Origin of the sequence: Corynebacterium sp. c25Ua_89 (assembly GCF_047459735.1) — a bacterium.
GTDB classification, from domain to species: domain Bacteria; phylum Actinomycetota; class Actinomycetes; order Mycobacteriales; family Mycobacteriaceae; genus Corynebacterium; species Corynebacterium simulans.
Genome location: NZ_JASBOD010000007.1, coordinates 1 through 56,341 on the forward strand (window position 1 = coordinate 1; position 56,341 = coordinate 56,341).

Consider the following 56,341-nt stretch of genomic DNA (forward strand, 5'->3'; position numbering starts at 1 on the left):
GAAGGGAAGCAACCAAAGATGTTGGTTGCTTCCCTTCCTTCTTTTCGTTTTGTACTATTTCGTGGAGTAATCGCGGCCCAGGACACCACTGGCCAATTTGAAGCTTGGAATTGTGCTCGAACCTTGGAGAAGAATCGGAATCTTCTTAGCAGTTATACGCCGGTCGGGTCTGGCAGCTAGGCTGGATTGGATAGCTTTAAAATCACCATTAACCAGAGGAGATTCCCACCATGTGTCCACCGGAGAGGGCAGCGGCGCGCGCCGTCGAACTGTTTAAGCAATACGGACAAGGCGATACCGCTGTTACCGCATTGGACCATGTCAACGTGGTCTTTGAGCGCAATCAATTTACTGCCATCATGGGCCCGTCAGGTTCAGGAAAGTCAACGCTGATGCACACCATGGCCGGTCTTGATTCAGCTACTAGTGGCTCAGCCTTCATCGGCGACACGGATATGTCGCAGCTAAACGACAAATCTATCACCGCACTGCGCCGTGACCGCCTAGGGTTCATCTTCCAGTCTTTCAACTTGGTACCTACCCTAACTGCGGCGGAGAACATTACCCTGCCAATGAATATCGCTGGCAAGGAAGTAGATAAGTCCTGGTTCGATGAGGTGACAACCCGTCTGGGATTGGCACAGCGCCTGAGCCATCGTCCATCAGAGCTTTCCGGCGGTCAGCAGCAGCGCGTGGCGTGTGCGCGTGCGCTTGTATCCCGCCCGGAGATCATCTTCGGCGATGAGCCCACCGGCAACCTTGATTCCAATTCTTCCGCGGAGGTTTTGGATATTCTGCGCACCGCAGTGGATCAAGATGACCAGACCGTCGTCATTGTCACCCACGATGCCAAGGCAGCCTCTTACGCGGACCGCGTGGTCTTCCTGGCCGACGGCAAGCTGGTTAACGAGCTGCAGAATCCAACCATGGAATCCATCCATAAGGTCATGGCGGAGATCGAAAGCTAATGGCAAGAAATACCACCATGCGCAAGGTCTCCCTGCGCAATATCGTTGCCCATAAGCTCCGCCTTGCGTTGACGCTGCTCGCAGTGGTCCTTGGCACCGCCTTCATCGCGGGCTCTTTCATGTTCACCAATTCCCTGTCGAACACTTTCGATGCGGCGGTTTCCAATGCTTTTACTGGCGTTGATGCGGCAGTAAGTAAGAAGGATTCTGGTCCTGATCTGGACGAGAAGATGCGCCAATCCTTGTCCAAGGATGACAAGGTCGGCAAGGTCAACATCGAAAGCGCCCAGAACGTGGTCGTCGCCAATGACAAGGCCGAGGCATTCCAGACCACCGGCGGTGGGTCGAGCGTTAGGCCCTACTACGACGCCGAAGAGTCGGTAGGTGAGCCCGGCGAGATTATAGAGGGCGAGGCGCCACACGGCACTGGCGAGGTCACCATCAACGATGCCGCAGCAGAAAAGTACGGCGTCACCGTTGGCCAAAAGCTGCTCGTTGTCCATCCCGACAAGCGTGACGAGGTTACTGTCGCCGGCATCGAGAAGCCAGCCGTGGACGCAGGTCCAAGTATTACCCTGCAGATGGATAACAAGGCCTTCGTTGAACGCTACGGAAACTCGCAGCAGCTGAAGCTCTCTGCCGCTGAGGGGGTAAGCCCAGAGCAGCTCGTCGATCATCTCAACGCCACCTACGACGTCGAGGCGGAGTCCGGCGAAAAGCTTGCAGAGGAAATGTCGGATGCTATTTCTTCGGCGCTGAAGTTCGTCAATTACTTCCTCATTGCCTTCGGCCTCATCGCGCTGTTGGTAGGCACCTTCATCATTGCGAACACCTTCTCCATGATCGTCGCACAGCGCACCAAAGAGTTCGCGCTGTTGCGTGCGCTGGGCGCATCGCGCCGACAGATTTCCCGCTCGGTCGTCGTTGAGTCCTTCATCGTGGGCCTTTTGGGCTCCGCGGTGGGCGTCGTCGCCGGCATGGGCCTGGTGGCGATCATCAAGGCTGTGCTTGCATCCCGCGGCATGCCTGCAGATAGCGGCCTCGGATTGAGCCCGCTTGCGGTCATCGTGCCCATCATTCTGGGCACCGTGGTTACGGTGGTTTCCGCATGGGCACCAGCCCGCCGCGCGGGTGCAGTCGAGCCGGTTGAGGCCATGCGCACCACAGAGTCCGCTGCGGCAAGCTCGCTGAAGGTGCGCACGATCGTCGGCGGTTTGCTCATGGGCTTGGGCGTCATCTTCGTCATCGCCGGCGTGCTTGTCGACGCCGCGACTGGCATCCGCGCCGGCCTCGTCGGCCTGGGCGCGCTTAGCTTGATCGTAGGCTTCAGCCTCGCAGGCCCCGCACTATCACTACCCATCGTTCCTACCTTGGGTCGAGTCGTCGGAGCGCCTTTCGGGGCCATCGGCAAGCTGGCGTCTACCAACTCCAAGCGCAACCCGCGCCGTACCGCAGCAACCGCCTTCGCGCTTACCCTTGGCGTTGCCCTCGTGACTGCCATCGGCATGTTGGGGGCCACTATGAAGTCCTCCGTTGCGGAGACGATGGAGAAGGACATCAGTGCCGATTACCTGCTCTCCGGGCCTTCCCAGGGCAGTTTCCCCACTCCGGTAGAGACAGGCGAGCGCGCCGCCAAGGCTGAGGGTGCTGGCGAAGTCATCACCGTCGGCACCGCGCCAGTGAAGGTCGAAGACCAAGCCTCGTTGAACTATGGCCCCGAACACACCATGTCGGAGACGGTTGATTCCAACCCACAAAACATCTTCATGCTGAACATGGTCGAAGGTGACAGTGATATCGCCGAGGGCGGTTTCATCGCCGATGCCACCACCGCAGGCGAGCAAGGCTGGAAGGTCGGCGAGAGCTACGAGCTTTCTGGCATGGTTCCGGGCAAGACTACAAAGGTCGAGCTGAAGGGCATTTATGAGGACTTTCAGATGCTGCCTAAGCTGGCGGTTTCCCAAAAGGACGTCGAGAAGCTACTGCCTGGCGACGCCCTGACCGTAGCGATGGTTGGCGTCAACGCAGCAGAGGGCGTCGACTTGGAGCAACTGCGCACCAACCTGGAGGAATCCGTCAAGGAACTCGTGGTGGTGCAGGTGGCTTCCGGTGAAGAATACGCCGGCGAGGCCGCAAGCATGATTAACCAGATGCTGACCATTCTCTACGCGCTGTTGGCGCTTGCGGTTATCATCGCGGTGCTTGGCATCGTCAATACGCTGACCCTGGGCGTTATCGAACGCCGTCAGGAAATTGGCATGCTGCGCGCCGTTGGTACCCAGCGCCGTCAGATCCGCACGATGATCACCCTGGAGTCCGTCCAGATTGCAGTATTCGGCGCAGTGGTGGGCATGATTCTGGGCCTGGGCCTAGGCTGGGCCTTTATCAAGGTACTGTCCGAAGAGGGGCTTGGTAGCGCCGTTATTCCGTGGGGCATGCTGGCCATCTTGCTGGTGGGCTCTGCCGTGGTTGGCGTGCTGGCCGCGCTATGGCCAGCACATGGTGCATCCAAGACTCCGCCTTTGGATGCAATCGCGGACTAGAAGTTCTGATAAACAATCGGAGCCCACATCGCCCCGCGCCAGGCTAGAACGATGCCCAGCGCGAGGGTGAAGAAGAGGTACTGGATACACTTCCAGTACCTCTTTTCTTTAAGCATTTCTCCGAGCTCCTTGGCTAGGGTCGACCACGTGGAGAGCCCGCCGGCGAACCCGACGATGGCTAGGGGATAGAGGACCTCGCTAAGCGCGCCGCTTACTTGCTCAACAAAGCCGTAGGCGAAACCGATCGCGAGCGCGCCACACATATTTGCGGCGAAGGTGCTAACCGGAGCGGGCAGTACCTTGGTGAAACCGTAGCGGGCCATGCCGCCGAGGAAGGCGCCGGAGAGGATGTAGAGAACAATCACTTGGCGCCTACCTTGTCACCCAGGAGATAGGCCATAACGCAACCAACCACCGTTGCCAGCACGTAGCAGCCAGCCTGCGCGGCAGTAACGGAGGAGGTTAGGAAAGCGAACGTGGCGAAGCTAGTAAAGCCGCCGAGAACGCCCGTGCCCCAGAAGGGCCCCGGCTTGAAATAACCCATCAGGGCGCTGCCCAAAACGTTGATTAAAAGCAGCGGAATCATTCCTCCGCCCAACAGGGATGACAAAAAATAGCGGGCCACGGCGCCTAACGCGGCGCCGGACCCGACTACTAGTGCTTGAGGCATGGCCTACATATTACTTCCACTCCATCTGCTGGGAACGGACGAACGCCTCAACTTCCTCAACTGGCTTGTTGAGCTTGGGATCAAACTTCAAATAGGCCTTGGTCTCGCGGGCGATGAGAACGAATGGACCCCAAATCACCCCGGCGATGCTTTCGAGAATATTTGTCACTGGTTCCAGGCTGAAAAGCTACTACGTGACAGAAAAAAGAGGATTTGTAGATCTGGTTCACATTTTCCCCCTTGTGGGGGTTAAAAGTCCTGCGAAACTCCACGTGGCTTGGCAAGCTAAGGCCACGCCTAAAACGGACTTTTGTACCTCCCCATCCACCCCCTAAAGGAGCAATCCATGGCACATGAACGAGCTGGCCAGCTTGCGCAACCAAGTGACCTCATCGATATCGCGGAACTTGTCACCGCCTACTACTCCCGTGTTCCCGATGTAGAAAATCCGGATCAACAGGTGGTCTTCGGTACCTCTGGTCACCGCGGTTCGGCCTTGGATGCCGCTTTCAATGAGCGGCACATTCTGGCCATTACCCAGGCCATCGTGGATTACCGTAAAGAGCAGGGCACCACGGGCGCAATCTTTGTTGGCCGCGATACCCATGCGCTTTCGGAGCCGGCCATGGTCTCTGCATTGGAGGTCCTGCTTGCAAATGAGGTTGAGGTGCGTGTCGACGACCGTGGCCGCTACACCCCGACCCCTGCTATCTCGCATGCCATCCTGACGCACCCGGGCACTGACGGCATCGTTATTACGCCTTCGCATAACCCGCCACGCGACGGTGGCTTCAAGTACAACCCACCAACGGGCGGGCCTGCCGATACTGTTGCCACGGATTGGATTGCGGCGCGCGCCAATGACTATCTGCGAGAAGGTCTTGCCGGTGTTGCCCGTGTAAACGTTTCCGGCGTGTTGGACGAGCGCTGCGTAAAACACAATTACGTCGATTCTTACGTGGCCGACCTGCGAAACGTCGTGGACATGGATGCCATCAAGAAGGCCGGCCTGCGCATCGGCGCTGACCCTATGGGCGGCGCCTCGGTGGATTATTGGGCGGCCATCGCCGAGCATTACGATCTGGACCTTACGGTGGTAAACCCGGCGGTGGATGGAACCTTCCGCTTCATGACGCTCGATACCGATGGCTTGATTCGCATGGACTGCTCCTCGCCGAACGCCATGGCCTCGCTCATCGCAAACCGCGAAAAGTTCGACCTGGCCACCGGCAACGACGCGGATGCGGACCGCCATGGCATCGTCACCCCGGATGCCGGGCTGATGAATCCAAACCACTACCTCGCAGTGGCCATTGACTACCTGTTTAGTCACCGCCCACAGTGGGGCAATGCTGGCGTGGGCAAGACGTTGGTTTCTTCCTCCATGGTGGACCGTGTCGTCGCCAAGCTCGGGCGCGAGTTGGTTGAGGTGCCTGTCGGCTTCAAGTGGTTTGTGCCTGGCCTTCTATATGGCAGCATCGGCTTCGGTGGGGAGGAATCTGCTGGTGCTTCCTTCCTGCGTTTCGATGGCTCTGTGTGGTCTACCGATAAAGATGGCATCATCATGGATTTGCTCGCTGCTGAAATCGCTGCGGTAACCGGCAAGAGCCCGTCGCAGCGCTACGCGGAGCTGGCTGAAGAATTCGGCGCCCCAGCTTATGCGCGTACTGATGCACCCGCTGATCGCGCGCAAAAAGCCATCCTGAAAAAGCTTTCCCCGCAGCAGGTGGAGGCCACAGAGCTAGCCGGCGAGGAAATCACCGCTAAGCTCACCGAGGCGCCCGGAAATGGGGCTGCCATCGGTGGCCTTAAGGTGACAACCTGCAATGCTTGGTTTGCCGCGCGCCCATCCGGCACGGAAGATAAGTACAAGATTTACGCGGAGTCTTTCCTGGGCGAGGAACATCTCAGGAAAGTGCAAGAAGAAGCACAGGCACTTGTTACCCAAGTGCTAGAAGTTTAGGGCTAAACTATCTCGGGTGACTAAGAAAATCGATAAGAAGCTGATCCTGGACGTCATCAGTGCGTTCGCTCGCTTCTACATGGCTTATATCTGGATTAAAGCCGGTTACGCCAAGTTGGGTGAAAATCTTTCAGTATTCCAGTCCATCAGCGCCTATGAAATCTTCACGCCGCAGTGGTCCGAATATCTTGCGCATCTAATCGCCCCATTGGAAATCTGTGGTGGTGTCCTGTTGCTTCTAGGTCTTTTCTTGCGTCCGTCCTCTAAGGTTGCCACTTTTGTTCTTTTGCTGTTTATGATCGGCATTGGGCAAGCTTGGGGCCGCGGTTTGGGTATTGATTGCGGGTGCTTCACAGTCAATCCTGACGAAGAGGCGCAAGTGATGAACTATATGCAGACTCTTGCTCGTGATACGTTCTACCTCATCTTGACGGTATGGACGATTAAGCGTCCGTTCAACAAATTTGCGTTGTACCCTTAGACTCTTAGAGCAAGCCATTTAAAAGGAGAATGTCAGTGGCAAAAGTAACTAACCCGAATAGCAAGGGTAACTCGGGCTTTTTCTGGGCAGTTGGAGTTCTGCTCGTTATCGCGGCCGTCGTTATTGGATACATCGTTATGAGCGGCAAGGACGCAAAGTCCGACAAGATTGCAGAAAACGCAGTCGACGTCACCATGGAAACCTCTGTTGATGACAACGGCGTCGTCACGCTGAAAAGCGCCAGTGCCAAGAAAGACGCGCCGGAAGTTGATCTCTACGAGGACTTTTCTTGCCCTCACTGCGCTGAGCTCGCTGAAGGCAGTGACAAGGCGATGAAGGAAGCCATAGAAAACGGCGAGCTCGTGGTCAACATTCATACGTTGAACTTCTTGGATCTGCGCGGTGTCGACCTTGAGAAGTTCATCTCTGATGAAAGTGTCAAGCTCGAGGGACATTCCTCGAAGGCTGCATCCGCGATGGACATTATTGCTCGCTCCGGTGATGCGAAAGCCTATTGGAATATGCGCGCTTACCTTTTTGAGAACCTGCAGTCTGTCGGCTCCTGGGACTTTGACGACTTTGCAGAAGCGGCAAAGGGCTTTGGTGCGGACGACGATGTTATCAAGAAGATCAAGAACGCCAACGTGGATGCCGGCAACGAAAACGGTCGCGCTAACGCTAAGAAGCTGAAGGATACGACTGGTTCTGTGTCTTCGCCGCGTGTACTGAAGAACGGCAAGGATATCGATCCTCCTAAGGACAGGCCGTTGACGCAGTGGAACTTCGTTGAGCAGGTTGTTAAGTAAGACAGCCTGATACTTAACCAGAATTCGATGGGCAGCCCGTGCCGGCTGCCCATTTTGCTGTCCAACAGGCGATTTGGTTTAGTTCGATGGCCTTTGGTAACTTTATCTCAGTTGCTAACGCGAGGTAATCGCGTTGGGCATGGGGCTATGGCGCAGCTGGTAGCGCATCACACTGGCAGTGTGGGGGTCACGGGTTCGAATCCCGTTAGCTCCACAGATGAGGGCCGTCACTTTTGTGGCGGCCCTTTCTTGTGTTTTCGCGTGTCAGTGACGCGTACCGTGGTTGGTATGGAGACTTTTAGTAAGCGTGTTCGCACTGCCGACCAAGCTGGCGCCGAGGCAGCAGGGCTGCGGTGGCTGGCGCAGGCGCGCCCAGACGTTGTTGTTGAGGTAGTAGGGGTGGGGGAGCGCTCGATTAGCACGCGTCGCGTTGCCGAGGCGCGGCCGACGGCTAATGCCGCGCAGGCTTTCGGCCGGGCGCTGCGCGAGGTGCACGATGCGGGCGCGGATGCCTTCGGTGCAGCCCCGGCGGGGTGGAAGGGCCGCAATTATATTGGCCGCGTTGAGCAGGAATGCCGGCCGGTCGCGCACTGGGGCGATTTTTATGTGCACCAGCGGGTGCTGCCCTTCGTGGAGGTTAGTGGAGCACTTGGTGTGGAGTGCAGGGACGTCGTCAAGCGCGCCTGCGATGCGGTGCTAAAGCGGCAGTGGGATGTGCGTCCCGCGCGCATCCATGGCGATTTGTGGGCCGGAAACGTGTTATTTACTGCCGAAAGTGCGGTGATGATTGACCCGGCCGCCCATGGCGGGCACCCGCACACTGACCTGGCCATGCTGGCTCTTTTTGGCGCGCCCTACCTGGACGATATCTATCGCGGCTACGGGCTATCGCCCGATGAAAAGCGTTGGTTCCCGCTCCATCAGCTACATCCCCTTGCGGTACACGCGTTGACCCATGGCGTGGCCTATCATCGCGCGCTTGGCGACGCCGCGCATGCCACCCTGCAACTTTTAGAAGGATAGGTCGGGCTCGTTGTAGCGAGTACGGAGCTAAAGCGAGTGCGGGCCCGGCGGCATGATGCGCTTGTGCGCGCCGCGATGCCAGAGCTCTTCGATACGGGTACGGGCAGAGTCCGGGACCTCTTTGCCCTCAAGGTAGTCATCGATATGAGCGTAACTTACCCCGAGAGCTTCCTCGTCAGGCAGCTGTGGGCGGTCTTCCTCCAAATCTGCCGTGGGGACTTTCTTCCACGTCGACTCCGGCGCGCCCAAGTGGCGCAGCAGCTGGGCGCCCTGGCGCTTGTTGAGCCCTTCCAGCGGCACGAGGTCAGCCGCACCATCGCCCCACTTGGTGAAGAAGGCCGCGAGGTTCTCAGCAGCGTGATCGGTGCCGATGACCAGCGCGCCGACTTCACCGGCGATGGCGTACTGTGCCGTCATGCGCAGACGGGCCTTGACGTTTCCGCGGTTGAAATCGCCTAAGCCCGGCTTGCCCAGGCTCTTCGCCACGGCGTCGTCAATGCCCTGCGTGGCCGGGGCGATATCCACCGTCAGGCGATGATCCGGCTGGATGAAGTCAAGGGCAATCTGTGCGTCCTCTTCATCGACCTGCACGCCGTGTGGCAGGCGTACCGCCCAGAACTGCGCGCCTTCAACTTTCTCCACCGCCATCTGCGCCAGGCGGCCGGCCAGAGTGGAATCCTGCCCGCCTGAAATGCCCAGGACGAAACCTTTGGCGCCAGTGTTGCGCAGATAATCCGCAAGGAAGTTAACGCGCGATTTCACTTCTTGTTCTGGATCGATTAAGGGCTTAACACCCAGGGCTTTTATGATACTTTCTTGCAACGGAAGTCCAGTTTGCGACATGACGCCCATGGTAGCGGGCTGCAAGGATGAACGAGTGAAGAATAAAACCTATGTCAAAGTCGTCGCCGTAGTCGCCGCACTAGGTGGCCTCCTCTTTGGCTACGACACCGGCGTTATGTCCGGTGCGCTGCTATTCATCGGTCCCGAATTTGACATGAATGCCAACCAAGAGGGCTGGGTTACCTCCATGCTCTTAGTCGGTGCCGCCGTCGGCGCGCTTGTTGCCGGCCGCGTCGCGGATGCAATCGGCCGCCGCAAGACCCTGACTCTCGGTGGCGCAGTATTCGTCGCTGGTTCGGTGTGGTGTGCGCTTGCCGGTTCTGTTGTGGCACTAGCTGCCGCCCGCACCTTCCTGGGGGTTGCGGTAGGCGCGGTATCCATTGTTTCGCCGATGTATATCTCCGAGATTTCCCCAGCGCGTGCCCGCGGCCGCCTGGTTTCGCTGAATACCTTGATGATCGTCGTCGGTCAGTTGGTGGCCTACCTGGTCAACTCCGCGCTCGCTGGCACCGGCTCATGGCGGTGGATGCTAGGCCTTGCCGCCGTACCAGGCGCCATGCTCGCCGTGGGCATGATCTTCCTGCCCGATACACCGGCCTGGCTGCTAAAGAAGCATCGCATCGACGAGGCCTGGAAGCTTGCTGCCCGGGTCGGTATCTCTGGAACCGAGCTCGGAACCGCTGGGGCGGCGGGAGCTTCCGAAGCCGCGAAACGCGGCGAGTGGGCGCGCTTAAAAGAAGAACGCTGGCTGCAAGTGACCGTGCTGCTTGCCATGCTGATGGGACTTACTCAGCAGATAACCGGCGTTAATGCCATCGTGTATTTTGCCCCGACCATGATGAGTCAGGTGGGTATTTCTACTGCGAACGCCGTGTATACCTCCATCCTCATCGGTACTGTATCCGTAGTCGCCTGCTGGTTGGGTCTGAAAGTCGTCGACCGTATCGGGCGCAAGCGCCTGCTCATCATCGGCCTGACCGGAAACGTCCTTTCCTTGGTCGTTCTTTCCATCGCGTACCGCTTTGCCGAGGGCTCAACACCTATGGCGTTGTTGTCGCTGGCGTTTATGGCCCTTTTCATTGCTTTCCAGCAGGCCGCTGTATCGCCGACCACCTGGCTGCTCATCTCCGAGCTCGTTCCCGCTGAGGTTCGCGGCATCGGCATGGGCATCGCTGGGCTTTCCCTGTGGGTAACCAACTGGGCGGTCGCGCAGTTCTTCCTGCCAATGGTCGAGTGGTTGACTGGCCCCGTTGCCTTTATGATCTTTGCTTTCTTAGGCTTTGCGGCGATCGCTTATACCAAGCTGTTGGTGCCGGAGACGATGGGCCGTAGTCTGGAAGAAGTAGGCGATGAGATGCAGGAGCGCTACGCTAATTAATCAGTGTTTTGGTTATGGCGCGCGCGTGGGGTAAGGTTTTTCCTCGTGTCATGGCCGTAACTTTGATGGCTGTGCTTTAAAAGTATTCAACCGCATGAAGTTTGCGCATAACGAAAGGAGCGCCCGATGAAGGTTCGTAAGTCTCTTCGGTCGCTGAAGAAGAAGCCGGGCGCCCAGGTTATTCGCCGCCACGGTAAGGTCTTCGTGATCAACAAGAAGGATCCGCGCTTCAAGGCTCGCCAGGGCTAGAAGCATCGGCTTTCTTGATTAGAAGCACCCGCCTAGGATTTCGGTTCTAGGCGGGTGCTTTTCTTTTGTGCTTGCCGACGTCGCTTTGGCTGCCCGATCCGCATCTCCTGTTGCGGGTGTGTTGTTAAAGCGATCAGTGGGCAAAGAATTGGTGACAATAGTGTTCTTTATCACAACTTTAGGTTGCCGGCAGGTAAACTTGCAGGAGTCTCATCGATGTAATTTCATGGCCGAGCGTCGGGCGGGTCAACATGTGGGGTCTGGGTGGATAACATCCTGGGAATATCACGAATGTAACTACTATATGTAGTGTGGGTTGCAGCTTTTTGCCACAAAGTATAGTGTCGTTCGTGTCGTTCCGGTGGGCTGGATGAAGCGCTAAAGGCGCACCTAGTTAGGCCGGATAACCCTTAAAAACTTGAACTTGCGTCAAAGGACTTTCATCATGAGCATCACTCTCTACACCAAGCCAGCCTGCGTCCAGTGCAACGCTACTAAGAAGGCCCTCGACCGTGCTGGCCTTGAATACACCTCTGTAGACGTCACCCTTGATGATGATGCTCGTGACTACGTCATGGCACTCGGGTATGTGCAAGCGCCGGTCGTTGAGGCTAATGGTGAGCACTGGTCCGGCTTCCGTCCAGAGCGCATCAAGGAGCTGGCCGCACTAAGCGCTACCGCTTAGACGGGGTAGGGCCTATAGCAATGTTGGTTGTGTATTTTTCCTCCGCAACGGAAAATACCCGCCGTTTCGTTGACAAGCTGGGCCTGCCAAGCGCCCGCATCCCACTGCGTAAGAATGATGAGCCGCTCATTGTAAATGAGCCTTATGTTCTCGTCTGCCCCACCTACGGGGGAGGGGCCTCTATTAGCCACGAGAACTCTCGTCCTGTTCCGGGGCAAGTCATTCGCTTTCTCAACAATGAGCACAACCGCGGCCTCATCCGCGCGGTTATCTCCGGCGGAAACAGTAACTTCGGCGCAGACTTTGGCAAGGCCGGAGACGTAATCTCCGCCAAGTGCAAGGTGCCCTACGTTTATCGCTTCGAGTTACTTGGTACCGATGAAGACGTTAAGATTTGCAGGGAAGGCCTGCTGGCGAACGCAACGGCCCTAGGGCTGGAAGCCGCTGCCTAAACTTATAAAAATAGGTAACTGTGCAATGCGCAGTTACCTTACATATTTTTCTAAACCGTTTCTCACCGCGGCGTAAGACATGCGCTGCCAAGCAAAGGAAGACTCCAAAAGCCGTGACAACGCAATTGGGCAAGACCGTAGCCGAACCAGTGAAGCCAGAAGAACAGCTTGATTACCACGCTCTGAATGCCCTGCTGAACCTTTACGACGAAGAGGGTAAGATTCAGTTCGATAAGGACCACGAGGCTGCCAACCAGTTCTTCCTGCAGCATGTCAACCAGAACACGGTCTACTTCCACGACTTGGAAGAAAAGATGCGTTACTTGGTGGAAAACAAGTACTACGAGCCAGCTCTGCTCGAACAGTACGACTTTGACTTCATCAAGTCCCTTTTCAAGCGCGCTTATTCCTATAAATTCCGCTTCAAGTCCTTCTTGGGCGCGTACAAGTATTACACCTCTTATACGCTCAAGACTTTCGACGGCCGCCGTTACCTCGAGCGCTTCGAGGACCGCGTTTCTATGACTGCTCTGTTCTTGGCAGACGGTGACACTACCATCGCTGAGCATCTAGTCGACGAAATCATGACCGGCCGCTTCCAGCCGGCAACCCCGACCTTCCTCAACGCTGGCAAGGCGCAGCGCGGCGAGCTCGTTTCCTGCTTCCTCCTGCGTATCGAGGACAACATGGAGTCCATCGGCCGTTCCATTAACTCTGCGCTGCAGCTTTCCAAGCGCGGCGGCGGCGTGGCACTCCTGCTGTCCAACATCCGGGAGGCCGGCGCGCCGATTAAGCACATCGAGAACCAGTCCTCCGGCGTTATCCCAGTCATGAAGCTGTTGGAGGATTCCTTCTCCTACGCAAACCAGTTGGGTGCGCGTCAGGGCGCAGGTGCCGTCTACCTCAATGCGCACCACCCAGACATCATGAACTTCCTCGACACCAAGCGTGAAAACGCCGACGAGAAGATTCGTATCAAGACCCTCTCCCTGGGTGTCGTCATCCCGGACATCACCTTCGAGCTGGCCAAGAAGAACGACGATATGTACCTGTTCTCGCCATACGACGTCGAGCGCGTCTACGGCAAGGCCTTCGGTGACATCTCCATCACCGAGCACTACGAAGAGATGGTCGAGGACCCACGCATTCGCAAGAAGAAGGTCAACGCCCGCCACTTCTTCCAGACCATCGCCGAGCTGCAGTTTGAATCCGGTTACCCGTACATCATGTTCGAGGACACCGTAAATAACGCGAACCCGGTCAAGACCGGTCGCATCAACATGTCCAACCTCTGCTCGGAAATCCTGCAGGTCAACTCTCCGTCCGTATTTGCCGACGATCTCAGCTACGAGACCATGGGCTCCGATATCTCCTGCAACCTTGGTTCGCTGAATATCGCCACCACCATGGATTCCCCAGACTTCGCTTTGACCGTCGAGACCGCCATCCGCGGCCTTACCGCCGTGGCCGACAAGACCGCCATCAACTCTGTACCTTCCGTGCGCAAGGGCAACGATGATTCCCACGCCATCGGCCTTGGCCAGATGAACCTCCACGGTTTCTTGGGCCGCGAGCACATCGAGTACGGCTCCGAGGAAGCGCTGGACTTCACCAACGCCTACTTCGCCGCGGTCCTCTACGCTGCTCTGCGTGCTTCCAACAAGATTGCCCGCGAGCGCGGCGAGTACTTCTCCGAGTTCCCGCAGTCTGAGTACGCCTCTGGCGAGTTCTTCGATCGTTATGACCCAGCCGAGTTCGCCCCACGCACCGCACGTGTGCAGGAGCTTTTCGACGCCTCGTCTATCCACACCCCAACTGCGGAAGACTGGGCTGCGCTGAAGACGGACGTCGCCAAGCATGGCCTCTACAACCGCAACCTACAAGCAGTGCCGCCGACAGGCTCCATTTCTTATATCAACAACTCGACCTCTTCGATTCACCCAATTGCGTCGAAGATCGAAATCCGTAAGGAAGGCAAGATTGGCCGCGTCTACTACCCGGCGCCGCACATGGACAACGACAATCTGGAGTATTTCAAGGACTCCTACGAGATTGGCTACGAAAAGATCATCGATACCTACGCCGCCGCCACCAAGTATGTTGATCAGGGCTTGTCGCTGACCTTGTTCTTCAAGGACACCGCCACCACCCGCGATATCAACAGGGCGCAGATTTACGCATGGCGCAAGGGCATCAAGACCTTGTACTACATCCGCCTTCGTCAGATGGCGCTTGAAGGAACCGAAGTCGAAGGCTGCGTTTCCTGCATGCTCTAACTGCAAAGAGCCCTCACCTTAGCGGGTGAGGGCTCTACCTTTGTTCTTTTGCTCGTTTCGCTCTTTTCGCATTGCTTGTTTGCTTCTTTCCCCTTGCTTGGTGCCAAGGAGCCTTTTAAGCCTACGCTCCGGCGCTTGCGCGGGCCTCGTCCAGGATGGAGCGTGCGATGATCTCCGCCTCGTCTGGGCGTTGCTCCGCGATGGCGCGTGCCAACTCTTGGTGCAAGTGCGCGGTGCCGGCGATAGGGTTGCGCTTTTCCGAACCGAAAACCGACTTCCCTTTGAGCATTGAGAGTAGGGAGGGGGTAAGCGCCGCGAACATCTCGTTGCCCGAAGCGTGCAGCACCATACTGTGGAAGCGCAGATCCGTAGCTAGCTCTTCGCCAACTCGGCGGGAAGGCTTCATCTCCAACTCGTGGAGACGCTTTGCGAGCTCCAGGATTTCTTCTCTTTCCTCTTCCGTTGCTTCCGTGGCGGCCATCCTTGCGGCGATCGGTTCGATGGCAAGGCGGAGCTGGTTGAGAGAATTGAGCTGCTTTTTCTGGGAAGCCTCGCAAGCTAGGCGCCAGTCAATAATCGATTGATCGAATACTGACCACTCGCTCAACGGAAGAACCGTAATACCGACGCGCCGTGAGGAAGAAACCATGCCTAGCTGCTCCAGAGCGCGCATAGCCTCGCGGGCAACGGTGCGCGAAATGTCGAAACGCACGCAGATATCCCGCAAGGTGAAGCGCTGGCCGGTTTCAATGGTGCCGCTTACTATTTCTGCGCCGATTTCGTCCAGAACCGTATTGAGCAGGGGAGTAGGAGACTCGCTGGTGCTGGTCACCGTAGGGGATCCTCCTTTTGTGAGACCGCAGTTTGAGAGTGCACGAGGCAAAGCTGAAAGAGAATAATTTCCGGCATCCATAAGCCAATCTTGAAACGTAAATACATCTTAAGCGATTGCCGAATCGATCGCTTTCAATGCGTGCAATAGTTTTTGAATTGCGTTCAACCTCTAAACTTTTGGGCTGCGCTCCAAAGTTGTATTTCCCGGCTTTTCTAAGGCCCAGATTAGGCAGCCTTTGATTCCGCCCTTGAGACCACGTTTAGGCCGCATTTGAGACCGCTGTTTAGACCGCTTTCTAAAGGTGCAGCGCTCATTGTTGGCCGGGCCTAGGGTGGTACGCTCGTCGGAGAAAGGTTAACCGCAGTTAGCCCAAGATGAATTCCGTTTAAGAAGAAAGTGGAGTCTGACCGTGTCGCACGAGTATGACGAGTACATCGCTAGTCACGCAGAGCCTGTGAAGGCGATTAACTGGAACACCGTTCCAGACGATAAAGATTCCGAGGTCTGGGACCGCCTTACCGGCAACTTCTGGTTGCCAGAGAAGGTGCCTGTTTCCAACGACTTGCAGTCTTGGAAGACCTTGACTGAGCACGAGCAGCAGACCACCATGCGTGTCTTCGCGGGTCTTACCCTCCTCGACACCATTCAGGGCACCGTTGGTGCTGTCTCTTTGCTGCCAGATGCAAAGACTCCGCACGAGGAAGCCGTCTACACCAACATCGCTTTCATGGAGTCGGTTCACGCGAAGTCCTACTCAAACATCTTTATGACGCTGGCTTCCACTCCGATGATCAACGATGCATTCCGTTGGTCTGAGGAAAACGAGAATCTTCAGCGCAAGGCCAAGATCGTCATGTCCTACTACAAGGGCGCCGATCCGCTGAAGAAGAAGGTCGCCTCCACTTTGCTCGAGTCCTTCCTCTTCTACTCCGGTTTCTATTTGCCGATGTACTTCTCTTCCCGCGCTAAGCTTACTAACACCGCGGACATCATCCGCCTGATTATCCGCGATGAAGCAGTTCACGGCTACTACATTGGCTACAAGTTCCAGAATGGCTACAACGAGCTTTCTGAAGCGGAGCAGGCAGAGATTAAGGAATACACTTTCGATCTTCTTTACGATCTCTACGACAACGAGATTGACTACACGGAAGATCTTTACGACGAGCTCGGCTGGACCGAAGACGTCAAGCGCTTCCTGCGATACAACGCCAACAAGGCGCTGAACAACCTCGGCTTCGAGGGGCTGTTCCCGGCGGACGAGACCCGGGTTTCCCCGGCCATCTTGTCTTCGTTGTCTCCGAACGCGGACGAGAACCATGACTTCTTCTCTGGCTCTGGTTCCTCTTACGTCATTGGTAAGGCAGAAGACACCACCGATGAGGACTGGGACTTCTAACTCGTTCCGCCAGCTCGGCTGCCACCTCCCTCTCTTGAGTCGCATTTTTAACAGCGACTGTTGAGCGTTGGGAGCCACGCGCACTTCCAAGGATTAATCAATCTTCCGGTTGATTACCTTAGGGGGTGCGTTTCGTTGTTTTAACGCCAGGCAACCGCAAAATCCTGTGGCGAGAATCACGCAGAAGTGCAATGGTTTTGGGGCAGGTTTTCGGCCGGTGGCCGTCGTGCTGGGAATTTTCGAAAAATACTGCCTAAAAACGGGGTTAACTAGCTTCTATGGCCATTGGGGAAAGCTGGAAATTTCACAGCGAAGTCCCCTAATATAAGTCGAGTAAACCTAGGTGTTGTGGCGCTAGGTCTTATTTTGAGGCTTTGGCGTGCACGACACTTGTTCTTCAGGAGGAAATTAATGACCGCTGTGGCGCCAAGGCTCGACGATTACGTCGCGCCAACTCGTCCAGAGCCGACTGGCAATGCCAAGACCGGCTCTAAGGCTTGGGTAATGCTCACCACCACCGACCACAAGCAGCTGGGCATCATGTACTTGATCATGTCCTTCAGCTTCTTCTTCCTCGGTGGCTTCATGGCCCTGTTGATTCGTGCTGAGCTTTTCAGCCCGGGTCTGCAGTTCCTGTCCAACGAGCAGTTCAACCAGCTGTTCACTATGCACGGCACTGTGATGCTGCTGCTGTTCGCTACTCCCGTTGTGTGGGGTTTCGGTAACTACATCCTGCCGCTGCAGATTGGCGCGCCGGACGTTGCCTTCCCACGTCTGAACGCATTTGGCTTCTGGATCACCCTGACTGGCGGCATCGTTATGCTGCTGGGCTTTGTCACCCCGGGCGGTGCAGCTGACTTCGGCTGGACCATGTACGTCCCGCTTGCCGACGCCGTCCACACCCCAGGCATCGGTGCCGACATGTGGATTGTCGGTGTTGGCGCTACCGGTGTTGGCACCATTGCTTCCGCAGTCAACATGATCACCACCATCCTCACCCTGCGTGCGCCTGGCATGACCATGTTCCGCCTGCCGGTATTCACCTGGTGTATCTTCACTGCTTCCGTCATTGTTCTGATGATCTTCCCGCTGCTGACCTCTGCAGCACTGGGCATCTTGTACGACCGCAAGCTCGGCGGCCACATCTACGACTCCGCTAACGGCGGCGCTATCCTGTGGCAGCACCTCTTCTGGTTCTTCGGCCACCCTGAGGTTTACGTCTTGGCGCTTCCGTTCTTCGGCGTTATCTCCGAGGTCGTTCCGGTCTTCTCCCGTAAGCCAGTCTTTGGCTACATCGGCCTGGTGTTCGCGGTTCTGGCCATCGGCTCCCTGTCCATGGCTGTGTGGGCGCACCACATGTTCGTTACCGGCGCTATCCTGCTGCCGTTCTTCTCCTTCATGACCTTCCTCATCGCGGTTCCGACCGGCGTTAAGTTCTTCAACTGGGTAGGCACCATGTGGAAGGGCCACATCACCTGGGATACCCCGATGATCTTCGCTATGGGCTTCATGTCCACCTTCCTCTTCGGCGGTATGACCGGCGTTATGCTCGCTTCCCCGGCACTGGACTTCCACCTTGCTGAGTCCTACTTCCTGATTGCGCACTTCCACTACACCCTGTTCGGTACGGTTGTGTTCTCCGCGTTCGCAGGTCTGTACTTCTGGTTCCCGAAGATGACCGGCCGCATGCTCGACGAGCGCCTCGGCAAGATTCACTTCTGGCTGACCTTCATCGGCTTCCACGGCACCTTCCTTGTCCAGCACTGGGTGGGCAACATGGGTATGCCACGTCGCTACGCTGACTACCTCGAGTCTGATGGCTTCACCGTCTACAACCAGATCTCCACGATCTTCTCCTTTGTCCTCGGTGCTTCCGTTATCCCGCTGGTTTGGAACGTCTTCAAGTCCTGGCGCTACGGCGAGATCGTTACCGTTGATGACCCTTGGGGCTACGGTAACTCCCTTGAGTGGGCTACCTCCTGCCCGCCGCCGCGCCACAACTTCGTTTCCCTGCCGCGTATCCGCTCTGAGCGTCCGGCCTTCGAGCTGCACTACCCGCACATGGTTAAGCGCATGCGCGAGGAAGCACACGTCGGCCACCACTAGAGCATTTAGCACTGACTGTTAAGCACTAGAGCTAGCCGCTTTACTCCTGACAACCGCCTCCCCAACTGCACTGGCAACGGGGGAGGCGGTTTTGTGCGTTCAAGGCACTATCCAAGTCAAATGCTTGGCGATTACTCCCATTTCCATCGATTCGCGTGGGATACTAACCGAGTGGATTATCAAGCTGACAACGTAAAGGATCCCGCGTGTGATACCTTTGCGGTGATTACGACTTCCGGCCCCGATAAGCCTGGTGTATCGGCGGCATTCTTCCGAGTGCTCTCTTCGCATAGCGCGGAGCTTGTCGATGTCGAGCAAGCCATCTTTTCGGGCCGCATCTCGCTTTCGGCCTATGTCCGTGTTGCTGGCGAAAGATTGCCACAACTAGAACATGGTCTGCGCAATACGTTGAGTATCTATAGCCAGCAGGTGACTCTGTCTGTAGAAGAGGCAGAGTCAGGCTCCCGCCCACGCTCGACTCACTCGGTGGTGATTCTGGGGGAGCAGTTATCAGCCCAGACTATGTCATCGCTTGCTCAGTGCCTGGCAAACTTCGATGCGAATATCGATCGCATTCGCGGGGTGTCGACTTCCCCGCTTTTAGGATTCGAACTATTCATTAGCTTGGAAGGCTCTGCCGATCCAGTCCGTGCAGCTTTGGCGCAGTTGTCGAATGAGCTTGGCGTTGACATCGCGATCGAGAGAGCGGGCCTGCAGCGTAGGGCAAAGCGCCTCGTGTGCTTCGATTGCGATTCCACGCTTATCACAGGAGAGGTCATCGAAATGTTGGCCGCTCACGCAGGCAAGGAAGCCGAAGTCGCTGCAGTCACCGAAAGGGCAATGCGGGGAGAGCTCGATTTTGAGCAGTCTCTTCGTGAGCGCGTAGCTACTTTGGCTGGCTTGGACGTGGCAGTAGTCGACGAGGTTGCTCAGCAGTTAGAGCTTACCCCAGGAGCGCGGACAACCGTGCGAACCCTAAAGCGGATGGGGTATCGCACTGCTGTAGTCTCCGGTGGATTTATCCAAGTGTTGGAAAGCCTCGCCAAGGAACTGGAGCTTGACTATGTGCGCGCTAATACCCTGGAGATCGTCGACGGAAAGCTCACCGGCCGTGTTGTCGGTAAGGTCGTCGACCGAAAGGCGAAGGAAGAATTCCTTCGCGAGTTCGCCGCGGACTCAGGTCTCCTGATGAGCCAAACAGTCGCAGTTGGGGATGGCGCTAATGACATCGATATGATCACTGCTGCGGGCCTCGGAATCGCGTTCAATGCGAAACCTGCGCTTAAAGAAGTCGCTGATGCTTCCGTCAATCATCCGTATATGGACGAAATTCTCCAGATTCTTGGGGTGCCCGCAGAGGAGATTGCAATTGACTAGCTTTGATGTTGCACATGCACGTCTGGTGAGCGCCATGGACTCGCGCAACTGGCGTGACGACCCAGAAGATCCTGCAAAGCCAGAAACCGTTCAAGCAATGCAGATTGCGTTGCATATCCCAAAGCAGCCCGTTCCGAGCCGAACTGAGGTCCTTGAGGCCGCAGCCCAGGCAGTCGTGGCGGTATGCCTCGACGAGCGAGCAGGCGAGGATGGTGCTTTCGCCGAAGCGCTCGCGCAGTGGTATGGACACCGCATCCGCAAGGTCGCACGCCGTGCGCGGAACAAAGCATGGAGCGATGTCCAACAGCTACCTGGCGTAACCGTTAGCGATCGTGCTCGTGCTTTTGTGCCTTCTGCGGTCTCTGATGTTGAACCGGCTATCCGGAAACTACAAATCGGCCATACCGACCTAGAGTATGACGAACCAGGCCCGGCAGTACCGGATACACCAGTTATCTACGTCGATGCGTCGCTGGGAATGTCGGCAGGTAAGGCTGCCGCCCAGGTGGGTCATGGGTCGATGATGCTCGCAGCTGCGATGAGCCTCAATGATGCCCGCGCTTGGGCGGAGCGTGACTTCGCGCTTTCAGTACGCGAGGTAAGCCACGCCGACTTCCAAGAAGCCTGCGCGCGACCTGAAGCCGTCATCATCCGCGACGCCGGCTTTACCGAGGTCGCCCCTGACTCTGCTACTGTGTGCGCGCTGCCACGAGCCGTTTAAGCGCTGCCTTTACTGTCTCGGAATCGGTTGTTGTCCAAAAATGCGGCATGGATGCTTTCAGGAATCCGCCGTAGCGTTTTGTTTCGAGGCGGCTATCCAAGACTGCGACGACACCGCGGTCATTGATCGAGCGCAATAACCGTCCAGCTCCCTGTGCCATGAGCAGTGCCGCATGAGTTGCAGATACCTCCATGAACCCACTGCGCCCTGCTGCCTGCGCGGCCTCGGTACGCGCTTGCATGAGGGGATTATCGGGGCGGGGGAAGGGGATGCGGTCAATCAGCACGAGCGAGCAGGAAGGCCCCGGCACGTCGACGCCCTGCCAGAGCGTGAGCGTACCGAAGAGGCAAGAATTTTCGTTCTTGCTGAATTTTTCGACAAGCGCTCCAATTGAGTCTTCGCCTTGGACATAAATATCAAAAGGCAGCTTCGCTTTGAGCTCCTGCGCTGCCTGATCAGCAGCGCGCCGCGAGGAGAATAACCCGAGGGTCCGGCCGCCTGCGGCCATGATGAGCTCACGCATTTCCTCGAGTGTCTCTGTAGCGAGCCCATCGCGGCCAGGCTGTGGCAAGTGCTTGGCTACGTAGAGGATTCCCTTCTCGGCGGGGTTAAAAGGAGTGCCCGCATCGAGGGAATCCCACGTTCCTTTCGGCATGCCCCATTGCGCGGCCATGGCATCGAAGCGGCCACCGAGCGCAAGGGTTGCCGAGGTAAGCACGACAGTCTGTTCGCCGAAGAGTTTCTCGTGGAGCATGCCAGCGATGGACAAGGGAGCGACAGCCAACGTATCGATCATCGAACGCTCATCGCGCTCTACCCACACCACGTCTTCCTGCGCGGAAGGATCACCAGTGGCGAAGACATCCAGAATACGGGCAACTGCCTCGGACATAGTGACCAAGTGATTGGCCAAGTTCTGGCGTTCGGCGAAGGTTTCTGGATCGTTTGCCTGCTCACCTTCAGGCGCGCGAGCGATGGCTTCTTTGCAATCGCGTAGAGTATCGCCCAGCGCGGTCAGCTGTTGCTTGGCATTGTCCGGCATATCGATCCAGCGGCCGGGCGGAAACTCGCCCAGAAGCATCACGAATTCATCGGCCATTTGCGAAAGTCTTTGGTCTTTGCCTTGCGCACCAAGTGATTTGGCGCGGTTAGCCGCCATCTTGATTGCACGACCGGTGATTTCCGCAGTAGACACCGAGGTGATACGCCCATCGAGTTCGTGGGCCTCATCGATGATTACAACTTCGTGCTCAGGGAGAATATTGATATCCGATACCGCATCGATGGCAAGCAGGGCGTGGTTCGTCACCACGATGTTGACATCCGCTGCTTTTCGACGCGCCGCCTCAGCAAAGCATTCCTCACCGTGCGGGCAACGCGATGCGCCGAGGCATTCGGCAGAAGTGACAGAAACTTGGCGCCAAGCTAAGTCGGGGACGCCAGGATCAAGGTCGTCGCGGTCACCCGATTCGGTCTCATCCGCCCACTTATAGATGCGTTGAATATGCCGGCCCATTCGGGAGACTTCTTGTTCTTCCATCAGGGCATCTTCCGCCGCCAATTCTTCGGCTCGCGCCACCTTGTTCATGCAGAGGTAGTTGGAACGGCCCTTCATGATTGCGAATGTGGGCTTAACTTCCATTACCGCTTCCAGAGCGTCGGCCAATCGCGGAAGGTCACGCTCAACAAGCTGACGCTGCAGCGCCAAGGTAGCAGTTGAGACGATGACGGTGTGCCCGGAGTTCTGTGCATGCCTGATCGCCGGAACCAGATAAGCCAGCGACTTGCCCGTACCGGTGCCAGCCTGCACCGCAAGATGGCGCTCTGACTCGAGCGCGCGCGTGACTGCATTTGCCATCTTCATCTGGCCATCACGCCGCGCGCCGCCGAGCGCTTCGACGGCAGTATCGAGGAGCAGTTCCGTGGTTTGATTCAAAGGCTGGTCGCTCACTCGACACAGTCTAGCTACTTGCCACACTAAGTAAGAACCCAGAGGCTGAGCCAACCGCAGCAATGCCGGAGCAATGCTGAAGGCATGCCGAATTGGCCTTTCGAGCTGTCCTTGAAAGGCTAGGGCTAATCTTGAAAGGCTAGGGCTAATCAACTCGGCACGCGATGGGTTCAGCGAAAGGCGGGATGAACATGACGCCTTGTTTAGTTCGCCGATAGGTAGCATGTTCTGCTTTCAGGCCGTTGTGGTAACGACACAAGGGCAATAGGTTTCCGGCATTTGTTTCGCCTCCCGACTTCCAAGGGGTGATGTGGTCAACCTGGCAGTCTGTGCCGGGAATCGTACATCCGGGATGCGCGCATTGTGGAAATGTCGAAAGCGCCATGTCCCTTTGTTTCGCATTGGCAAAACGCTGCATACGGTACTGATTAACTGGCCCGTGCCGCGGATGAACGAGGGTTGCAAGCCCATGCTGGGTTAAGCGTTCAGTGACAAAATCGGCGCCGTTGCGCACCGTACCGTCGGTTGCTCGCAGCTGTATTTCTTCGCCAGCGCCTTGTGCGATTTGGGTGAGTTCGTCGAGCGTAATGATGACGTTGGCTACACGTGCTGGGGCAAGAGCGACGTCGCTAAGCGAGGCCTCACCCCGCCCTAATCTTTCGAAGCCTCTTAGGATTGCCGACTCACTAGGGGTAACGGAATCGCTAAGGCCGGTGATCCGCTGGAGAGCATCCTTCAGCCAAGGTTTGTCGGTGGTAATGGCCAGCCGCATCCATCCGTTCGCGCCGTGGGAAAAGCTGGCGCGTGGTTTCCGCGGTGGCTTCTTGATGAGTTTGCGGGCGGTGGCGTCGATAAGATGCTCCGGTGTGGCACAGAGGCGAGCGCGTATCTGCCAGGAGTTGCGTACCTTCGTTAGTTTTCCCTCGATCTTCTCTAGAATGCGCAGGCTATGGCCTTGGGATTGAGCATTTGTGCGGGCTGCGGCCTGAAGGCGTGTGGCATGAGTCTTTCCGTAATAAACCTCGGCGAGGCGCACGGCCATGGTTGCATCGACACGGCTTACACCCATGCGCGTGAGAGCGCGGACGTCTAGACCAGCGATGGGCTCTAGGCTGGTGACGTCGAGCCGCAACGCTGCGATAAGCGGTGGGTGCGTGGTTGTCATAGCCCTGACAGTAGGGGCTGCCAAGAAGACAAAACAAGAGGCAATTTTCTGCCTGTGGATAACTCTCGGCCGGTCTAGTCTGGTGCCTAGCCGCCCGGTCAGCTTCGTTTATTCGTCAACAAAGTTATCCACAGCTGTGCTACGTTTATCGCAGTTTTCGCAACTCAGCTGTGGCTTTGCCAGCGGGGTTAGGAGTGCTCGGGAAATCCCACCAGGCGGGTCGGAACTGCCGGCTCATCGCGAGTAAGTGCAAGGCCTTCCCACGGCAGGGTGGTAATCGCTTGGGCACGATATTCGCGGGCCTGGTGCAGGTTGGGTAGTCCCTCGACAATCTCTCCGTCACGCATTAGCGGGACTGTCATCTCGCGGGTGGAAAGAGTGCCAGTGTCAGGATCCGCGGCGTCGAAAGGCAGCACAATCTCCTCGACCGCGACACCTGTGGAGCGGTAGGTGCGCAAAGCACGCTTGGCGCCGCCTTGCGATTGCTTCGAAGAAGAACGCTTTGCCACCGGATGGCCCTCTACTTCAACGACCTTGTAGACCATGCCGGCAGTTGGCGCGCCGGAGCCGGTAACGACGGAGGTACCCACGCCGTAGACGTCAACCGGATCGCCACGTAGGCCCGCGATGGCGAACTCGTCGAGGTCGGAGGAGACCACAATCTTGGTGTTGTGGTTGCCTAGGTCGTCGAGTTGTTTGCGCACGCGGCGGGTAACTGGGCCGAGATCGCCGGAATCGATACGTACTCCGCCCAACTGTGGGCCGGCTACTTTCACTGCGGTTTCGACACCCTTGGTGATGTCATAGGTATCGACCAAGAGGGTGGTATCAACTCCGAGCGTATCAATCTGGGAGCGAAACGCTGCTTCCTCATTGTGTGAGCCATCCTCGTTGACGTGCGCTAGCGTCCAAGCGTGGGCAGCGGTGCCAGAGACGGGTATGTCGTAGCGGTATCCGGCTTCCAGATTCGAGGTGGCGTTGAAGCCCGCCAGGTAGGCGGCGCGGGCAGCGGTGACTGCGGCATATTCGTGGGTGCGGCGGGAGCCCATTTCAATGATGGGGCGCCCATCTGCAGCGGTAACCATTCGCGAGGCTGCCGACGCCACTGCCGAGTCGGAGTTCATGATCGACAGGATGACGGTCTCTAGGATTAGGCACTCGCCGAAGGTGCCCCGAACGGTAAGCAGGGGAGTGTTAGGGAAATAAATCTCACCCTCGCGGTAGCCGTCGATGTGACCGGAAAAGCGGTAGTTGCGCAGGTATTCTTTGGTCTGCTCATCGAGAAAGTCCATCTGCGCCAGCTGCTGGGCGGTGAACTGGAAGTCTCGAACCGCACGTAGCACACGCTCAGTGCCGGCGACCACGCCATAACGCCGCTCATTGGGCAGACGGCGGGCAAAAACTTCGCAGGTCACCTGGCGGTGCGCGGAACCGTCTTTGAGCGCTGCTTGGAGCATGGTCAGCTCGTACTTATCGGTCAGCAGCGCTGTGGAGCGGTCAGGGTCGGAGGGAAAAGTATGTTCGGCGATGTTAGTCACATCGGAAATGGTACCTAGCGGCCAACTTCTTAGCAGCGATTACTCCTTTAATCTTTTAATGTATGTGTAGAAATTTCGATAGGGTAGAAGGCATGAATGCGCACTTTGCTCTACCTGGTGGTTCTGTCCGCCTGGGGTCGCCCATGGCCACTCCGGAATTAGATGAGGCCATCGAAGTCGATGTTGCAACCAGCGAAAACCTCCCGTGGATGTGCATCGTTTGGGACGACCCAGTCAATCTGATGAGCTACGTTTCCTACGTCTTCCAGACGGTTTTGGGCTACGACAAAAAGCGCGCAAACGAGCTGATGATGCAGGTCCATACTGAAGGCAAGGCTGCGGTATCGACGGGCGAGCGCGACAAAGTCGAGGCAGACGTAAAGAAGCTGCAGATTGCTGGTCTGTGGGCCACTATGCAGCAGGCAGGCTAGGAAGGCACAGTCAGATGCAGACTTGGAAAAAGAAGAAGTCGCTGATGCGCGCGGCGCGTTACACCACCATTTTGGAGCCGATGGAGCGCGAGGTTTTAGGTGACCTCACCTCTACCGTCTCTGAGGCGATTATTGCCCGTGCTCAGTCTGCCCCGCAGGATGAGCTTGCGCAGATGCTGGATATGCCAACTGGGCATACGGAGGCGCCGGAAGACCCTTCCTTGGCTCGTCTTTTCCCTGACTTTGAGAAGCCGGGGGATGAGGAATACGAAGGCGATAACTCTCTTTTGCGTTCTTTGCATGAAAATGACATTGCGCGCGCAAAGCTGAAGAACCTGCAGGTTATTAACACTGCGTTGGGGCCGACGGGCGGCGTGGAGGTCACTATCAGCGAGGAAGAAGCGCATGCCTTCCTTGCGGGTTTGAACGATCTGCGTTTGTTTGTGGCTGCAGGCGATGTCCCAGAGGAATCGATGAGCGAGGACCGCGACATGCTCGTGGAATGGTTGGCTTATTGCCAGGATTCTCTGCTGCAGGTGTTGATGGGCTAAATCATGGCGCTTATCTCCATTGGCCATGTCAGCAGGCATGACACTGGCGTCACGGTTTTGTATTGCGGCGCTGAAGGCGCGCTCGCGAGCGTCGACGTTCGTGGCGGCGGTCCAGGCACGCGGGAGACGGATCTCCTCGAGCCACACAACACCGTTGAGCGCGTGCATGCCATCACTTTGGCTGGCGGTTCTGCGTTTGGGCTCGCGGCTGCCGACGGCGTGATGAACGAGCTAGCTTCCCAAGGCATCGGTTTCCCGGTGCTGGGTGAGGACAAGCCTGGTCCGCGTGTGCCGATTGTGCCGGCGGCGGTGATTTTCGATCTCCTTGTTGGTGCTGAGTTCCCCACAGCATCTGATGGTGCGGAGGCGGTGCGGCGCGCTATTGCGGAACATGATGATTCGACGGGCAGCGTAGGCGCTGGTGTGGGCGCTACTGCTGGCAAGCTCCGCGGCGGTTTGGGCTTGACGGAGCAGCAGGTGCGCACGCCGATGGGGCAGTTTACGGTTGGCGCCCTGGTGGTAGCGAACCCCGTGGGCAACGTTGTGGACGCAGAGACTGGGCGCCTGTTTGGTGCACCGCATGCCGCGCCTATCGACGTCGCGCGTTTCAGCCAGCTGCAGCACCCCGCGGAGTCCAAGCTCAACACCACGATTGGGGCAGTGTTTTGCGACGCCCCGGTGACCAAGGCTCAAGCCAAGCGCTTGGCCATGGTGGGACATGACGGTATCGCTCGGGCAGTGCGCCCGGCGCATTCGCCGTTGGACGGGGACACGCTTTTCGCGCTGTCGACTGCCACAGAAAACGGTGGGGTTGATACCGCGACGCAAGCGGCGCTGTGCGATGCTGCGGCGGAGGTTGTCGAACGAGCGATCGTCGAGGCAATCGTGAAAGCGGCCCCTGGCCTGGGCTTAGAGGCTTATAGCTCTATGCTGGACTAAAGTTATTGCCATTATGACTTCAGGTGATTCCTCGCGTTCTACCGTTTTGAAAAATCGTGGCGATTCAAAAAATTACACGCGCGGCGGGCGCATCCGCACAGGCCTGGGGATTGCCGTGGCCTTTTTGATTGTGGAATGGGCCGTGCAGTTGGTCAACTACGTGCTTTTTAATGGCAACTTGGCCAACTACGGCATCCACCCGTTGGATTTCAACGGTATCTGGGGCATCTTTACGGCGCCGTTGCTGCACGCGAACTTTGAGCATCTCATCGGCAATTCGGTGCCGGGCGCTATCTTTTGCTTCCTCATTGGTCTTTCTGGCCGGAAAGCCTGGTGGGAGGTCACGATCATCACGGTGCTGATTGCCGGCATTGGCACTTGGCTCCTCGGCGGGCCTGGTACCTCGCACATCGGTGCTTCTTCTTTGGTTTATGGCTGGCTGAGCTATCTCATCGTACGTGGCCTGTTTAACCGTTCTTTCGCCCAAACGGCATTGGGCGTATTCCTCGGTTTTGCTTATTCGGGCTTGGTGTGGGGCGTGCTGCCGGTCTATGAGGGAGTCTCGTGGCAAGGGCACCTCTTCGGCGCGATCGGTGGTATCGCTGCGGGTATGATTATCACTTCCGACGACCCAGTGAAGGTGGCGAAGAAGTAAATGGCATCCGCTGCATCTCCGATCGGTATTTTCGATTCCGGCGTGGGCGGACTCACGGTTGCGCGAACGATCATTGAGCAGCTGCCCAACGAGTCCATCATCTACATTGGAGATACTGCGCATTCGCCGTACGGCCCGCGTCCCATCGCTGAGGTGCGCGAGCTATCTACCGCCATTGCAGATGAACTCGTAGAACGCGGCTGCAAGATGATCGTCATCGCTTGCAATACCGCCACGGCGGCCTTCTTGCACGATGCTCGCGAGCGCTATGACATCCCGGTTGTTGAGGTCATCCGCCCGGCAGTCCGACGCGCCATCGCTACTACGCGCAATGGCAAAATCGGCGTTATCGGTACTGAGGGCACCGTGAACTCTGGTGCCTATCAAGACCTTTTCGCTGTCAACCCACACGTCGAGGCGCATGCGGTGGCGTGTCCGGACTTTGTAGGTTTTGTAGAACGGGGGATTACTGCCGGCCGCCAGATCCTCGGCGTCGCTGAGGGCTACCTCGCACCGCTGCAGTCCGCGGACGTCGACACCCTGGTGCTCGGCTGCACACATTACCCACTGCTCACTGGCGTCATCCAGTTGGCTATGGGTGAGTCCGTCACCCTCGTTTCCTCTGCAGAAGAAACGGCCAAGGACGTGATGCGTATCCTTACTGAAACCGACATGCTGGCGCCGGAAGACGCCACTCCGATCCGTAAATTCGAATCAACCGGTGACCCAGAGACCTTTTCGCGTTTGGCTTCCCGCTTCTTAGGCCCGCAATTGTGACCTACCGCGCGTGACACGGTTTCACGTCTTTTTCACCCCAATCCCAGCAATCGGGAAGGTTTCGTGGAACTATTGGACACATGAAGCTGACGATTCTTGGCTGTTCCGGCTCCGTCCCAGTCCCGGGAAACGCCGCCTCTGGGTATCTGGTGTCCTTTCCTGATGCGCCATCAATCGTGATGGATATGGGTCCTGGAACTTTGGCGCGCCTACAAGAAGCCCAAGACCCCTGCAATGCGCATGTCGCATTTAGCCATCTTCACGCCGACCACTGCATGGACTTTCCCTCGTTGATGGTCTGGCGTCGCTTCCATCCCACGGCGCCTGCGCCTTCGCGCAATTTTTGCCTTGGGCCTTCATATACGCCACAGCATTTGGGTCGTCTTTCCTCCGACGAGGTCGATGGCGTCGACGATATGTCGGATACCTTCGCCTTTTCCCCGTGGATAGACCGTGAAAGTCAGCTCATCGATGACGTCTATATGACACCCTTTAAGGTGATCCACCCAGTGGAGACGTATTCGCTGCGCATGGAGCATGCGAAGACCGGTAAGACCATTACTTACTCCGGCGATACCTGCCCGACCCCCGCGCTTGTCGATGCTGCCCGCGACGCCGACCTCTTCCTCTGCGAGGCCGCATGGGGCGCGACGTCGGAAGGCAAGGCCCCTAACATGCATATGTCGGGCGCGGAGGCTGGCCGCGTGGCGCGGGAGGCGGGCGTCGCTAAGCTGGTGCTCGTCCACCTCCAGCCATGGGGAGATAGTTCAGAAACCCTGCGTGCAGCGCAGGCGGAGTTCGACGGTGAGATCGTCTTGGGCGCGCCGGGCATGGAGTTCGAGCTCTAGTACCCTTGGGTGCATGACTGATTTTTCTCGTGCTGATGGTCGCGCGCTAGACCAAATGCGTAGCGTGCGTATTACCCGTAACTTCACCACCAACCCGGCAGGTTCCGTGCTCGTCGAGTTTGGCAACACCCGCGTGATGTGTACCGCCTCCGTGGAGTTTGGCGTGCCGCGCTTTAAGAAGGACTCCGGCGAGGGCTGGTTGACCGCTGAGTACTCGATGCTGCCGGCAGCCACGCACGACCGCATGCCTCGCGAGTCCATGAAGGGCAAAGTCAAGGGCCGTACTCACGAGATTTCCCGCTTGGTCGGGCGCTCTCTGCGCGCTGCCGTGGACCTTTCCGAGCTGGGCGAGAACACCATCCAGCTCGACTGCGACGTTCTGCAGGCAGACGGCGGTACCCGCACGGCTTCGATTACCGGTGCGTACGTGGCCTTGGCAGATGCTATCGAGTACCTGAAGTCCGAGGGCGTCGTGCCCGGCGAGCCGCTGCTGGACCCAATCGCCGCGGTATCCGTGGGCATCATCGATGGCGAGATTTGCCTCGACCTGCCTTATGAAGAAGATTCCCGCGCGGAGGTCGACCTGAACGTGGTGATGCAGGAAGGCGGCGACTTCGTGGAGATTCAGGGCACCGGCGAGCACGGCTTGTTCGGCCGCGCTGAGCTGAACTCCATGCTGGATGTGGCCCAGAAGGGCTGCACCGAGCTGATTGCTGCGCAGAAGGCTGCTTTGGGATGGTAAAGCTTCTCGTCGCATCGAATAATAAGAAGAAACTTGGCGAGCTCGAACGCATCCTCGCAGACGCGGGAATCGAAGGCGTCGAGTTGCTACCGCTTTCCGCTGTGCCGGCGTATGACGAACCGGTGGAGGACGGACGCACGTTTGCCGATAACGCACTGATTAAGGCCCGTGCTGGCGTTGCCAATACTGGTATCGCCACGATTGCGGATGACTCGGGTATCGCCGTCGAAGAGCTCAATGGAATGCCGGGCGTGCTCTCCGCGCGCTGGTCTGGTCAGCACGGCGATGACCAAGCCAACAACGAGCTGCTTCTCGCACAGATGGCTGATGTTCCCGACGAACGACGCCAAGCCGCCTTCGTCTCCGTGTGCGCATTGGTCACGCCAGACGGCGCGGAACACGTAGCTGAGGGCCGGTGGCCAGGAATGCTGCTGCGCGCACCAAAGGGCGAGAATGGCTTCGGCTATGACCCGCTTTTCCAGCCGGAGGGCGAGCAGCGCTCCTCGGCACAAATGAGCCCGGAGGAAAAGAACGCGGTTTCCCACCGCGGGCGTGCGCTGGCGCAGCTTACTAGCGTCATCGCCAAGCTGGCGTAGCTTTACCCCGGATACACTTGAGGCCCAGCAGATGCTGGGCCTTCTGCTTCTGGACTAAAGCTGGAATTGCTCGGTGACTTCGCGGCGTCGCTTGTATTCCATCCAGAAAGATAGGAAAGGCACAACGCCGGCTAGGGCAGTGGTGATGAGCTTGCCTGCTGGCCACAGCGCACGCGGGCCGAGGATGAGAATCGAAAGCAAGTAAATCATGTAAGCCACGCCGTGGGCCTGGGCAATGTAGAGGCCCCAGTGCGGAATCTCCACGCCGACGATGTACTCGAGAACCATGCGCGCAACCAAGAGAAGTAGGAAGATACCGGTCACGGTTGCGGCGATGGAAAAGAACTTGAGTGGGCCGCGGATGCGGGCCTTACGGTCTGGGTGAACTTGGTTAGTCATGGCCCTACTTTCTAATTCTGGTCGTCGCCACGCCTGCGGCGCTGTTGGTTTAAGGCGTTAAAAGTTTCTACGTCCATCTGCGGGCGCTGCGGCAAGAAGTCCTCATCGATCTTAGTGACTTCGCCTTGCTCGGACTTTGCTTGGTGCTGGTAATCCGTGACACCCATTTCGGCGGCTTCGTTCTCTGCCTCAATGCGCTCATTTTCATAACCTAGGGCGGCCTTATACGCATAGACCACAAAGACAGCGAAGAGCGGCCATTGGAAGGCATAGCCTAAATTTTGGAAGGTGCCGGAGCCGGAGCGGAAGCGCGTCCACTGCCAGTAGGCGAGCAATAAAAAGAGCACCACGAAAAACGCGATGAGGACGATATGCCACCATCGCACTTTCAGCTTTTGCCGCTTTGGCGCTTTGTCATTACTCACTCGTAACAGCCTACTCAACACAAACAAAAAACTGGATTCGGGTGCGCCGGTTTTAGCGTGGGCGTAGAAAACATGTAAACTATTTTCGTTGCAAGCGCCCGTGGCGGAATTGGCAGACGCGCTAGATTTAGGTTCTAGTGTCTTATGACGTGAGAGTTCAAGTCTCTCCGGGCGCACGCTTAGCCTCCGTGTCACACGGAGGCTTTTGCCGTTCAGGGGCTTATTTCTTAGCACCATGAACATTTCACGTGAAGGTAATACTTTCGCAACCTAAGTTTCTTAGGCTCTTGAGGTCCCCCGGAATCTCAAACGGAGAAAATTCATGGTCCTCTCGCATCGTAAAATCGGCATTCTTGTTATCTCTTCGCTGTGCGCAAGCAACCTGGTCGCCCCACATGCGCTGGCGCAGTCTGCTTCGGAAGGCTCACGCTTTACACTCGGCGTGCTTCCCGATACGCAGTTCTACTCTCGCTATTCCACCCCTGAGACTGGCAACCTCGCACAGGAGCGCTACGGAAGTGAACCTTATCGGGCACAAACCGAATGGCTTGCGGAAAACAAAGACGCCCTAAATATGCAGTTTGCTACTCACTTGGGCGATGTCGTGGATCAGTCCGACGTGGAAGGGGAGTGGAAGGTCGCCGATGAGGCGATGCGTACGCTCGACCAGTCGGATCTTAACTACTCCATCCTTCCTGGCAATCACGACTTGACCGGCGATGCTTCCTACCAGCCTTTCAACCAGTGGTTTGGTTCTGACCGCGCCAAGGAGGCCAACTCGACGTTCCAGGAACGCTTCACTGGGGTCGATTCTGATTCCGAGTACCACATTTTTGAGGCCGAAGGTCAAGAGTATTTGGTGTTGGCGCTTGCATGGCGCGCCAACAACGAGGTACTGGATTGGGCGCAGCAGGTTATCGATGAACACCCTGACCTTCCGGTAATCCTGACTTCCCACGAGGTCTTAAACATCGATGGCTCTGGTGAAGTTTTCTATTCGGACGCTTATGGCCAGCACCTGTGGGCTGATTTCATCAGCAAAAACGACCAGATTTTCCTCACCATGGGCGGGCATCACCATGGCGCGGGCTACCGAGTGGACAAGAACGACTACGGACACGATGTTGTAGCTATCTTGCAGGATTATCAGATGGCCTATCAGGGCGGAAACGGCCTTTTGGGCGTCCTTGAGTTTGATCTCACCGGAAACGAACTCGAGATGGCAGCGCTTTCGCCGTGGGTCGCGCAGAAGCCCCAGGAAGAGCTCACGCAGTTTGATGAGCTGATTCTGGAGGGCGGGAGCGATAGTTACAAGATTCCGTTCAATTTCGCGGAACGCTTTGCCGATTTTGACCCGCAGTTCCAGGTCGGTGATGAAGACAATGGCGATTTGGCCCAGGAAGCGCGCGATATCGTGTCTGCCGGTTATCGGCCATACGAAATTAAGGCCGACGAGCTTCCGCAGGGGCCGGATGACTTTGTGAAAAATGACAACACTGTCTTCCATTGGCGTCCAGGTGAGGCAAAGGACAAGGAAGGCGCAGCGCTTAACGACGGCGCACCTGCCGGCGCTGGCACCATCATCCCGGATATCGCGGGCGATGGTGACTTGCATCGTGAAGGCGGCGTCGTTGGCGCGGACCGGGTGACGTATAGCTCGGACCATCACCCGTTGTCGTCGGATAGCGGCTCGCTTTATTGGGCTGACCCGGCCGGCAAACCTACGACTGCGGAGTTTAAGTCGGCCAAGGATGCGGCTATTAATCGCTTTGATTCCGATTCGGGCTATACCTTTGAGTCTTTTGTGAAGCTGCCGGAGGACTTTGATGGCGAAAAACACGGCTGGGGCAGTGCGATTTCGCGAGATTCGCAGATTTCCAAGTTGGTACCGGGCTCGACGGATACTGATCCTACGGTGATGTTTGGCGTATCGAACTTGCGGGAGTTGCGCTGGTGGGCAGAGCCGGAAGCCGGCAGTGGCTCGACTGTGTGGTCGCACGAGGTGCCGAAGGACGAGTGGATGCATATCGCTGTGGTCAACGACCCAGAAAAGGACACCGTGGAGATGTTCATCAACGGTGCTCCGATTTTACGTAATGCCAAGGGAGCGGAGGGGCTGTTGCCGCGTGACCTGCAATGGGTGATGGGCGCAGGCCGCGGAGAAGGCCACCCACAAGACCCGTGGTACGGCTGGATTGGCGAGACCCGTCTGAGCCACGGTGTGCTGAAAAAGGAACAGTGGCTAACTGCTCGGGACCATGATGCTGGTGCATCTACCAACGGATCGGCTTCGGGATCGGCAGCCGGGTCTTCCACTGGCTCTGCGGCGGGTCTTTCGAGCGGGGCGTCGAGTAGTGGCGGCGTCTTAGCCGCGGTGCTGGTGGGCCTTTTAGCAGTAGTAGGCGGAGGCTTTGCGGTGGCGAATTTCTTGAGCCGAACCTTGGGAATTCCGCTGCCACGCTTGCCTTTCTAAAGCTTGCGAAAATCGCGATCGGAAATGGAAGCAATCGGGCGCAGAATGTGATTTTGTGCCCGATCCATCCTGTTGCTGAAGTAAATAAACACAATGTGCATTAAGAATCTGAGCTGGTGTTTAGCTATAGAAATTCGCAACAATGGTTTTCTTCCGATCGGCAGATAATTCGGAAATAACTGATAAAAAAGCTATCAATGCGATGTGGGGAAGCTTACGATCGGGGGCAATTTACCCCCGATCTAAACGGTATGTCCGTCTTTTATGAAATTGATGACCTGCGCGGGCATCGAATAAGCACGGATGTGCTCTGTTGCACAATTGCCCGAGTAGGAGGATGCATTCACGGCTCCTAAAATTGGAGACAAGAGGCGCTCGTCGCTTAGAAGGTGAGACCAAAGTTTCCGCCAGGAAACGTACGGAACACAGTGACAGGTAACAGCGGCAAGGCGCCCCGAATCACTTGAATGAAATGTGTCAAACAAGAAGGGAGTCACAATCGTGACCACCGCAACGCAACCGCTGCAGTTTGAAGCCTGGGAGGGGTTTGAGCCTGGCCCATGGGCTGAGGGCATCAACGTCAGGGACTTCATCCAGCGCAACTACACTCCGTACGATGGAGACGCTTCCTTCCTCGCGGGCCCAACCGAAAAGACCCAGCGCACGTGGGACACCCTCGAAAAGGACTACCTGTCAGTAGAGCGCCAAAAGCGCATTTTCGATGTCGACACCCACACCCCAACTGACATCGATGCTTTCCCAGCCGGCTACATCTCAGAGGACGATGACGTCATCGTCGGCCTACAGACCGATTCTCCGCTCAAGCGCGCCATGATGCCAAACGGCGGCTGGCGCATGGTTGAGCAGGCCATCCGTGAGGCAGGCAAGGAGCCGGAGGAAGAAATTAAGAAGATCTTCACCCGCTACCGCAAGACTCACAACGACGCCGTCTTCGATATTTACACTCCACGTATTCGTGCGGCTCGATCATCACACATCATCACCGGTCTGCCGGACGCATATGGCCGTGGCCGCATCATCGGTGACTATCGCCGCGTGGCTCTCTATGGTGTCGACTACCTGATTGCCGAGAAGGACGCTAAGAAGAACGAGGTCGGCGAGCTCGGATTCAGTGAGCACTGGGCACGCTACCGCGAGGAGCATGCAGAGCAGATCAAGGCTCTGAAGAAGCTCAAGGCCATGGCGCAGTCCTACGGCTTCGACATCTCCGGTCCTGCAAAGACTGCTCACGAAGCTGTTCAGTGGACCTACTTCGGCTACCTGGCTTCCATCAAGTCCCAGGACGGCGCTGCAATGTCCATCGGCCGCCTGTCTGCATTCTTCGACTGCTACTTCGAGCGCGACCTCGCAGCCGGCATCATCACCGAAGAGGACGCACAGGAAATCATCGACCATCTCGTTCTGAAGTTGCGCATCGTTCGCTTCCTGCGCACCGAGGACTATGACCAGATCTTCTCCGGCGACCCATACTGGGCAACTTGGTCTGACGCTGGTTTCGGCAATGACGGCCGCCACATGGTCACCAAGACCTCCTTCCGTCTGCTGCAGACCTTGGTCAACCTTGGCCCGTCACCAGAGCCAAATATCACCATTTTCTGGGACCCAGCACTGCCAGAGGGCTACAAGAAGTTCTGTGCTCACATCTCGATCACCACTTCTTCCATTCAGTACGAGTCTGATAGGCAGATTCGTGAGCAGTGGGGCGACGACGCAGCGATTGCTTGCTGTGTTTCCCCGATGGAAGTTGGCAAGCAGATGCAGTTCTTCGGCGCTCGCGTCAACGCTGCAAAGGCCCTGCTCTATGCCATCAATGGTGGCCGCGACGAGGTCACCGGCAAGCAGGTTGTTGAGGGGTACGACGCTATCCAGGGCGACGGCCCGCTCGACTTCGACGAGGTTTGGAAGAAGTACGAGGAGATGCTCGACTGGGTAGTCAGCACCTACGTCGAGGCTCTGAACATTATCCACTACTGCCACGATAAGTACGCTTACGAGGCAGTCGAGATGGCGCTGCACGATTCCAACATCGTTCGCTCCATGGGCTGCGGCATCGCTGGCCTGTCCATCGTGGCTGACTCCCTGTCCGCCATCAAGTACGCCAAGGTGTACCCGGTCCGTGACGAGTCCGGCCTCATCGTTGACTACAAGACCGAGGGTGACTTCCCGTTCTACGGCAACGATGATGACCGAGCCGACGACATCGCCGCAACCATCGTCCACACCGTGATGGATAAGATTAAGGCCATCCCGATGTACCGCAACGCAATTCCAACCCAGTCCGTTCTGACCATTACCTCCAACGTGGTCTACGGCAAGGCAACCGGTGCTTTCCCATCCGGCCACAAGGCAGGTACCCCGTTCGCACCGGGCGCAAACCCAGAGAACGGCGCCGACAGCCACGGCATGGTCGCTTCCATGCTGTCGGTGGGCAAGCTGGACTACAAGGATGCGTTGGACGGCATCTCGCTGACCAACACCATCACCCCGTCTGGTCTCGGCCGCACTCCGGAGGAGCGCATCGACAACCTGGTGGGCGTGCTGGACGCAGGCTTCATCATGGAGTCCGAGTAAGCCACCCCGGCAATCAAGTTTCCCCCATTCAACCTCAACTCACTTCAAGGAGTATCACCATGGCAACCCCAACTTTCGACGAGCGCTTGGCAGACATGAAGGCTAACCGCGACGAGCACCAGATGAACGCGGGTCTGTACCACGCAAACATCAACGTTCTGGACAAGGCAACCCTCGAGGACGCTGTCGAGCACCCAGAGAAGTACCCGAACCTGACCGTCCGTGTTTCTGGCTACGCAGTTAACTTCGTCAAGCTGACGAAGGAGCAGCAGCTCGACGTTATCTCCCGTACCTTCCACCAGGGTTCATAAAAAATGGCTGATGGCATTACTGGAGTCGTGCACCTTGACCCCCAAGCGGGCGAGAAGGTGCGCGGTGCGGCCGTCGGCCTAGGTACCGATAACTCCCTCGACGAGATCAAGCGCCCGGAGCTCATGGAGGCACGCCGTACTGGCGATATCGCCTTGGTGCACTCCTGGGAGCTGGTGACCTCCGTCGATGGTCCCGGTACCCGCATGACGATGTTCATGTCCGGTTGTCCACTGCGCTGTCAGTATTGCCACAACCCAGACACCATGGAGATGAAGGTGGGCACCCTCGAGCGCATCGAGGACGTCGTCAAGCGCATCAAGCGCTACAAGCCCATCTTCAAGACTTCCGGTGGCGGTCTGACCATCTCAGGTGGCGAGCCGTTGTTCCAGATTGCGTTCACGCGCCGCGTGCTCAAGGAAGTCCACGATGCGGGTATCCATACCACCATCGATACCTCGGGCTTTTTGGGTACGCGCCTGCGGGACGAGGACCTGGAAAACATCGACCTTGTGCTTCTCGACGTCAAGTCTGGCGACGAAGAAACCTACAAAAAGGTCACTCGCCGCGAGCTGCAGCCAACCATCGATTTCGGTGACCGGCTGTCGGCGATGGGTAAGCCGGTGTGGATCCGCTTCGTAGTGGTTCCAGGCCTGACGGATTCCCCGGAAAATGTGCGAAACGTCGCCGAGATCGTGGGGCGTTGGAGCAATAACGTCGAGCGTATCGAGGTGCTTCCGTTCCACAACATGGGTGCTGATAAGTGGCATGAACTGGGCTATCCGTACACCCTCGAGGATACGAAGCCGCCAAAGCCGGAGGATATCGAAGCAATTCGAGACGTCTTCCGTGCAAAGGGATTCACCGTTTACTAAACGAGTATTCCCTGAATAAGAAAAGTTTTTAGCGCTGCGCCTAAATGGTGCGGCGCTAAACTTTTATCTATGACTCGTCGATTTGGATACCCAGTTAAAGAGCACACGTTAGAGGTCCCTTGGGATTATGATGACCCAGCGCAGGGCACTTTCGAACTATATGCCCGCGAAATCGGTGACCCGGCAAAGCCGGCGATTCTCTACAACCAGGGTGGCCCGGGTTTTCCGGCGCCGCGTCCGCTGGGGCCGTCGGGCGTTATCGGCAAGGGCTTGGAGCGGTTTCGCTGGATTTTGATGGACCAGCGTGGCACGGGGCGCAGCCATCGCATCGACGCGCTTTCCGACGCCGCCGACTTAAGCGTCGAGCGCCTTAAACTACTGCGCCAGGACAACATCGTGCGCGATGCGGAGCGGCTGCGTGAGTACCTTGGCATCGACAAGTGGTCTTTGTTCGGCCAGTCCTTTGGTGGATTCTGCATCACGAGCTACGTCTCCTTGTTCCCCGAGTCTGTGGACAAGGCCTTCCTGACCGGCGGCCTACCGACCTTGGACAAGGGCGCGGACGATCTTTACCGTTCCACGTTCACCAAGCTCAAGGTGCGCCAGGAGCGCTTCTTCGACTACGTACCTTTCGCGCAGCAGCGCATCGCGGAAATCATCGATCACCTGGACAACTCGCAGGAGGTTTTGCCTACTGGGGAGCGCTTGAGCTCGCTTCGCTTCCGCACCATCGGCATCGAGCTGGGCCGTGGCTCGGGCTTCGACTCATTGGGCTACCTGCTGGAAGAGCCGTTCCGGACGGTGCGTGGGGAAAAGCGCTTGCGCTCCGATTTCCTCCACGAGGTTGGTGCTCGCGTGAGCTTCCAGGGTGGGCCATTGTATGCGGCCATCCACGAATCCATTTATGGCAGTGTGGGCGGCCAGCACGTCACGGGCTGGGCGGCGCACCGCGTGCGCGAGGAGTTCCCGGAGTTTGCCGAGTCAGGCACGTGGCTGACAGGCGAGCACATCTTCCCGTGGCAGTTCGATGAGGATCCGGCGCTGCATGCGTTCAAGGATTCGGCAGAAGCGTTGGCGCAGTTTGAGTGGGATGCTGCGCCTTACGACGCCGCGGTATTGGGCAACGCTGAGGTGCAGGCCGCCGCAGCTGTCTATCTGGATGACATCTTCGTGCCCTTCGAAGAGGCGATGCAGACCGCTAGCGCCTACCGTGACCTGCGCCCAATGGTGACTAACAAGTTCCAACACAACGGAATCAGCCACGACGGCGAGGGCATTCTGGGCGAGCTCTTCCGCTTGGTTGATGACCACTAGAACGCCCGTTTGCGCCGGCCGGCCTCGGTCGGTCGTCGATCAGTTCCTGCGCCTGGCAGTGGCGGCACGACGCTGCGCAGAGCGGAAGATGGAAAAGCAGACGGCGGACTTGGCGCTCGCTGCCTAGCCCCCTTGTCTTATTCGATAGCAGTTTCATTAAGTTTCTTCTTTCCTACTCGCGTACTTATTTAAGGTGTGGAAAGGTGAGGAGTAAATCAAGAATTGAATGAGGAATTGAACGAGAGGAAGAACCAATGATCGGAATGATTGTTGTTGGCGTTGTTCTGCTGGCGATTGTTTTGACCATTTTTGATGGCTACTACATCGTGCGCACCCGTGAGGCTGCCATTGTGGAGCGCCTGGGTAAGTTCGTGACCGTGGCGCACGCTGGCCTGCACTTCAAGCTGCCGTGGGTTGATCGCGTGCGCGACAAGATCAGCCTGCAGGTGCGCCAGCTCGATGTCATGGTGGAAACCAAGACCAAGGACAACGTCTTCGTGCAGATTCCCGTGGCTGTGCAGTACGAGGTTGTGCAAGGCCGCGAGCGAGAAGCTTATTACATGCTCTCCAACCACGAACAGCAGATCGTGGCCTACGTGCAGGATAACGTTCGTTCCTCAGTTGCCAATATGGACTTGGATGATTCCTTTTCTTCGAAGGACACCATCGCGCAGAACGTCGCAATGTCTTTGCGCGACAACATGGCTGCATATGGCTGGCACTTCGTAAACACCCTGGTTACCGATATTCGTCCGGATTCCCGTGTGCGCGAGTCGATGAACTCCATTAACGCTGCGCAGCGTGAGCGCGAGGCGGCTATCGCACAGGCTGAGGCGGAGAAGATTCGCGTGGTTAAAGAAGCCGAGGGCGCCGCTGAGGCAAAGAAGCTGCAGGGTCGCGGTGTGGCTGAGCAGCGTAAGGAAATTGTCGAGGGTATCGCGCAGCAGTACGAGATGCTGCGTGCGGCTGGCGTTCAAGAAAACCCAGAGACCCTCATGCTTGTCTCCCAGTACCTGGACGCGATGGTCGACGTCGCCGACCGTTCTCACACCAACGTCCTCTACATGCCGTCCAACCCAGGTGGCATGCAGGATCTCTTCGGCGGCATGCGCGACGTACTGCTGTCGACTCAGGCTATTAACAATGAAGCCTCTGGGGGACTCGACCGCGAGCAGCGCGAGCGCTTGGAGCAGCTGCGTGCGCAGAAAGCGCAGCGCGCGCAGCAGGCGGCGCGCGAGGTGCAGCAGCGCGCTGAGCACGCCTTTGAGCAGGCTCCTTACGGCGGCCAGCAGCCACAGGCTCCACAGCAGCAGGGGCAGCAGCCACAAAACGCACGTCAATACTTTGATGAGCTGCGCAAGCACCTCAAGGATGAGGGCTAGTACTTCCGCGGAAGGACTCTAAGGATCGCACCTGCAAGCCGTCTTCGGTGAAGTTGGATTCATCCAACCACGCCTCGAAGGCGGCTTTTTGTTGCGGCCATTCGTCGTGGCTGATGGAAAGCCACTCGGTGTCGCGGGAGCGACCTTTGTAAACCATGTGGTTGCGGAAGATGCCCTCCGGCACAAAGCCCAAGCGTACAGCGGCGTTGTGGGAAGGCTGCTTGAGATGCTTGGAATAGTAGACCCATCCCATCTCCACGCTGCCGTGCTCGGGCACTGCGTTGATGAGTGAAATTGAGCCAATGGCTTGGTTGCGGGCGTAGTCGATGATGGCGAAATGCTGCCGATCAGGGAATGCGGCTTGCTCAGCTATCGCCGTGCTTGTCAGCATCCAGCGGCTCGAGGCGGCAATAGCGCCCCTCCAGCGTTACAGGTTGGGGAAGCGAACGAGTGGTCTAAGTAATAACCAATTGGTGCAGTGTTTTCTGGTCTCGGGTGAAGTATTATCGTTTATTTATGCAGGCGTTGCTGTGCTTTCGGAAGACTATAGTGGTTTAATTCTTCCTGCGGTGGTAGCTATTATGTTTCTTCTTTTTCCCCAGGCAAGACAATGGATAGAGACAAGTTCTGAATCGAGTGAGAGTTAGAGAAACAAACTGCAGAATATTATTTCTATAGAATTAGGCTCATGGAAGAAAAACGACTGTCCTCATTATTCTTTGGCAATGTTGTTCTTGAGGAGGGTGTCAAGTTGTTTGTGTGTGGGGCTAGGTTTATAGGTATTTGTCGAAGCTGTCGGGGTAGGCCACGGCCATTTGGTTAATGGCTTGTTTCCAGCCGGAAACTCGGGCTCCTTCCATGAGTCTGCCGGCTGTCGCTGAGACTCGTTTGCCTTGCTTTGCCCTCTTTGCGGCTCGTTTGTCTTCGATGTTGCAGATCATCAACCACAGCGTCTTTATCGCTGATTCATCGTTGGTGAACTGCAACCTGTTGCGGGTAGCTTTACGCAGCTCATTGTTAAACGACTCAATGGAGTTCGTCGTATAGATTACCTTTCTGGCTGCTGGTGGGAACTGCAGAAACGGTACGAAACGCGCCCACGCATCACGCCAGACCTTGACTGAGCGGGGATATTTCTCACCCAGCTCGGAGGCTTCAAATTCGTCTAAAGCAACCTGTGCTGTGGGCTCGTCCGTGGCAGTGTAAATCTTTTTCAACGCGGCTGATACGCCCCGGCGATCCCCGTAGGCTACCCACCGGTTAGCGGCGCGAATCAGGTGCACGATACAGGTTTGCACCATAGAGTTCGGCCAGGTTGCCTCAACTGCCTCTGGCAGGCCTTTCAGCCCGTCACAGCAGACGATAAAGACGTCCTTGACCCCACGGTTAGAAAGATTGGCGCATACCTGCGCCCAGAATGAAGCGCCTTCTTCCTTGGCAATCCACAATCCTAAAATGTGCTTAATACCGTCGAGATCCACGCCGATTGCCATGTACGCAGATTTGTTGACTACTCGGCCGTCGTCGCGGACTTTAATGCGCAACGCGTCCAGGAAAACCACGGGGTAGAACTCGTCTAGCTGGCGGTTTTGCCAGACCATAACCTCATCGAGCACGGCGTCAGTAACCGCAGAAATCGTCTCATGGGAAATATCGACACGCATCGCCGTTGCCATATGATGCTGGATATCCCTAATTGTCATCCCACCGGCATACAAGCTGACGATCATGTCATCAACATTAGTCAAGCGCCTAGAACCTTTAGGGACCATAGTCGGAAAGAATGTTCCAGCCCGATCCCGAGGGACATCAACGGTGACTGGCCCGTAGTTAGAATCCACGGTCTTTGGATACGACCCGTTGCGGTAATTGTCTGTTCTAGCTGCAGCTTTAGCGCTCCTGTCGCCAGACTCGTAGCCCAGGTGGGCATCCATTTCAGCGTTGAGTCCCCTGGTAATCGAGGCTTGTAACATGCCGCGAACTAGGTCGTTGGCATCCGTTGTGGACGTGCCTAGGTCATCAATCAGTTTCGCGATGTCAGGATTAGCAAGCAGCTTCTTTTCAATCGCATCAATCTTGGCCTTATCAGCCGGATCTCGTCTCGCCACAGTAGTCATTCTGGTCCATCTCCTCATGCAGGTTAGGTACCCACACACAAACCATCAGACACTCTCTGGTGTGCTTTCCGGGTGAGTAAAAACAGACCACGATGCCCGGTATGTGCTGGGCAAATGAAGAAAAACGGAACCACATCCAAAGGCACAACCAGGTGGCGGTGCAAAGACCCGAACTGCGGCAGCTCCACGACACGAACCCGCACCGATCTCACTCAGGCCTGCGACTTTAAAGCCTTCATCTCCTATGTCACCTCCACAGTGACGTTGTCTGAACTCGCCGGGCAACAAAGGGTGAGTCGTTGGACACTTGATCGCCGATTGAACCGTTTTGGCTCATCGACGTCCCCAACGACGGTGCCCCGCAGCGCGTCTACGAGCAGATCTTCATCGACGCCACCACGTCATTGCTTGGCACTGGACCAAACACGAAACTGTCCACGCATACACGCAGCTTCTTCGCAAAATCGCCGAGCTGCTCTGCGTCGTCATCGACGTCGGACAAGGCGCACTCACCGCGATTAAAGCCTGCGGGCCAAACGCGATGATTCAGCGTTGTCTCGTCCATGCGCAACGGGTCATCCGCCGCTACACCACCTCACGGCCGCGCACCGACGCCGGCAAAACCATCTACGCACTGGCGTTGAAACTAACCCGTGTCACCACGCTCGATCAGACACGGGGGTGGACGCTGCGTCTGCACGGCTTCGGTCAGGTATTCAAAACATTCCTCAACGAGAAAACCTCCGTGGCCAAAGAGCGCCGAACTCTCAATAACCAGTGGGAATGGACTCATCTGCGGGTACGCAAAGCCTACAACTCACTGCTGCACCTCTCGCGCAACAATTGGCTGTTTACCTACCTTAAGCCACCACCGAATGTGCCTGATCCTAAACGCTGGGCTTCAACGACAAACAGTCTTGAAGGCGGAATCAACGCCAGGCTCAAACGCATCGCCGATGCGCACCGAGGCAGGTCAGGGGAACGCCAACGAAAAATGCTCGAGTGGTACCTCCACACCAAAAAGCAACTGCCTGACGATCCGCTAAATACCGCCAGGCAGTGCAATTATGACCAAGATCAACTCGCCAAAGTCAACGATCTTGCCGAAGAAAACCACAACAAAGCCGACCAAGAAACAGGCCGACCAGCCTTCTACGACAACGCTATCCCAACCGAGTACGAACACTCGATAGGAATCAGAAAAGACCCCATGAAGTAACTAACCGTGTACCCGCCCCGCAACACGCCGAACGGACACACATTCTGCTACTTAACCCTACTTTTTGGTTGTTCATGTTTCAGCTTCTCTACACATTCAAAGGACAACTGCACAATGACCTAAATCAGGCCGACTTGGCCTCAGTGGCTGCGCTTACCGCCATCCATTTTCATTTAATTGTCAATAAGCGTCGACGGGGATAGGCTGAGTGCATGGCACACGAGCACCACGACCACGATCACTCCAGCACGCCGCTGCGCGCACTCTTGATTGCGCTAGGCATTACCGGCACCGTCTTCTTCGCGGAGCTGATCGGCGGCTGGTTGGCGGGTTCGATGGCGCTGATGGCGGATGCGATGCACATGCTTTCCGACGCTGCGGGGTTGATCATCGCGGTGTTAGCGGTGTTGGTTGGGCGCCGACAAGCATCGGCTCAGGCCACGTACGGCTACCGACGAGTGGAGGTGCTTGCTGCACTGGCGAACGCAGTGATGGTGCTGGCGATCTCGGTGTGGATTGTCGTCGAGGCGGTGCGCCGCCTGCAGAGCCCGGCCGAAGTGCAGGGAAAAACGATGCTGATCATCGCGGTGATCGGCCTGGTGGCGAATGCGCTATCGGCGTGGGTTCTGCACCGGCACCGCAAATCCTCGATCAACGTGGAGGGCGCGTTCTTGCACGTGTTAGTGGATATGCTCGGCTCGGTCGCAGTAATCGTGGCCGGCATCGTGGTACTGACCACGGGGTTTGTGGCGGCGGACGTGATCGCCTCCCTAGCGATCGCGGCGATGGTGCTGCCGCGCGCCTGGCAGCTCATGCGGCTTTCGGCGAGCGTGCTGCTCGAGCAAGTCCCGGCGGACTTCGACGCCAGTGCGATCGAGCCCGCGCTGCGGCAGGTCGAGGGCGTTGCTGACATCCACGACCTGCACCTGTGGAGCCTGGACGGCGTGAACGTGCTCACGACCGTGCATATCGTGCGCGACGGCACCGTCGGCACCGGCCCGCTGTTGGATGCCGCCCAGCAGGCCCTGCGCGAACACGGTATCGAGCACTCCACCATCCAGATTGAGCACCCAGAGCACGAATCCCACGAGACGGTGTGCTGATTCCCTTCTAACCTGACTTAGGCCAATTTTGTGCGGAAGTTCGCGGCCGGTGATTACTTGGATGGTGGCAGTGAGGTCGGGCGGGAATGGTACGGCGGCGTGAATGGTTTCGCCGCCAACGACGAGTTGAAAGCTGTGGTATTTCTTGAGTGTTCTCACGAGGCGTTTGATGAAGTGACCACTGCGGGTCTCCATCAGGTGGGTCACGGCTAGTGCTGCCATCACAATATTGAGATGTGCTGTGATCGAGTTTTGTTTCCTCGCATAGATTGGGCGTGCTTTCAGGTCTGATTTCGACATCCGATACGACATTTTCAATGTGGAATAGCCTGCGGTAATGCCCGATAACCTCCTAGGCGGGAAGAGCGGTCAGGTCGGTTTCATAGCCTTTAATTCCGGCTAGGGCTCGGTGTTTGGCAGCGAGAGCGTAGTTGACCTTCTTGTTCGGGGTGGAAAGATCGAAATAGCGGTTGCGCTTAATGGCGATTTCGCCGTCAACAGCGCGTTTGGCTTTTGCGACTTGCTCTTTGATTCCGCGCAGGCCGCGTCTGGCCCGATCATAGGAGTACTGGAAGTGGGTCACCGTATTCGGGGTTGTGTGTTTGCGCGCATCGCTTGCCGAGGCTTGTGTCCAGATCTGGCCGTGGGCGTAGGCTTCACCAGGGATTTCCCGCCGCCAGGTTTCAATCACCTCAGGCACGGTGGGGTTTCACCGACAAAATGTAGTGCAGACCTGCATCTATCAATGCTTGCTTGTTCGGAGCGTGTCAAGTTGTTTGTGTGTGGGGGTCGGGTCACAATATCAATCTTGGTAGCACGCTGCACCTGTCGATGTCGGAAGCCTCGAGTGTATCGGGGAGGCTTTGAGGGCTTGGGTTTCGGCTCTCCATACCAAATCAGGAAAATTTAGAAACTTCGGTACATAAAATATTTTAAATTTTCGGTTTTCCTATCCCAGGGTTAAAAGTAAGCCCCTAAGCCCTACATCAATCAGTATGTCTACCACGCGCAGTATTTCGTCCACTGCCCGTAGACGGGGTTACTGTATCGTACCTATAACCCAGGTTCTGGTAATTCGAAACCTTGGGGCTAATGGGTTGGCCGAGTTTGTTGATACGTGTCATGTTGACATCCTAAAGGTGCTCGTTCCCCCACGCCGGCGGTGACGCTAGTTCGCTGGGCATGCGGCGAGTAATCCTGCGAGCGCGTCATGTTCGGCCTGTGTTACCCACAGTCCGTAGGTAGCTTTAACTTCAATGATTTTCTGCGCGTAGGTGCAGCGGTATTCCTTGCTTGGCGGAAGCCAGGTTGCTGCGTCGCCTGCGGATTTCTGCTGATTAAGTGGGCCATCGACCGCGAGGAGGTTGCGCGGGTCGTTGGCAAAGTCGCGGCGCTTTTCCGGTGACCATTCTTGGGCGCCTTTTTGCCAGGCGTCGGCAAGCGGCACGATGTGATCAATCTGTACCAACTCGGAGGTGTCCTGCCCGCGCTGGAAGCTGATATCAGTGCCGGAATAGGGATCGTGCAGCGTACCTGTCAGGACCACGCAGTCATGAGTGTTTTCTTTGAGCGTGATATCCACGAGGTCACGGTGCAGAATGTCGTTTCGCGTATCGCAGCCGTTGTGGCCAAATTCCACGGTGACATCGTCAGACCATGCCTGCCCGAACTGCTCACGTTCGTAGTCAGTCTTTGGCGCGCGGCCCTTAACCGGCAGAGCGTTGAGCTGTTCTAATACTGGATTTGGTGCAGGTGTCGCAGGGGGTTCGGGTGCTGCCGAAGCTGCGTCTGAAGCTGTTGCTGGAGCCGGTGCCGTGGGGTTGTTGGGTACATCGTCCGGACTATCGCTTGCAGTGGTTGTGGGCGCAGTCGCTGAGGTGGACGAAGTCGGGGCGTCGAGAGTTGCGCCAAAGATGACGAGAGCTGCGACGATGAGGTTGAGGATGCCGACTACGTAGTACGGGCGAAAAGGGGAGCGGGCTGCCATGATGGGGATGATTTTAGCGGCTAGACTGGCGCCGGTAATGAGTATCGATAGGTTCTTTGATGAATACACGCAACAGCGCGGGATTGTCCGCAGTGCGCTGGTGGTTCCGGCGAATGCATGCGAGATTTATGCAGAGGTAGAGCCCGAAGGTCCTACCGGGGAAGGCGTGCGCCGGAGCCAATCGCGCGTGGAGCTAAAGCGTGCTGAAGAGCTAGTTTCCCGGCTCTTGGGTGATTTCTAGCCACATTTCACAGGCGAACGCTTGGTCAACCACCTAGACACCGAACCTTTCGCGCTGTCATTTTCAGGCCAGGGCTATGCCTGGCTTCCCAATCTGCAGGCGGAAGAGATCCTCGAGCCACTCGCAGACGATCTCGCCGCCGCCCAGGTTGGTGTGCTTAGCCCCGGGAAAGGATAAAAACCTTTAGGACCGCGGTTTAGGGAGGGCACCCCAGCTTGTGGGGTAGCCCTCTTCTTGTGTCTTGTTCGCACAAAACGGGGGTGAAATCCGCCGCAAAAGTGCCAGCGTGTTCCGTCTGAAACGATAAAGATGCAGGTCATGGGTTTTGAGTAGCTGCTTGCGGTGGGGCACTATGCAAGAGTGAAGTTCAACGTTAAAGCAAACAAGATTGTGGGAACTGTGGCTTTGGTAGCCGCACTTGGGGGATGCTCGGCTACCGGCGGTGCCCCGCGTGCTGACGAAGAAGGCGGCCTCGCCGGGGGAGTGGACACCGAGCGCATCGTGGTGTCGATGATCTCCCACGGCGCCCCCGGTGATACCTACTGGGACTTGGTCCGCAAGGGCGCCGAGGACGCTGCCAAGAAAGACAACATCGAGCTGCGCTACTCCTCCGACCCGCAGGCACCGAACCAGGCTAACCTCGTCCAATCCGCCATCGATTCCGGCGTCGACGGCATCGCCGTAACCATGCCGAACGCGGGTGCCATCGGCCCAGTGGCCAAGAAGGCTTCCGAGGCTGGAATTCCCACCGTCGGCCTGAACGCCGGCATGGATGAGTATCAAAAGTACGGCATGAGCGCCTTCTTTGGTCAAGAAGAAAAGGTTGCTGGCAACAAGGCGGGCGAGCGCCTGAAATCCCAGGGCGCGAAGCACACGCTGTGCGTTATCCACGAGCAAGGCAACAAGTCCCAGGAGGACCGCTGCGCGGGTCTCAAGAAGGGGCAGGGCAGCAAGGTGGAACTGCTCTACGTCAACGGTCAGGATCTCACCGCCGCGCAGTCCACGCTGAACGCGAAGCTCGCTCAGGATAAGTCCATCGATTGGGTCATGGCGCTCCAGGCGCCCGTCGCGCTTCGCGCGGTCGACGCTATTGCCGACGCCGGTGCATCAGCCAAGGTCGCCACCTTCGATACCAATGCTGAGCTTGTCGACGCTATCGCCCAAGGCGACGTCGCCTGGGCCGTGGATCAGCAGCCTTATATGCAGGGCTACCTCGCAGTCGATGCGCTGTGGCTTGCGCACCGCAATAGTTCGACCGTCGGCGGTGGCCGCCCGGTCTATACCGGCCCATCCTTCGTTGACGAGAGCAACGTCGACGTGATTTCTGAATCTGCGAAGGAAGGCCTGCGATGACAGTTCGGACCTCGCAAGGAACAAACACCGCGGCTAAAGTTGCGGCAAAGGGTGCGGAAAATACGGCGTCGCCAAGCGCGGATGGAAGGCTGCACAAGCGCAGCCTGGGTACGAGAATCATGCGCCGCCCCGAGCTGGCCAGCGTGCTCGGCGCGCTCGTCATCTTCGCGCTGTTTATGGCAGTCGCGCCCTCGTTCCGCTCGATGGAGGCCTTCTCCACGGTGCTCTATGCCAGCTCCACGCTCGGCATCGTCGCGCTCGCCGTGGGTCTTTTGATGATTGGTAACGAGTTTGACTTATCGTCCGGCGTTGCCGTAACCACTGCGGCGCTGGTGGCCACCATGCTCAACTACAACCTGCACCTAAACTCCTGGGTAGGCGCGGGGCTCTCGCTGCTGGTCGCGCTTTCCATCGGTGCCTTAAATGGCCTGCTTGTGGTGCACACGAAGATTGATTCCTTCCTTATCACTCTCGCTGCTTTCCTAATGTTGCAAGGCTTAAACCTCGCAGTGACGAAGCTGATTACCGGCCAGGTTGCCACCCCGTCCATTGCGGATATGGAGGGCTTTCCCACAGCGCAGACCATATTCGCCGGGACCATCCACATCGGTACACTCAGCATTCGTGCCACCGTCTTGTGGTGGATTTTCTTCGTGGCGCTGGCCTCCTTCGTGCTGTACAAGACCCGCTTTGGTAACTGGGTCTTTGCCGTCGGCGGCGATGCAGAAGCAGCGCGCGCGGTAGGCGTTCCGGTGCGCCGCGTGAAGGTGATTTTGTTTATGCTCGTCGGCTTCGCAGCGTGGTTCGTCGGCATGCATACCCTCTTTGCCTTTGACTCCATCCAAGCGGGCCAAGGCATTGGTAACGAGTTCCTCTACATCATCGCGGCCGTCATCGGCGGCTGCTCCATGACTGGCGGACGCGGCACCGCAGTGGGCACCGCTATTGGTGCAGTCATCTTCGGCATGACCAACCAGGGCATTGTTTACGCCGGCTGGAATCCGGACTGGTTCAAGTTCTTCCTCGGCGCCATGTTGCTGTTTGCAGTGCTGACTAATAGTTCCGTGGCTAATTTCAACAAGCGAAAGTAGGGCAGACCATCATGACTACTACAGCTATTGAGCTGCGTGAGATTGAGCAATCATTCGGCAACTTTCAGGCGCTGCGCGGGATTTCCATGAAACTGGTCCCTGGCACGGTCACGTGCGTGCTGGGCGATAACGGCGCCGGCAAGTCCACGCTGATCAAAATTTTGTCCGGCCTGAATACTCCAACAGGTGGGCAGCTGCTTGTCGACGACGCGCCCACCACCTTCTCTAACCCCCGCGACGCGTTGGATGCGGGCATTGCCACCGTCTATCAAGACTTGGCCCTCGTGCCGCAGCTTTCGGTTTGGCGTAACTTCTTCTTAGGCCAAGAGCTCACAGGCCGTTTCGGCGGCCTGCAGGAGAAGAAAATGCGCGCCATCGCCCGCGAGCAGCTGGCGCAGATGGGCGTGGAGCTGCCCGACATCGACGTCGAGTTGGAGGCGCTTTCCGGCGGCCAGCGCCAGGTGGTGGCCATTGCCCGCGCCATCTACTTCGGCGCGCGTTACATCGTGCTGGACGAGCCGACTGCGGCACTGGGCGTCAAGCAATCCGGCATGGTGCTGCGCTTTATCGCGGCGGCCAAGCAGCGCGGCATGGGCGTGGTCTTTATTACCCACAACCCGCAGCACGCTTACCTGGTGGGAGATCGCTTCGTGGTCTTGAACCTTGGCGAGGTGGCACTGAACGCTGACAAGGCTGACGTGAGCGTCGAAGAGCTGACCAAGTGGATGGCCGGTGGCGCAGAGATGGAAACCCTCAAGGCGGAGCTGGCCAGCTAGAATAAGCGGCCATGAGCCAAGCAACCTTCGCCGTGGGCATGGACCTCGTTTGTATCTCCGAGTTTGCCCAGCAGCTGGAGCTGCCAGGCACTCGCTTCGAGGGTGTCTTTAGCCCCACGGAGTTGCGGGTAGCAGCGACGAAGCCGAGTCCACATCGCCGCGCTGAGCATTAGCCACGACGGTGACTACGCGGCAGCTACGGTCTTGCTGCAGATTGCTTCAGCTGGTTAGCTCGTCGCTACAGCAGAGAGATAGGCGATGAGCATGCGCTTGATTTCGCGCACGACGTCATCAAAGCTCTCCGGCTCCCCCGAAGTCGCGTAATTGAGCATGGAGACCACCGTGTGCACCAAGAAACCGGAAAGCTCGATGCGTTCGTCATAGCTCATCTGCTGGGCAAGCGGCTCCAAGATATCCGCCAAGGGCCTGAGCATCTGCAGCTCGGTATCGGCGGCGGTAGCGCGGGTGGCAGGGGTGGACTGAACTGCATGCCAGACTGCCCGGCGCGAAGGATCCTCACGCCACATGCGGGCCAAATGGTCGATGAACTCGTCCAAGAAATCCGGCCACTGCAGGGCCGGGATATGCTCGGAGAAGCGGCGGATTTCCTCTAGGTTGCCCGCGGTATCTTGGCGGTCTAGCTCGCAGATGAGCACATATTTATTGGCGAAGAATTGATATAGCGTGCCGATGGGAACCTCTGCACGGCGGGAGACTTCGTCGAAAGTGAAGGACTCAAAGCCGACGTCGACAAGCACGCTTCGCGCAGCCTTGAGGATTCGATTGAACCTCTCGCGGCTGCGTGCTTGGGCGGGGCGCCGGCGGGGAACCAGCAGCTCTGTGTCCTGCATAGTGCTCATCTGTTTGTTTAGGAAAGACCCTTCATCACGCGAGCCACGTGGCCGGTGGCCTTGGCGTTGTAGAGCGCCTGGCCGATGGTGCCATCGGCCTCGACCAAGAAGGTGGAGCGGATAACGCCCTGGACTACCTTGCCGTAGTTCTTCTTCTCACCAAATGCGCCGTATGCGCTCATGACCTCTTTGTCAGGATCTGAAAGCAGCGGGAAGTTCAGCTCGTGGTCTGCGCGGAACTTGGCCAGGGCCTCTGGCTTATCAGGGGAGATGCCAACGACGGCAATGTCTAGACCATTGAGCTGCTCGAGAGCATCCCGGAAGTCACAAGCCTCCTTCGTACAACCCGGGGTATTAGCGCGCGGGTAGAAGTACACTAGTACGCGCTTTCCTGCGTAATCGCTAAGGCTGACGGAGTTGCCTTCGTCATCGCTCAAAGTAAAGGTGGGGGCGGTATCGCCGATTTCCAAACGCTTTGCTTCAGTCATGCCCTCAACCATACCGTGCACACCGGAGGGCAAACACTGTAGACTTATTCTTTGATTGACTCGGTGAAAGCTGAGCCATTAACGCCATAAATGCGAAAACAAATTCAGGAGTTACAACGTGGCACGCGACATTAACGACATTCAGCGCGACATCGAGCGCACCCGCCGCCAGCTGGCTAGCACCCTCGACGAGCTCGCGGATCGCAGCAAGCCGCAGAACTTGGTTGATGACGCAAAGGGCGCCGCAACCGAGAAGCTGCAGGACCGCAACGTACAGATGGCACTCGCCGGCGTTGGCGCAGCAGTAGCTGGCCTTATCGCTTTTTCTGTATTCCGTTCCAAGCGTCGCAAGAACGACCTGAAGGAACTGCAGCGCCTGCTCGCTGAGCGCCGCTAACTCGGCGCGGTTTTAACCGCTTTTAGCTGACCTTTGCTCCTGCCTCTAGCAGTTCGGCAAAGGTCTTTTTTGCGCGCTCTTCGCTCACCGGCGCGCAGTAATTTTCTAGGACGTTGACGTCAAAGCCCTCTTTTAATGCATCGAGAGCGGTGGCGCGCACGCAGTGATCGGTGGCGATTCCCACGATGTCGAGGCCCTTTACGCCACGGTCGCGCAGCCACTGCGCGAGGCTTGCTCCATCGTCGGTGCACTCGGCCTCAAAGCCGGAGTAGGCAGCGGTGTAGGCGCCTTTGTGGAAGTAGGCGTCGATGGGGGCGTCGGCAAGCGCAGCGTGCATGGCCGCACCCTGGCTGCCTGCAACGCAATGCACCGGCCAGGTATCGATGAAATCCGGCTCGGTGGCAAAATGCCCCTCCGGCTCGATGTGCCAATCTTGCGTAGCCGCGATGATGTCATACGACGTTTCACGCACAAGCTTTGCGATGTCGCGGGCTACCGCATCGCCGCGACTCGTTGCGAGAGCTCCGCCTGGGCAGAAGCCATTTTGTGCGTCCACAATCACAAGAACCTGAGGAGTGCTGTTCATGCGGGCCAGCATAGTCATCCGTAAGCTAGAGCGAGATGAAAACACCAATTCCTTTTTACTTACGGGAAATCCTCGACCATGTCCGTGATGATGAGCGCGGAAAAGTAGCGGACTATATCCCAGAGCTTGCGGTTGCAAACCCGGACTACCTGGGCGCGGCGATGTGCACCACCACAGGCCACGTCTATTGGGCAGGCGATGCAGATATCGAGTTCACCATGCAGTCCATCTCTAAGCCTTTTGTGTATGCCCTTGCATTGCAGGAGCTGGGGCTGGAAGCGGTGCGCTCGATTGTGGGAATGGAGCCTTCCGGTGAGGCCTTCAACGAGTTGTCTTTGAACCGCGACGACCACCGCCCAGTCAATCCGATGATCAACGCGGGTGCAATTGCGGTCACGCAGCTCATCAACGGCGTGGACTCGGGCGTCGATGAACGTGTTGAGCGTATCCGCAGCTACATGTCGCGTCTGGCGGGCCATGAGCTGCATATTGACGAAAGCGTTTCCGGCTCTGAGCTTGAAAACGCGGAACGCAACCTCGCGCTCGCGCACATGCTGCGCAATTACAACATTATTGAGGATGAAGCCCACGATGCGGTGCTGACTTACACCCGGCAGTGCTCTATCCGCGTGACAGTCAAAGACCTCGCGGTGATGTCTGCGACGCTGGCTAACGGCGGCCGTCAACCGATAACCGATGACAAGATCCTCGATGCCGACGTTTGCCGCCTCACGCTGGCGCTGATGAGCTCGGCAGGCATGTACGACGGCGCGGGTCGCTGGATGGCGGAGGTTGGTATTCCGGCGAAGTCGGGCGTGGCAGGCGGCCTGCTGGGTACGCTGCCGGGCCAGCTGGGTGTGGCTACCTTCTCGCCGCGTCTGAATGAGGAGGGCAACTCCGTGCGCGGTGTGGAAGCCTTCAAGCTTTTGTCTAAGGACATGGGTTTGCACCTGATGTCCACTGAGGAGCGCTACGGCGTGCAGCCAATCCGCCGCATCGTGGACGAAGATACCGCGACGGTTATCTACCTGCAGGGCGTTCTCAACTTCAACGCCGCGGAGACCGTCCTGCACGAGCTGGAGCGCTATGACCTGAGCACCGCCAAAGTGGTCTTGGAGCTTTCCAACGTCACCGCGACTAACCGCATGGGGCGCCGCATGTTGAAGGAGGGCCTGCGCCGCATCCGCGAGTCGGGCTTCGACATCGAGCTGGTCGACCCAGACCAGGAGCTCGAGGACCTCAAGATGTCTGACGGCACCGAGGTTCCAGTTGGCGACCCGGAGGACTATCAGATTGCGGGCGAGCCAATCTAACGCTTTCTGTGGCGTGGTGCTGCCCCCTCCTGTGCCCGCAGTGACAAATGGTGAGGTCACCCCGCGGCCAATGGGGCGCGTGTTAACTGGTGGGGCTGGTGACGGCTGACCTCACCATCCTTTCCTCACCATTTGGAAAATCGACCTCACCATCTAGGTTTGCCGGCTTTTGGAGTCCAGGCGGGTGGCCGATTCCGGCGAAGGTTAAGGGCGTTTCCGGAATAAAAAATCTCGCGGCCTCCGTGAAAGGAAACCGCGAGATTCTGTATTGTGCGCCATCAGGGACTTGAACCCCGAACCCACTGATTAAGAGTCAGTTGCTCTGCCAATTGAGCTAATGGCGCTTATGTTGTCTGGCTGGTTTGTTTGCCTGCCGTGCAACGAGAAATAACTTTAACACCCACTATTCAAAACTGTAAAATCGCCAGGCCATTGTGTGTTTTTAGGGCGTTTTATGATGGTTTATAGGGCTTCAAGATCCGCCGTCGAAGAAGGTGGGTGGGGCAGGGGTGTTCTTCTTATAACAATTGATTAACGCGTGAAGCGCCGTGTGGTGTTTTGAAGGTGTGCGATATACGCTAATTGAGAAATTCTGACCGTCTTATATGCGCAAATATTAAAGGGCCCAAGTGTTTAATTCCCTCCCTCTCGCTCGTCGCGTCCTTGCCGCTACCGCTCTAGCCCTAACAGCCACGGTTGCGGCAGCGTGCACCATTGATTCTTCCGCTCAAGATAAGGCCGCTGAACAAGCTGCTTCCGCTGATGGCAGCCAGGGTGGTGCAGAGCAGTCGCAAGCGCCAAAGGTAAAGGATTTGCAGTTCTCCGTTAAAAACGGTGCTAAAGACGTCGATCCTTCCGAGTTCGTCACGGTAAAGACCGAGGGGAAGCTGAAGTCTGTCACCATGACCAATGAGCTTGGTGTTGAGGTTGCAGAAAAGCTTTCTTCTGACGCGAAGACCTGGTCCACCGATGAGGTTCTGGGCTATAACCACACCTACACAATCCAAGCCGCCGACGTTGATGGAAACGAAAAGACCATCACCTTCAGCACCCCACAGGCGGCGGGTGTCTCTGAGGTTGCGCTTTCCCCGATGCCGGGCGCCGAAGTAGGCGTTGGCCAGGTCATCGGCGTGCGCTTTGGCAACTACGTCACCGACCGCAAGGCTGCCGAGGAAGCAATCACCGTCAAGACCACCCCAGAGGTTGAAGGCGCCTTCTACTGGATCAATGACCAGGAAGTGCGCTGGCGTCCGAAGGATTACTGGCAGCCAGGCACCAAGGTTGAGGTCAACGTTGATCTCTACGGCCGCAACCTTGGCGGCGGCATCTACGGCGGCGAGGACGCTTCCACCAACTTCACCATCGGTGACCGTGTGATTTCCCTAGTGGACAACGCCACCAAGACTATGAAGGTATTTAAGAACGGCCAACTGCTGCGCGAGATTCCGGTTTCCCTGGGCACCGATGGCCAGTGGGATACTCCGAATGGCCGCTACATCATCGGCGATGAGTACGAGTCGTTGGTCATGGACTCCAGCACCTTTGGCTTGGCTGTCGACGCCGGCGGCTACCGTACCTCCGTCAATTACGCTACGCAGATGTCCTACTCCGGCATCTACGTTCACTCCGCACCGTGGTCCATCGGCGCACAGGGCGTCTACAACCAGTCCCACGGCTGCATCAACATCTCCCCGGAGGCTGCGCAGTGGTTCCAGTCTGTGGTCAAGCGCGGCGACATCGTCCGCGTCTTCAACACTGGCGGTGAGCAGCTCAACCCATTCGATGGCCTGGGCGACTGGAACATGGACTGGGAGACTTGGTCCAAGGGCAATACAAACGCAAACGCTTAAAGCGGAGCTTCAAGCAGGATAAAAGGAACTAAGCGGTGACGCCGTGGCGTCGCCGTGCATGCGTTTGAGCACGTTCTCGGCGGAAATTAGGCACATCGGCACGCCCACTCCGGGCACTGTCGTGGCACCAGCATAGTAAAGCCCGGCAACCTTGGAAGAGACGTTCTTTCCGCGCAGGAACGCAGACTGCGCCAGCGTGTGCGCCGGGCCGATCGAGCCGCCGCGCCACGCG

General features: G+C 57.4%; 57 protein-coding genes, 3 tRNA genes and 1 pseudogene (1 of these 61 cut by a window edge). 42 read left to right on the forward strand and 19 right to left on the reverse strand.

What is annotated here, in order from left to right:
• Window positions 1-230: 230 nt before the first annotated feature.
• Together QKB66_RS10255 and QKB66_RS10260 are read left to right on the forward strand one after the other, a co-directional pair.
• The gene (locus QKB66_RS10255; RefSeq protein ID WP_248092917.1) at window positions 231-968 is read left to right on the forward strand and encodes an ABC transporter ATP-binding protein; all 738 of its coding nucleotides are present in this window, start codon (window positions 231-233) and stop codon (window positions 966-968) included.
• On the forward strand, window positions 968-3,511 hold the full coding sequence (locus QKB66_RS10260) for an ABC transporter permease (protein ID WP_414253237.1): 2,544 nt from the start codon (window positions 968-970) through the stop codon (window positions 3,509-3,511). Before QKB66_RS10255 ends, QKB66_RS10260 begins: the two co-directional genes overlap by 1 nt.
• Here QKB66_RS10260 and QKB66_RS10265 read toward each other — a convergent pair.
• From QKB66_RS10265 to QKB66_RS10275, 3 genes are read right to left on the reverse strand one after another with little or no spacing between them, the layout of a single operon-like run.
• Window positions 3,508-3,876: a fluoride efflux transporter FluC gene (locus QKB66_RS10265; protein WP_248092919.1), complete on the reverse strand. Its 369-nt coding sequence runs from the start codon at window positions 3,874-3,876 to the stop codon at window positions 3,508-3,510. The genes QKB66_RS10260 and QKB66_RS10265 overlap by 4 nt on opposite strands.
• On the reverse strand, window positions 3,873-4,181 hold the full coding sequence (locus QKB66_RS10270) for a fluoride efflux transporter family protein (RefSeq protein WP_061926026.1): 309 nt from the start codon (window positions 4,179-4,181) through the stop codon (window positions 3,873-3,875). The genes QKB66_RS10265 and QKB66_RS10270 overlap by 4 nt, the downstream gene beginning before the upstream one ends.
• Window positions 4,182-4,191: 10 nt before the next feature.
• Window positions 4,192-4,350, reverse strand: coding sequence for a hypothetical protein (locus QKB66_RS10275; RefSeq protein ID WP_158510270.1), 159 nt, complete (start codon window positions 4,348-4,350; stop codon window positions 4,192-4,194).
• Between the two features lie 177 nt (window positions 4,351-4,527).
• Here QKB66_RS10275 and pgm point away from each other — a divergent pair, with 177 nt between their 5' ends.
• From pgm to QKB66_RS10300, 5 genes are all read left to right on the forward strand, one after another.
• Complete coding sequence (pgm, locus tag QKB66_RS10280; protein ID WP_414253238.1) at window positions 4,528-6,144, forward strand: phosphoglucomutase (alpha-D-glucose-1,6-bisphosphate-dependent); 1,617 nt, start codon at window positions 4,528-4,530, stop codon at window positions 6,142-6,144.
• Window positions 6,145-6,160: 16 nt separating this feature from the next.
• A complete protein-coding gene (locus QKB66_RS10285) occupies window positions 6,161-6,625 on the forward strand; it encodes a MauE/DoxX family redox-associated membrane protein (RefSeq protein ID WP_414253239.1) in 465 nt (154 codons plus the stop codon).
• A 35-nt stretch (window positions 6,626-6,660) separates the two neighbouring features.
• Window positions 6,661-7,431 (forward strand): DsbA family protein, encoded by a 771-nt coding sequence (locus QKB66_RS10290; protein WP_248092924.1) that lies wholly within the window; start codon window positions 6,661-6,663, stop codon window positions 7,429-7,431.
• Between the two features lie 141 nt (window positions 7,432-7,572).
• A tRNA-Ala gene (locus QKB66_RS10295) sits at window positions 7,573-7,645 on the forward strand.
• Between the two features lie 74 nt (window positions 7,646-7,719).
• A complete protein-coding gene (locus QKB66_RS10300; RefSeq protein WP_414253240.1) occupies window positions 7,720-8,454 on the forward strand; it encodes a fructosamine kinase family protein in 735 nt (244 codons plus the stop codon).
• A 27-nt stretch (window positions 8,455-8,481) separates the two neighbouring features.
• On the opposite strand, the gene nadE is transcribed toward QKB66_RS10300, so the two are convergent.
• A complete protein-coding gene (gene nadE, locus QKB66_RS10305) occupies window positions 8,482-9,306 on the reverse strand; it encodes an ammonia-dependent NAD(+) synthetase (RefSeq protein ID WP_070455859.1) in 825 nt (274 codons plus the stop codon).
• Between nadE and QKB66_RS10310 the strand changes: the two genes are divergently transcribed.
• The 5 genes from QKB66_RS10310 to nrdE all read left to right on the forward strand — a co-directional run bounded on the left by QKB66_RS10310 (window position 9,305) and on the right by nrdE (window position 14,337).
• Complete coding sequence (locus tag QKB66_RS10310; RefSeq protein ID WP_414253303.1) at window positions 9,305-10,675, forward strand: sugar porter family MFS transporter; 1,371 nt, start codon at window positions 9,305-9,307, stop codon at window positions 10,673-10,675. The genes nadE and QKB66_RS10310 overlap by 2 nt on opposite strands.
• 126 nt (window positions 10,676-10,801) lie before the next feature.
• On the forward strand, window positions 10,802-10,924 hold the full coding sequence (ykgO, locus tag QKB66_RS10315) for a type B 50S ribosomal protein L36 (RefSeq protein WP_003847162.1): 123 nt from the start codon (window positions 10,802-10,804) through the stop codon (window positions 10,922-10,924).
• Between the two features lie 445 nt (window positions 10,925-11,369).
• The gene (nrdH, locus tag QKB66_RS10320) at window positions 11,370-11,609 is read left to right on the forward strand and encodes a glutaredoxin-like protein NrdH (RefSeq protein ID WP_061924430.1); all 240 of its coding nucleotides are present in this window, start codon (window positions 11,370-11,372) and stop codon (window positions 11,607-11,609) included.
• 20 nt (window positions 11,610-11,629) lie between these two features.
• The gene (gene nrdI, locus QKB66_RS10325) at window positions 11,630-12,061 is read left to right on the forward strand and encodes a class Ib ribonucleoside-diphosphate reductase assembly flavoprotein NrdI (protein WP_248092927.1); all 432 of its coding nucleotides are present in this window, start codon (window positions 11,630-11,632) and stop codon (window positions 12,059-12,061) included.
• Window positions 12,062-12,174: 113 nt separating this feature from the next.
• Entirely contained in the window at window positions 12,175-14,337 is a 2,163-nt protein-coding gene (gene nrdE / locus QKB66_RS10330; RefSeq protein WP_414253241.1) for a class 1b ribonucleoside-diphosphate reductase subunit alpha, read from the forward strand.
• A 121-nt stretch (window positions 14,338-14,458) separates the two neighbouring features.
• Here nrdE and QKB66_RS10335 read toward each other — a convergent pair whose 3' ends face one another.
• Window positions 14,459-15,169, reverse strand: a complete 711-nt coding sequence (locus QKB66_RS10335) for a FadR/GntR family transcriptional regulator (protein ID WP_414253242.1) — start codon at window positions 15,167-15,169, stop codon at window positions 14,459-14,461.
• Window positions 15,170-15,581: 412 nt separating this feature from the next.
• Here QKB66_RS10335 and nrdF point away from each other — a divergent pair, with 412 nt between their 5' ends.
• The 4 genes from nrdF to QKB66_RS10355 all read left to right on the forward strand — a co-directional run bounded on the left by nrdF (window position 15,582) and on the right by QKB66_RS10355 (window position 20,775).
• Complete coding sequence (nrdF, locus tag QKB66_RS10340; RefSeq protein WP_061924418.1) at window positions 15,582-16,571, forward strand: class 1b ribonucleoside-diphosphate reductase subunit beta; 990 nt, start codon at window positions 15,582-15,584, stop codon at window positions 16,569-16,571.
• Between the two features lie 411 nt (window positions 16,572-16,982).
• Window positions 16,983-18,677, forward strand: a complete 1,695-nt coding sequence (gene ctaD, locus QKB66_RS10345) for a cytochrome c oxidase subunit I (RefSeq protein WP_070455861.1) — start codon at window positions 16,983-16,985, stop codon at window positions 18,675-18,677.
• A 171-nt stretch (window positions 18,678-18,848) separates the two neighbouring features.
• Window positions 18,849-20,054 (forward strand): phosphoserine phosphatase SerB, encoded by a 1,206-nt coding sequence (gene serB / locus QKB66_RS10350; RefSeq protein ID WP_070455944.1) that lies wholly within the window; start codon window positions 18,849-18,851, stop codon window positions 20,052-20,054.
• Between the two features lie 34 nt (window positions 20,055-20,088).
• Entirely contained in the window at window positions 20,089-20,775 is a 687-nt protein-coding gene (locus QKB66_RS10355; RefSeq protein WP_070455943.1) for a peptidyl-tRNA hydrolase, read from the forward strand.
• Here QKB66_RS10355 and QKB66_RS10360 read toward each other — a convergent pair.
• From QKB66_RS10360 to QKB66_RS10370, 3 genes are all read right to left on the reverse strand, one after another.
• The gene (locus QKB66_RS10360) at window positions 20,744-22,726 is read right to left on the reverse strand and encodes an ATP-dependent DNA helicase (RefSeq protein WP_371441004.1); all 1,983 of its coding nucleotides are present in this window, start codon (window positions 22,724-22,726) and stop codon (window positions 20,744-20,746) included. The genes QKB66_RS10355 and QKB66_RS10360 overlap by 32 nt on opposite strands.
• 145 nt (window positions 22,727-22,871) lie before the next feature.
• Window positions 22,872-23,891, reverse strand: a complete 1,020-nt coding sequence (locus QKB66_RS10365; protein WP_070455862.1) for an HNH endonuclease signature motif containing protein — start codon at window positions 23,889-23,891, stop codon at window positions 22,872-22,874.
• A gap of 188 nt (window positions 23,892-24,079) precedes the next feature.
• The gene (locus QKB66_RS10370) at window positions 24,080-25,420 is read right to left on the reverse strand and encodes a nicotinate phosphoribosyltransferase (protein ID WP_061924449.1); all 1,341 of its coding nucleotides are present in this window, start codon (window positions 25,418-25,420) and stop codon (window positions 24,080-24,082) included.
• A 101-nt stretch (window positions 25,421-25,521) separates the two neighbouring features.
• Between QKB66_RS10370 and clpS the strand changes: the two genes are divergently transcribed.
• From clpS to rdgB, 8 genes are all read left to right on the forward strand, one after another.
• Window positions 25,522-25,860 (forward strand): ATP-dependent Clp protease adapter ClpS, encoded by a 339-nt coding sequence (gene clpS, locus QKB66_RS10375; protein ID WP_201040749.1) that lies wholly within the window; start codon window positions 25,522-25,524, stop codon window positions 25,858-25,860.
• A gap of 14 nt (window positions 25,861-25,874) precedes the next feature.
• Window positions 25,875-26,411 carry a DUF2017 domain-containing protein gene (locus QKB66_RS10380; RefSeq protein ID WP_414253243.1) on the forward strand — a complete coding sequence of 179 codons (537 nt, stop codon included), beginning with the start codon at window positions 25,875-25,877 and terminating at the stop codon, window positions 26,409-26,411.
• Between the two features lie 3 nt (window positions 26,412-26,414).
• Window positions 26,415-27,350 (forward strand): P1 family peptidase, encoded by a 936-nt coding sequence (locus QKB66_RS10385; protein ID WP_414253244.1) that lies wholly within the window; start codon window positions 26,415-26,417, stop codon window positions 27,348-27,350.
• Window positions 27,351-27,363: 13 nt separating this feature from the next.
• On the forward strand, window positions 27,364-28,005 hold the full coding sequence (locus tag QKB66_RS10390) for a rhomboid family intramembrane serine protease (protein WP_061924401.1): 642 nt from the start codon (window positions 27,364-27,366) through the stop codon (window positions 28,003-28,005).
• Complete coding sequence (murI, locus tag QKB66_RS10395) at window positions 28,006-28,782, forward strand: glutamate racemase (RefSeq protein WP_248092930.1); 777 nt, start codon at window positions 28,006-28,008, stop codon at window positions 28,780-28,782. It begins immediately after the preceding gene.
• A gap of 80 nt (window positions 28,783-28,862) precedes the next feature.
• Window positions 28,863-29,630, forward strand: coding sequence for an MBL fold metallo-hydrolase (locus QKB66_RS10400; protein ID WP_061924395.1), 768 nt, complete (start codon window positions 28,863-28,865; stop codon window positions 29,628-29,630).
• A 13-nt stretch (window positions 29,631-29,643) separates the two neighbouring features.
• Window positions 29,644-30,372: a ribonuclease PH gene (rph, locus tag QKB66_RS10405; protein WP_061924392.1), complete on the forward strand. Its 729-nt coding sequence runs from the start codon at window positions 29,644-29,646 to the stop codon at window positions 30,370-30,372.
• The gene (gene rdgB / locus QKB66_RS10410; RefSeq protein WP_061924389.1) at window positions 30,366-30,968 is read left to right on the forward strand and encodes an RdgB/HAM1 family non-canonical purine NTP pyrophosphatase; all 603 of its coding nucleotides are present in this window, start codon (window positions 30,366-30,368) and stop codon (window positions 30,966-30,968) included. The genes rph and rdgB overlap by 7 nt, the downstream gene beginning before the upstream one ends.
• A gap of 54 nt (window positions 30,969-31,022) precedes the next feature.
• Here rdgB and QKB66_RS10415 read toward each other — a convergent pair whose 3' ends face one another.
• Complete coding sequence (locus QKB66_RS10415; RefSeq protein WP_070432971.1) at window positions 31,023-31,367, reverse strand: DUF3817 domain-containing protein; 345 nt, start codon at window positions 31,365-31,367, stop codon at window positions 31,023-31,025.
• Window positions 31,368-31,378: 11 nt separating this feature from the next.
• Window positions 31,379-31,792 carry a hypothetical protein gene (locus QKB66_RS10420; protein WP_248092931.1) on the reverse strand — a complete coding sequence of 138 codons (414 nt, stop codon included), beginning with the start codon at window positions 31,790-31,792 and terminating at the stop codon, window positions 31,379-31,381.
• Between the two features lie 94 nt (window positions 31,793-31,886).
• Here QKB66_RS10420 and QKB66_RS10425 point away from each other — a divergent pair.
• The 7 genes from QKB66_RS10425 (at window position 31,887) to QKB66_RS10455 (ending at window position 40,737) form a co-directional block, all read left to right on the forward strand.
• Window positions 31,887-31,968 (forward strand) — tRNA-Leu (locus QKB66_RS10425).
• Window positions 31,969-32,114: 146 nt separating this feature from the next.
• Window positions 32,115-34,265, forward strand: coding sequence for a LamG-like jellyroll fold domain-containing protein (locus QKB66_RS10430; protein ID WP_414253245.1), 2,151 nt, complete (start codon window positions 32,115-32,117; stop codon window positions 34,263-34,265).
• A gap of 501 nt (window positions 34,266-34,766) precedes the next feature.
• A complete protein-coding gene (gene pflB, locus QKB66_RS10435) occupies window positions 34,767-36,857 on the forward strand; it encodes a formate C-acetyltransferase (RefSeq protein WP_311518577.1) in 2,091 nt (696 codons plus the stop codon).
• 59 nt (window positions 36,858-36,916) lie between these two features.
• Window positions 36,917-37,168, forward strand: a complete 252-nt coding sequence (grcA2, locus tag QKB66_RS10440; protein WP_061924374.1) for an autonomous glycyl radical cofactor GrcA2 — start codon at window positions 36,917-36,919, stop codon at window positions 37,166-37,168.
• Window positions 37,169-37,171: 3 nt separating this feature from the next.
• Window positions 37,172-38,041 carry a pyruvate formate-lyase-activating protein gene (gene pflA / locus QKB66_RS10445; RefSeq protein WP_414253246.1) on the forward strand — a complete coding sequence of 290 codons (870 nt, stop codon included), beginning with the start codon at window positions 37,172-37,174 and terminating at the stop codon, window positions 38,039-38,041.
• Window positions 38,042-38,110: 69 nt separating this feature from the next.
• A complete protein-coding gene (locus QKB66_RS10450; protein WP_414253247.1) occupies window positions 38,111-39,355 on the forward strand; it encodes an alpha/beta fold hydrolase in 1,245 nt (414 codons plus the stop codon).
• A gap of 254 nt (window positions 39,356-39,609) precedes the next feature.
• Window positions 39,610-40,737 (forward strand): SPFH domain-containing protein, encoded by a 1,128-nt coding sequence (locus tag QKB66_RS10455; protein ID WP_248092936.1) that lies wholly within the window; start codon window positions 39,610-39,612, stop codon window positions 40,735-40,737.
• Here QKB66_RS10455 and QKB66_RS10460 read toward each other — a convergent pair.
• Both QKB66_RS10460 and QKB66_RS10465 read right to left on the reverse strand, forming a co-directional pair.
• Complete coding sequence (locus QKB66_RS10460) at window positions 40,721-41,128, reverse strand: GNAT family N-acetyltransferase (RefSeq protein ID WP_096336877.1); 408 nt, start codon at window positions 41,126-41,128, stop codon at window positions 40,721-40,723. The genes QKB66_RS10455 and QKB66_RS10460 overlap by 17 nt on opposite strands.
• 382 nt (window positions 41,129-41,510) lie before the next feature.
• Entirely contained in the window at window positions 41,511-42,854 is a 1,344-nt protein-coding gene (locus tag QKB66_RS10465) for an IS256 family transposase (RefSeq protein ID WP_414253248.1), read from the reverse strand.
• 114 nt (window positions 42,855-42,968) lie between these two features.
• Here QKB66_RS10465 and QKB66_RS10470 point away from each other — a divergent pair.
• A pseudogene (locus tag QKB66_RS10470) lies at window positions 42,969-44,073 on the forward strand (IS1249 family transposase).
• A 212-nt stretch (window positions 44,074-44,285) separates the two neighbouring features.
• The gene (locus QKB66_RS10475) at window positions 44,286-45,176 is read left to right on the forward strand and encodes a cation diffusion facilitator family transporter (protein WP_005328806.1); all 891 of its coding nucleotides are present in this window, start codon (window positions 44,286-44,288) and stop codon (window positions 45,174-45,176) included.
• Window positions 45,177-45,528: 352 nt separating this feature from the next.
• On the opposite strand, the gene QKB66_RS10480 is transcribed toward QKB66_RS10475, so the two are convergent.
• Together QKB66_RS10480 and QKB66_RS10485 are read right to left on the reverse strand one after the other, a co-directional pair.
• A complete protein-coding gene (locus QKB66_RS10480; protein ID WP_144444991.1) occupies window positions 45,529-45,867 on the reverse strand; it encodes a hypothetical protein in 339 nt (112 codons plus the stop codon).
• A gap of 477 nt (window positions 45,868-46,344) precedes the next feature.
• Window positions 46,345-47,163, reverse strand: a complete 819-nt coding sequence (locus QKB66_RS10485; protein WP_414253249.1) for an HNH endonuclease family protein — start codon at window positions 47,161-47,163, stop codon at window positions 46,345-46,347.
• A gap of 37 nt (window positions 47,164-47,200) precedes the next feature.
• On the opposite strand from QKB66_RS10485, the gene QKB66_RS10490 reads away from it, so the two are divergent.
• The 6 genes from QKB66_RS10490 (at window position 47,201) to QKB66_RS10515 (ending at window position 50,797) form a co-directional block, all read left to right on the forward strand.
• Window positions 47,201-47,404, forward strand: coding sequence for a hypothetical protein (locus QKB66_RS10490; RefSeq protein WP_248092938.1), 204 nt, complete (start codon window positions 47,201-47,203; stop codon window positions 47,402-47,404).
• 21 nt (window positions 47,405-47,425) lie between these two features.
• Entirely contained in the window at window positions 47,426-47,581 is a 156-nt protein-coding gene (locus tag QKB66_RS10495; RefSeq protein WP_414253250.1) for a hypothetical protein, read from the forward strand.
• A gap of 210 nt (window positions 47,582-47,791) precedes the next feature.
• Complete coding sequence (locus QKB66_RS10500) at window positions 47,792-48,757, forward strand: substrate-binding domain-containing protein (protein ID WP_414253304.1); 966 nt, start codon at window positions 47,792-47,794, stop codon at window positions 48,755-48,757.
• Between the two features lie 119 nt (window positions 48,758-48,876).
• Window positions 48,877-49,848, forward strand: coding sequence for an ABC transporter permease (locus QKB66_RS10505; protein WP_201040752.1), 972 nt, complete (start codon window positions 48,877-48,879; stop codon window positions 49,846-49,848).
• Between the two features lie 11 nt (window positions 49,849-49,859).
• Complete coding sequence (locus tag QKB66_RS10510; RefSeq protein ID WP_062037462.1) at window positions 49,860-50,624, forward strand: ATP-binding cassette domain-containing protein; 765 nt, start codon at window positions 49,860-49,862, stop codon at window positions 50,622-50,624.
• Window positions 50,625-50,635: 11 nt separating this feature from the next.
• Window positions 50,636-50,797: a hypothetical protein gene (locus QKB66_RS10515; RefSeq protein WP_399531110.1), complete on the forward strand. Its 162-nt coding sequence runs from the start codon at window positions 50,636-50,638 to the stop codon at window positions 50,795-50,797.
• Between the two features lie 54 nt (window positions 50,798-50,851).
• On the opposite strand, the gene QKB66_RS10520 is transcribed toward QKB66_RS10515, so the two are convergent.
• Window positions 50,852-51,484 (reverse strand): TetR/AcrR family transcriptional regulator, encoded by a 633-nt coding sequence (locus tag QKB66_RS10520; RefSeq protein ID WP_248092940.1) that lies wholly within the window; start codon window positions 51,482-51,484, stop codon window positions 50,852-50,854.
• An 8-nt stretch (window positions 51,485-51,492) separates the two neighbouring features.
• The gene (bcp, locus tag QKB66_RS10525) at window positions 51,493-51,963 is read right to left on the reverse strand and encodes a thioredoxin-dependent thiol peroxidase (RefSeq protein ID WP_414253251.1); all 471 of its coding nucleotides are present in this window, start codon (window positions 51,961-51,963) and stop codon (window positions 51,493-51,495) included.
• 118 nt (window positions 51,964-52,081) lie between these two features.
• On the opposite strand from bcp, the gene QKB66_RS10530 reads away from it, so the two are divergent.
• Window positions 52,082-52,360, forward strand: coding sequence for a DUF3618 domain-containing protein (locus QKB66_RS10530; RefSeq protein WP_061924326.1), 279 nt, complete (start codon window positions 52,082-52,084; stop codon window positions 52,358-52,360).
• Between the two features lie 22 nt (window positions 52,361-52,382).
• Here the strand turns inward: QKB66_RS10530 and QKB66_RS10535 are convergent, their stop codons facing one another.
• A complete protein-coding gene (locus tag QKB66_RS10535; protein WP_414253252.1) occupies window positions 52,383-52,946 on the reverse strand; it encodes an isochorismatase family protein in 564 nt (187 codons plus the stop codon).
• A 35-nt stretch (window positions 52,947-52,981) separates the two neighbouring features.
• Here QKB66_RS10535 and QKB66_RS10540 point away from each other — a divergent pair, with 35 nt between their 5' ends.
• Entirely contained in the window at window positions 52,982-54,259 is a 1,278-nt protein-coding gene (locus tag QKB66_RS10540; RefSeq protein WP_248092942.1) for a glutaminase, read from the forward strand.
• A gap of 271 nt (window positions 54,260-54,530) precedes the next feature.
• Here the strand turns inward: QKB66_RS10540 and QKB66_RS10545 are convergent.
• Window positions 54,531-54,603, reverse strand: a tRNA-Lys gene (locus QKB66_RS10545).
• A 285-nt stretch (window positions 54,604-54,888) separates the two neighbouring features.
• On the opposite strand from QKB66_RS10545, the gene QKB66_RS10550 reads away from it, so the two are divergent.
• A complete protein-coding gene (locus QKB66_RS10550) occupies window positions 54,889-56,109 on the forward strand; it encodes a L,D-transpeptidase (RefSeq protein ID WP_414253253.1) in 1,221 nt (406 codons plus the stop codon).
• Between the two features lie 9 nt (window positions 56,110-56,118).
• On the opposite strand, the gene crtI is transcribed toward QKB66_RS10550, so the two are convergent.
• Window positions 56,119-56,341: the 3' portion of a phytoene desaturase family protein gene (gene crtI, locus QKB66_RS10555; protein WP_414253254.1), read on the reverse strand. The gene runs 1,409 nt beyond the window's last position; the window shows 223 of its 1,632 coding nt (coding positions 1,410-1,632); its start codon lies beyond the right edge, outside the window; the stop codon is at window positions 56,119-56,121.

Excerpts from the sequence above, each read along its gene's own strand:
- QKB66_RS10255 (WP_248092917.1), top strand. The coding sequence starts at position 231 with ATGTGTCCACCGGAGAGGGCAGCGGCGCGCGCCGTCGAACTGTTTAAG.
- QKB66_RS10260 (WP_414253237.1), top strand. The coding sequence starts at position 968 with ATGGCAAGAAATACCACCATGCGCAAGGTCTCCCTGCGCAATATCGTT.
- QKB66_RS10270 (WP_061926026.1), bottom strand. The coding sequence starts at position 4,181 with ATGCCTCAAGCACTAGTAGTCGGGTCCGGCGCCGCGTTAGGCGCCGTG.
- pgm (WP_414253238.1), top strand. The coding sequence starts at position 4,528 with ATGGCACATGAACGAGCTGGCCAGCTTGCGCAACCAAGTGACCTCATC.
- QKB66_RS10300 (WP_414253240.1), top strand. The coding sequence starts at position 7,720 with ATGGAGACTTTTAGTAAGCGTGTTCGCACTGCCGACCAAGCTGGCGCC.
- QKB66_RS10310 (WP_414253303.1), top strand. The coding sequence starts at position 9,305 with ATGGTAGCGGGCTGCAAGGATGAACGAGTGAAGAATAAAACCTATGTC.
- nadE (WP_070455859.1), bottom strand. The coding sequence starts at position 9,306 with ATGGGCGTCATGTCGCAAACTGGACTTCCGTTGCAAGAAAGTATCATA.
- ykgO (WP_003847162.1), top strand. The coding sequence starts at position 10,802 with ATGAAGGTTCGTAAGTCTCTTCGGTCGCTGAAGAAGAAGCCGGGCGCC.
- nrdH (WP_061924430.1), top strand. The coding sequence starts at position 11,370 with ATGAGCATCACTCTCTACACCAAGCCAGCCTGCGTCCAGTGCAACGCT.
- nrdI (WP_248092927.1), top strand. The coding sequence starts at position 11,630 with ATGTTGGTTGTGTATTTTTCCTCCGCAACGGAAAATACCCGCCGTTTC.
- ctaD (WP_070455861.1), top strand. The coding sequence starts at position 16,983 with ATGACCGCTGTGGCGCCAAGGCTCGACGATTACGTCGCGCCAACTCGT.
- QKB66_RS10355 (WP_070455943.1), top strand. The coding sequence starts at position 20,089 with ATGGACTCGCGCAACTGGCGTGACGACCCAGAAGATCCTGCAAAGCCA.
- QKB66_RS10365 (WP_070455862.1), bottom strand. The coding sequence starts at position 23,891 with ATGACAACCACGCACCCACCGCTTATCGCAGCGTTGCGGCTCGACGTC.
- clpS (WP_201040749.1), top strand. The coding sequence starts at position 25,522 with ATGAATGCGCACTTTGCTCTACCTGGTGGTTCTGTCCGCCTGGGGTCG.
- QKB66_RS10380 (WP_414253243.1), top strand. The coding sequence starts at position 25,875 with ATGCAGACTTGGAAAAAGAAGAAGTCGCTGATGCGCGCGGCGCGTTAC.
- QKB66_RS10385 (WP_414253244.1), top strand. The coding sequence starts at position 26,415 with ATGGCGCTTATCTCCATTGGCCATGTCAGCAGGCATGACACTGGCGTC.
- QKB66_RS10390 (WP_061924401.1), top strand. The coding sequence starts at position 27,364 with ATGACTTCAGGTGATTCCTCGCGTTCTACCGTTTTGAAAAATCGTGGC.
- murI (WP_248092930.1), top strand. The coding sequence starts at position 28,006 with ATGGCATCCGCTGCATCTCCGATCGGTATTTTCGATTCCGGCGTGGGC.
- QKB66_RS10400 (WP_061924395.1), top strand. The coding sequence starts at position 28,863 with ATGAAGCTGACGATTCTTGGCTGTTCCGGCTCCGTCCCAGTCCCGGGA.
- rph (WP_061924392.1), top strand. The coding sequence starts at position 29,644 with ATGACTGATTTTTCTCGTGCTGATGGTCGCGCGCTAGACCAAATGCGT.
- rdgB (WP_061924389.1), top strand. The coding sequence starts at position 30,366 with ATGGTAAAGCTTCTCGTCGCATCGAATAATAAGAAGAAACTTGGCGAG.
- QKB66_RS10415 (WP_070432971.1), bottom strand. The coding sequence starts at position 31,367 with ATGACTAACCAAGTTCACCCAGACCGTAAGGCCCGCATCCGCGGCCCA.
- QKB66_RS10430 (WP_414253245.1), top strand. The coding sequence starts at position 32,115 with ATGGTCCTCTCGCATCGTAAAATCGGCATTCTTGTTATCTCTTCGCTG.
- grcA2 (WP_061924374.1), top strand. The coding sequence starts at position 36,917 with ATGGCAACCCCAACTTTCGACGAGCGCTTGGCAGACATGAAGGCTAAC.
- pflA (WP_414253246.1), top strand. The coding sequence starts at position 37,172 with ATGGCTGATGGCATTACTGGAGTCGTGCACCTTGACCCCCAAGCGGGC.
- QKB66_RS10450 (WP_414253247.1), top strand. The coding sequence starts at position 38,111 with ATGACTCGTCGATTTGGATACCCAGTTAAAGAGCACACGTTAGAGGTC.
- QKB66_RS10455 (WP_248092936.1), top strand. The coding sequence starts at position 39,610 with ATGATCGGAATGATTGTTGTTGGCGTTGTTCTGCTGGCGATTGTTTTG.
- QKB66_RS10460 (WP_096336877.1), bottom strand. The coding sequence starts at position 41,128 with ATGCTGACAAGCACGGCGATAGCTGAGCAAGCCGCATTCCCTGATCGG.
- QKB66_RS10465 (WP_414253248.1), bottom strand. The coding sequence starts at position 42,854 with ATGACTACTGTGGCGAGACGAGATCCGGCTGATAAGGCCAAGATTGAT.
- QKB66_RS10475 (WP_005328806.1), top strand. The coding sequence starts at position 44,286 with ATGGCACACGAGCACCACGACCACGATCACTCCAGCACGCCGCTGCGC.
- QKB66_RS10485 (WP_414253249.1), bottom strand. The coding sequence starts at position 47,163 with ATGGCAGCCCGCTCCCCTTTTCGCCCGTACTACGTAGTCGGCATCCTC.
- QKB66_RS10490 (WP_248092938.1), top strand. The coding sequence starts at position 47,201 with ATGAGTATCGATAGGTTCTTTGATGAATACACGCAACAGCGCGGGATT.
- QKB66_RS10505 (WP_201040752.1), top strand. The coding sequence starts at position 48,877 with ATGCGCCGCCCCGAGCTGGCCAGCGTGCTCGGCGCGCTCGTCATCTTC.
- QKB66_RS10510 (WP_062037462.1), top strand. The coding sequence starts at position 49,860 with ATGACTACTACAGCTATTGAGCTGCGTGAGATTGAGCAATCATTCGGC.
- QKB66_RS10515 (WP_399531110.1), top strand. The coding sequence starts at position 50,636 with ATGAGCCAAGCAACCTTCGCCGTGGGCATGGACCTCGTTTGTATCTCC.
- QKB66_RS10520 (WP_248092940.1), bottom strand. The coding sequence starts at position 51,484 with ATGAGCACTATGCAGGACACAGAGCTGCTGGTTCCCCGCCGGCGCCCC.
- bcp (WP_414253251.1), bottom strand. The coding sequence starts at position 51,963 with ATGACTGAAGCAAAGCGTTTGGAAATCGGCGATACCGCCCCCACCTTT.
- QKB66_RS10535 (WP_414253252.1), bottom strand. The coding sequence starts at position 52,946 with ATGAACAGCACTCCTCAGGTTCTTGTGATTGTGGACGCACAAAATGGC.
- QKB66_RS10540 (WP_248092942.1), top strand. The coding sequence starts at position 52,982 with ATGAAAACACCAATTCCTTTTTACTTACGGGAAATCCTCGACCATGTC.